At 75.3% G+C, this 56,531-nt stretch carries 52 protein-coding genes (1 of these 52 running past the window's edge); 24 read left to right on the top strand and 28 right to left on the bottom strand.

Annotated elements, in window-relative coordinates; all coding sequences use genetic code 11:
- Nucleotides 1-107 (top strand): acyl-CoA dehydrogenase family protein (locus PKE99_RS28160; protein ID WP_271214936.1); only part of this gene is annotated, 107 nt, incomplete at its 5' end.
- A gap of 105 nt (nt 108-212) precedes the next feature.
- Here the strand turns inward: PKE99_RS28160 and pruA are convergent.
- A complete protein-coding gene (gene pruA / locus PKE99_RS28165; protein ID WP_037050401.1) occupies nt 213-1,838 on the bottom strand; it encodes an L-glutamate gamma-semialdehyde dehydrogenase in 1,626 nt (541 codons plus the stop codon).
- 22 nt (nt 1,839-1,860) lie between these two features.
- A complete protein-coding gene (locus PKE99_RS28170) occupies nt 1,861-2,766 on the bottom strand; it encodes a proline dehydrogenase family protein (protein ID WP_037050403.1) in 906 nt (301 codons plus the stop codon).
- A 138-nt stretch (nt 2,767-2,904) separates the two neighbouring features.
- On the opposite strand from PKE99_RS28170, the gene PKE99_RS28175 reads away from it, so the two are divergent.
- The 6 genes from PKE99_RS28175 to PKE99_RS28200 all read left to right on the top strand — a co-directional run bounded on the left by PKE99_RS28175 (nt 2,905) and on the right by PKE99_RS28200 (nt 9,610).
- Nucleotides 2,905-4,053: a PucR family transcriptional regulator gene (locus PKE99_RS28175; RefSeq protein ID WP_037050405.1), complete on the top strand. Its 1,149-nt coding sequence runs from the start codon at nt 2,905-2,907 to the stop codon at nt 4,051-4,053.
- Nucleotides 4,054-4,254: 201 nt separating this feature from the next.
- Entirely contained in the window at nt 4,255-5,547 is a 1,293-nt protein-coding gene (locus tag PKE99_RS28180; RefSeq protein ID WP_156067922.1) for a GAF domain-containing SpoIIE family protein phosphatase, read from the top strand.
- Between the two features lie 62 nt (nt 5,548-5,609).
- Nucleotides 5,610-6,368: an ATP-binding protein gene (locus PKE99_RS28185; protein ID WP_051737958.1), complete on the top strand. Its 759-nt coding sequence runs from the start codon at nt 5,610-5,612 to the stop codon at nt 6,366-6,368.
- A 139-nt stretch (nt 6,369-6,507) separates the two neighbouring features.
- On the top strand, nt 6,508-8,166 hold the full coding sequence (locus PKE99_RS28190) for a PP2C family protein-serine/threonine phosphatase (RefSeq protein WP_231498353.1): 1,659 nt from the start codon (nt 6,508-6,510) through the stop codon (nt 8,164-8,166).
- Nucleotides 8,163-9,251 carry a cobalamin B12-binding domain-containing protein gene (locus tag PKE99_RS28195; RefSeq protein WP_037050407.1) on the top strand — a complete coding sequence of 363 codons (1,089 nt, stop codon included), beginning with the start codon at nt 8,163-8,165 and terminating at the stop codon, nt 9,249-9,251. The genes PKE99_RS28190 and PKE99_RS28195 overlap by 4 nt, the downstream gene beginning before the upstream one ends.
- Nucleotides 9,248-9,610 (top strand): STAS domain-containing protein, encoded by a 363-nt coding sequence (locus PKE99_RS28200; RefSeq protein ID WP_037050410.1) that lies wholly within the window; start codon nt 9,248-9,250, stop codon nt 9,608-9,610. Before PKE99_RS28195 ends, PKE99_RS28200 begins: the two co-directional genes overlap by 4 nt.
- A gap of 7 nt (nt 9,611-9,617) precedes the next feature.
- Here the strand turns inward: PKE99_RS28200 and PKE99_RS28205 are convergent, their stop codons facing one another.
- Nucleotides 9,618-10,853: a sensor histidine kinase gene (locus PKE99_RS28205; protein ID WP_037050412.1), complete on the bottom strand. Its 1,236-nt coding sequence runs from the start codon at nt 10,851-10,853 to the stop codon at nt 9,618-9,620.
- A gap of 54 nt (nt 10,854-10,907) precedes the next feature.
- Here PKE99_RS28205 and PKE99_RS28210 point away from each other — a divergent pair, with 54 nt between their 5' ends.
- Nucleotides 10,908-11,564: a response regulator gene (locus PKE99_RS28210; RefSeq protein WP_051737959.1), complete on the top strand. Its 657-nt coding sequence runs from the start codon at nt 10,908-10,910 to the stop codon at nt 11,562-11,564.
- Between the two features lie 89 nt (nt 11,565-11,653).
- Here PKE99_RS28210 and PKE99_RS28215 read toward each other — a convergent pair whose 3' ends face one another.
- The gene (locus PKE99_RS28215; RefSeq protein ID WP_037050414.1) at nt 11,654-12,460 is read right to left on the bottom strand and encodes a peptidoglycan-binding domain-containing protein; all 807 of its coding nucleotides are present in this window, start codon (nt 12,458-12,460) and stop codon (nt 11,654-11,656) included.
- A 334-nt stretch (nt 12,461-12,794) separates the two neighbouring features.
- Here PKE99_RS28215 and PKE99_RS28220 point away from each other — a divergent pair, with 334 nt between their 5' ends.
- The 3 genes from PKE99_RS28220 to PKE99_RS28230 are packed head-to-tail and all read left to right on the top strand — an operon-like array spanning nt 12,795 to nt 14,424.
- On the top strand, nt 12,795-13,196 hold the full coding sequence (locus PKE99_RS28220) for a hypothetical protein (RefSeq protein WP_037050417.1): 402 nt from the start codon (nt 12,795-12,797) through the stop codon (nt 13,194-13,196).
- A gap of 23 nt (nt 13,197-13,219) precedes the next feature.
- The gene (locus PKE99_RS28225; protein WP_037050542.1) at nt 13,220-13,798 is read left to right on the top strand and encodes an RNA polymerase sigma factor; all 579 of its coding nucleotides are present in this window, start codon (nt 13,220-13,222) and stop codon (nt 13,796-13,798) included.
- A complete protein-coding gene (locus PKE99_RS28230) occupies nt 13,795-14,424 on the top strand; it encodes an anti-sigma factor family protein (RefSeq protein WP_051737960.1) in 630 nt (209 codons plus the stop codon). The genes PKE99_RS28225 and PKE99_RS28230 overlap by 4 nt, the downstream gene beginning before the upstream one ends.
- Nucleotides 14,425-14,430: 6 nt before the next feature.
- On the opposite strand, the gene PKE99_RS28235 is transcribed toward PKE99_RS28230, so the two are convergent.
- A complete protein-coding gene (locus PKE99_RS28235; RefSeq protein ID WP_156067925.1) occupies nt 14,431-14,733 on the bottom strand; it encodes a DUF2795 domain-containing protein in 303 nt (100 codons plus the stop codon).
- A gap of 316 nt (nt 14,734-15,049) precedes the next feature.
- On the opposite strand from PKE99_RS28235, the gene deoC reads away from it, so the two are divergent.
- On the top strand, nt 15,050-15,796 hold the full coding sequence (deoC, locus tag PKE99_RS28240; protein ID WP_037050421.1) for a deoxyribose-phosphate aldolase: 747 nt from the start codon (nt 15,050-15,052) through the stop codon (nt 15,794-15,796).
- 89 nt (nt 15,797-15,885) lie between these two features.
- Complete coding sequence (locus PKE99_RS28245; RefSeq protein ID WP_197040791.1) at nt 15,886-16,653, top strand: SDR family NAD(P)-dependent oxidoreductase; 768 nt, start codon at nt 15,886-15,888, stop codon at nt 16,651-16,653.
- Between the two features lie 3 nt (nt 16,654-16,656).
- Here the strand turns inward: PKE99_RS28245 and PKE99_RS28250 are convergent, their stop codons facing one another.
- A complete protein-coding gene (locus tag PKE99_RS28250) occupies nt 16,657-18,030 on the bottom strand; it encodes an NtaA/DmoA family FMN-dependent monooxygenase (protein WP_037050426.1) in 1,374 nt (457 codons plus the stop codon).
- A 19-nt stretch (nt 18,031-18,049) separates the two neighbouring features.
- A complete protein-coding gene (locus tag PKE99_RS28255; protein WP_037050428.1) occupies nt 18,050-19,204 on the bottom strand; it encodes an LLM class flavin-dependent oxidoreductase in 1,155 nt (384 codons plus the stop codon).
- Between the two features lie 176 nt (nt 19,205-19,380).
- Here PKE99_RS28255 and PKE99_RS28260 point away from each other — a divergent pair, with 176 nt between their 5' ends.
- The 3 genes from PKE99_RS28260 to PKE99_RS28270 are packed head-to-tail and all read left to right on the top strand — an operon-like array spanning nt 19,381 to nt 21,838.
- Nucleotides 19,381-20,256, top strand: coding sequence for an alpha/beta fold hydrolase (locus tag PKE99_RS28260; protein WP_037050429.1), 876 nt, complete (start codon nt 19,381-19,383; stop codon nt 20,254-20,256).
- Nucleotides 20,253-21,392 (top strand): LLM class flavin-dependent oxidoreductase, encoded by a 1,140-nt coding sequence (locus PKE99_RS28265; protein WP_037050432.1) that lies wholly within the window; start codon nt 20,253-20,255, stop codon nt 21,390-21,392. Before PKE99_RS28260 ends, PKE99_RS28265 begins: the two co-directional genes overlap by 4 nt.
- Entirely contained in the window at nt 21,389-21,838 is a 450-nt protein-coding gene (locus tag PKE99_RS28270; RefSeq protein ID WP_037050547.1) for a MarR family winged helix-turn-helix transcriptional regulator, read from the top strand. The genes PKE99_RS28265 and PKE99_RS28270 overlap by 4 nt, the downstream gene beginning before the upstream one ends.
- Before the next feature lie 4 nt (nt 21,839-21,842).
- On the opposite strand, the gene PKE99_RS28275 is transcribed toward PKE99_RS28270, so the two are convergent.
- From PKE99_RS28275 to PKE99_RS28285, 3 genes are all read right to left on the bottom strand, one after another.
- Entirely contained in the window at nt 21,843-23,441 is a 1,599-nt protein-coding gene (locus tag PKE99_RS28275) for an AMP-binding protein (protein ID WP_037050550.1), read from the bottom strand.
- A gap of 66 nt (nt 23,442-23,507) precedes the next feature.
- On the bottom strand, nt 23,508-25,913 hold the full coding sequence (locus tag PKE99_RS28280) for a CaiB/BaiF CoA-transferase family protein (RefSeq protein WP_051737961.1): 2,406 nt from the start codon (nt 25,911-25,913) through the stop codon (nt 23,508-23,510).
- A gap of 139 nt (nt 25,914-26,052) precedes the next feature.
- On the bottom strand, nt 26,053-27,264 hold the full coding sequence (locus PKE99_RS28285; RefSeq protein WP_037050437.1) for a saccharopine dehydrogenase family protein: 1,212 nt from the start codon (nt 27,262-27,264) through the stop codon (nt 26,053-26,055).
- A 194-nt stretch (nt 27,265-27,458) separates the two neighbouring features.
- Here PKE99_RS28285 and zwf point away from each other — a divergent pair, with 194 nt between their 5' ends.
- A complete protein-coding gene (zwf, locus tag PKE99_RS28290) occupies nt 27,459-28,955 on the top strand; it encodes a glucose-6-phosphate dehydrogenase (RefSeq protein ID WP_037050439.1) in 1,497 nt (498 codons plus the stop codon).
- Here zwf and PKE99_RS28295 read toward each other — a convergent pair.
- Nucleotides 28,952-29,560: a hypothetical protein gene (locus PKE99_RS28295; RefSeq protein ID WP_037050441.1), complete on the bottom strand. Its 609-nt coding sequence runs from the start codon at nt 29,558-29,560 to the stop codon at nt 28,952-28,954. The two genes, zwf and PKE99_RS28295, sit on opposite strands and share 4 nt — an antisense overlap.
- A 151-nt stretch (nt 29,561-29,711) precedes the next feature.
- Between PKE99_RS28295 and PKE99_RS28300 the strand changes: the two genes are divergently transcribed.
- Nucleotides 29,712-30,485 (top strand): DNA-formamidopyrimidine glycosylase family protein, encoded by a 774-nt coding sequence (locus PKE99_RS28300; protein WP_037050444.1) that lies wholly within the window; start codon nt 29,712-29,714, stop codon nt 30,483-30,485.
- A gap of 7 nt (nt 30,486-30,492) precedes the next feature.
- Here the strand turns inward: PKE99_RS28300 and PKE99_RS28305 are convergent, their stop codons facing one another.
- Nucleotides 30,493-30,699 (bottom strand): hypothetical protein, encoded by a 207-nt coding sequence (locus PKE99_RS28305; RefSeq protein ID WP_037050446.1) that lies wholly within the window; start codon nt 30,697-30,699, stop codon nt 30,493-30,495.
- A 165-nt stretch (nt 30,700-30,864) separates the two neighbouring features.
- Here PKE99_RS28305 and PKE99_RS28310 point away from each other — a divergent pair, with 165 nt between their 5' ends.
- On the top strand, nt 30,865-31,335 hold the full coding sequence (locus tag PKE99_RS28310; RefSeq protein WP_051737962.1) for an STAS domain-containing protein: 471 nt from the start codon (nt 30,865-30,867) through the stop codon (nt 31,333-31,335).
- Between the two features lie 4 nt (nt 31,336-31,339).
- Here the strand turns inward: PKE99_RS28310 and PKE99_RS28315 are convergent, their stop codons facing one another.
- The 5 genes from PKE99_RS28315 to PKE99_RS28335 form a co-directional block, all read right to left on the bottom strand.
- Complete coding sequence (locus PKE99_RS28315) at nt 31,340-32,062, bottom strand: glycosyltransferase family 2 protein (protein ID WP_051737963.1); 723 nt, start codon at nt 32,060-32,062, stop codon at nt 31,340-31,342.
- Nucleotides 32,059-33,345, bottom strand: a complete 1,287-nt coding sequence (locus PKE99_RS28320) for a bifunctional PIG-L family deacetylase/class I SAM-dependent methyltransferase (RefSeq protein ID WP_037050448.1) — start codon at nt 33,343-33,345, stop codon at nt 32,059-32,061. Before PKE99_RS28320 ends, PKE99_RS28315 begins: the two co-directional genes overlap by 4 nt.
- On the bottom strand, nt 33,342-34,478 hold the full coding sequence (locus PKE99_RS28325) for an acyl-CoA dehydrogenase family protein (protein WP_063739838.1): 1,137 nt from the start codon (nt 34,476-34,478) through the stop codon (nt 33,342-33,344). The genes PKE99_RS28320 and PKE99_RS28325 overlap by 4 nt, the downstream gene beginning before the upstream one ends.
- Nucleotides 34,479-34,581: 103 nt before the next feature.
- A complete protein-coding gene (locus PKE99_RS28330; RefSeq protein ID WP_037050450.1) occupies nt 34,582-35,790 on the bottom strand; it encodes an NAD(P)/FAD-dependent oxidoreductase in 1,209 nt (402 codons plus the stop codon).
- Between the two features lie 73 nt (nt 35,791-35,863).
- On the bottom strand, nt 35,864-37,678 hold the full coding sequence (locus PKE99_RS28335; protein ID WP_037050452.1) for a flavin-containing monooxygenase: 1,815 nt from the start codon (nt 37,676-37,678) through the stop codon (nt 35,864-35,866).
- Between the two features lie 165 nt (nt 37,679-37,843).
- Here PKE99_RS28335 and PKE99_RS28340 point away from each other — a divergent pair, with 165 nt between their 5' ends.
- Complete coding sequence (locus tag PKE99_RS28340; protein ID WP_037050455.1) at nt 37,844-38,833, top strand: aldo/keto reductase; 990 nt, start codon at nt 37,844-37,846, stop codon at nt 38,831-38,833.
- 247 nt (nt 38,834-39,080) lie between these two features.
- The gene (locus PKE99_RS28345; RefSeq protein ID WP_231498354.1) at nt 39,081-39,920 is read left to right on the top strand and encodes a glycine betaine ABC transporter substrate-binding protein; all 840 of its coding nucleotides are present in this window, start codon (nt 39,081-39,083) and stop codon (nt 39,918-39,920) included.
- 64 nt (nt 39,921-39,984) lie between these two features.
- On the opposite strand, the gene PKE99_RS28350 is transcribed toward PKE99_RS28345, so the two are convergent.
- The 5 genes from PKE99_RS28350 to PKE99_RS28370 form a co-directional block, all read right to left on the bottom strand.
- On the bottom strand, nt 39,985-41,025 hold the full coding sequence (locus PKE99_RS28350) for a zinc-dependent alcohol dehydrogenase family protein (RefSeq protein ID WP_037050558.1): 1,041 nt from the start codon (nt 41,023-41,025) through the stop codon (nt 39,985-39,987).
- Nucleotides 41,026-41,095: 70 nt separating this feature from the next.
- Nucleotides 41,096-42,745 (bottom strand): purine-cytosine permease family protein, encoded by a 1,650-nt coding sequence (locus PKE99_RS28355; protein ID WP_037050459.1) that lies wholly within the window; start codon nt 42,743-42,745, stop codon nt 41,096-41,098.
- A 153-nt stretch (nt 42,746-42,898) separates the two neighbouring features.
- Nucleotides 42,899-46,054 carry a response regulator gene (locus tag PKE99_RS28360; RefSeq protein ID WP_051737965.1) on the bottom strand — a complete coding sequence of 1,052 codons (3,156 nt, stop codon included), beginning with the start codon at nt 46,052-46,054 and terminating at the stop codon, nt 42,899-42,901.
- Nucleotides 46,051-47,358 carry a BTAD domain-containing putative transcriptional regulator gene (locus PKE99_RS28365; RefSeq protein ID WP_197040792.1) on the bottom strand — a complete coding sequence of 436 codons (1,308 nt, stop codon included), beginning with the start codon at nt 47,356-47,358 and terminating at the stop codon, nt 46,051-46,053. Before PKE99_RS28365 ends, PKE99_RS28360 begins: the two co-directional genes overlap by 4 nt.
- Before the next feature lie 65 nt (nt 47,359-47,423).
- Complete coding sequence (locus PKE99_RS28370) at nt 47,424-47,840, bottom strand: hypothetical protein (RefSeq protein WP_037050461.1); 417 nt, start codon at nt 47,838-47,840, stop codon at nt 47,424-47,426.
- 112 nt (nt 47,841-47,952) lie between these two features.
- Here PKE99_RS28370 and PKE99_RS28375 point away from each other — a divergent pair, with 112 nt between their 5' ends.
- Together PKE99_RS28375 and PKE99_RS28380 are read left to right on the top strand one after the other, a co-directional pair.
- Entirely contained in the window at nt 47,953-48,525 is a 573-nt protein-coding gene (locus tag PKE99_RS28375) for a DUF6069 family protein (protein WP_197040793.1), read from the top strand.
- A 174-nt stretch (nt 48,526-48,699) separates the two neighbouring features.
- Entirely contained in the window at nt 48,700-49,887 is a 1,188-nt protein-coding gene (locus PKE99_RS28380; protein WP_231498355.1) for an MFS transporter, read from the top strand.
- A gap of 34 nt (nt 49,888-49,921) precedes the next feature.
- Here the strand turns inward: PKE99_RS28380 and PKE99_RS28385 are convergent, their stop codons facing one another.
- The 3 genes from PKE99_RS28385 to PKE99_RS28395 all read right to left on the bottom strand — a co-directional run bounded on the left by PKE99_RS28385 (nt 49,922) and on the right by PKE99_RS28395 (nt 52,830).
- Nucleotides 49,922-50,797 carry a TIM barrel protein gene (locus tag PKE99_RS28385; protein ID WP_037050463.1) on the bottom strand — a complete coding sequence of 292 codons (876 nt, stop codon included), beginning with the start codon at nt 50,795-50,797 and terminating at the stop codon, nt 49,922-49,924.
- Nucleotides 50,798-50,880: 83 nt separating this feature from the next.
- Nucleotides 50,881-51,654, bottom strand: a complete 774-nt coding sequence (locus tag PKE99_RS28390) for an SDR family oxidoreductase (protein ID WP_037050466.1) — start codon at nt 51,652-51,654, stop codon at nt 50,881-50,883.
- The gene (locus PKE99_RS28395) at nt 51,655-52,830 is read right to left on the bottom strand and encodes a phytanoyl-CoA dioxygenase family protein (RefSeq protein WP_037050468.1); all 1,176 of its coding nucleotides are present in this window, start codon (nt 52,828-52,830) and stop codon (nt 51,655-51,657) included. It lies immediately after the preceding gene.
- Nucleotides 52,831-53,078: 248 nt separating this feature from the next.
- Here PKE99_RS28395 and PKE99_RS28400 point away from each other — a divergent pair, with 248 nt between their 5' ends.
- Nucleotides 53,079-54,122 (top strand): LacI family DNA-binding transcriptional regulator, encoded by a 1,044-nt coding sequence (locus tag PKE99_RS28400; RefSeq protein ID WP_037050472.1) that lies wholly within the window; start codon nt 53,079-53,081, stop codon nt 54,120-54,122.
- Nucleotides 54,123-54,274: 152 nt separating this feature from the next.
- Here the strand turns inward: PKE99_RS28400 and PKE99_RS28405 are convergent, their stop codons facing one another.
- The 3 genes from PKE99_RS28405 to PKE99_RS28415 all read right to left on the bottom strand — a co-directional run.
- Nucleotides 54,275-55,282, bottom strand: a complete 1,008-nt coding sequence (locus tag PKE99_RS28405) for a Gfo/Idh/MocA family protein (protein WP_197040794.1) — start codon at nt 55,280-55,282, stop codon at nt 54,275-54,277.
- Nucleotides 55,279-56,325 carry a Gfo/Idh/MocA family protein gene (locus tag PKE99_RS28410; protein ID WP_037050474.1) on the bottom strand — a complete coding sequence of 349 codons (1,047 nt, stop codon included), beginning with the start codon at nt 56,323-56,325 and terminating at the stop codon, nt 55,279-55,281. Before PKE99_RS28410 ends, PKE99_RS28405 begins: the two co-directional genes overlap by 4 nt.
- Before the next feature lie 76 nt (nt 56,326-56,401).
- A protein-coding gene (locus PKE99_RS28415) for an ATP-binding cassette domain-containing protein (protein WP_037050476.1) crosses the window boundary here: on the bottom strand, nt 56,402-56,531 show its final stretch. The gene runs 686 nt beyond the window's last position; only the last 130 of its 816 coding nucleotides appear in the window; the start codon falls outside the window, past its right edge; its stop codon occupies nt 56,402-56,404.

Below are 56,531 nucleotides of genomic sequence, written 5' to 3' on the forward strand. Positions count from 1 at the left end.
AGCGCTACTTCCGGGACGCCCCGCTGATGATCGTGGGTGAGGGCACCAACGAGATCCAGCGCAACGTCATCGCCGCCCAGCTCGTCAAGCGCGGCGGCCTCGACTAACCGCGTTATGGAACCATAATGCGATTCTTGGGCCGTACTGACCGCATTATGGTTCCATAACGCGCAATTTCGGCGTCGCTTAGCGCATTATGGTTCCATAGTGCGTCATTGCATGTGCGGGTAGGTGTGGGTCGTCGGCGGGACGAGGGTCTCCTTGATCGCCCGGGGGCTGGTCCAGCGCTGGACGTTGAGCATCGAGCCCGCCTTGTCGTTGGTGCCCGAGCCGCGGCTGCCGCCGAAGGGCTGCCGGGAGACGATCGAGCCGGTCGGGCGGTCGTTTACGTAGAAGTTCCCGGCGGCGTGCCGGAGGACCCGGTGGGCGTCGTCGATCGCCGTGCGTTCGGTGGCGAAGACGGCGCCGGTGAGGGCGTAGGCGCTGGTCCGGTCCACGAGCTCCAAGGTGGGCAGCCAGTCCGCGTCGTCGTACACGTGCAGGGCGAGCACGGGGCCGAAGTACTCGGTGGTGAACGCCTCGTCGCCGGGGTCGCTGCCGACGAGCACGGTGGGGTCGACGAACCACCCCTCGGCATCGTCGCTGCCCCCGCCGACCAGGACCTCGAGCGAGGCGGTGTTCTTGGCCCGGTCCAGCGCCGTGCGGACCCGGCCGAAGGCGCGGGCGTCGATCAGGGCGCCGCCGAAGTTGCGCAGATCGGTGACGTCGCCGTAGGTGAGCGAGGCGGTGACCTCGGCGAGCTCCTCGCGCAGCGCCGGCCACAGCGAGCGCGGCACGTAGGCGCGGGAGGCCGCGGAGCACTTCTGCCCCTGGTACTCGAACGCGCCGCGGACCAGCGCGGTCGTCAGCGGCGCCGGGTCGGCCGACGGGTGCACGACCACGAAGTCCTTGCCGCCGGTCTCGCCGACGATCCGCGGGTAGCTGCGGTAGCGGTCGAGGTTGTCGGCCAGCGTGCGCCACAGGGTCTTGAAGGTGGCGGTGGAGCCGGTGAAGTGCAGGCCCGCGAACCCCGGGTCGGTGAGCGCGACGCGGGACACGGCCAGCCCGTCGCCGGTCACGAGGTTGATCACACCGGGCGGCAGGCCGGCGGCCTCGAGCAGCCGCATCGTGTACTCGGCGGCGAGCTGCTGGGTCGGGGTGGGCTTCCAGACGACCGTGTTGCCCATCAGCGCGGGCACCGTCGGCAGGTTCCCGGCGATGGCGGTGAAGTTGAACGGGGTGATGGCCACGACGAACCCGTCGAGCGGGCGGTGGTCCATCCGGTTCCACTCGCCGGGGACGCTGCGCGGCTGCTCGGCGAGCACCCGGCGGGCGTAGTGCACGTTGAACCGGAGGAAGTCGATCAGCTCGCAGGCGGCGTCGATCTCGGCCTGCTGCACGGACTTCGACTGGCCGAGCATCGTGGCCGCGTTGACCGTGTCCCGCCAGGGCCCGGCGAGCAGGTCGGCGGCGCGCAGCAGGACGGCGGCGCGCTCGTCGAAGGGCAGGGCCGCCCACTCCGGGGCGGCGGCCTTCGCGGCGGCGACGGCCTCGGCCACGTCGGCGTCGGTGGCATTGGCCGACACCCCGATCACCGAGCGGTGCCGGTGCGGCTCGACGACGTCGAAGCGCGCGCCGGAGGCCATCCGGCGCTTCCCGGCGACGGTCATCGGCAGGTCGGGCCGCTGTCCGCGCAGCTCGGCGAGCTCGGCCTCGAGCGAGGCGCGCTCGGCCGTGCCGGGCGCGTAGGTGTGCACCGGCTCGTTCGCCGGCTCGGGGACGGTGGTGATCGCATCCATGATCGACTCCTCGGAGAACGGATCAGCGGGTGAGGAGGGCGCGCAGCAGGAAGCCCAGGTTGGCGGGGCGTTCGGCGAGCCGCCGGGCGAAGTAGCCGTACCAGTCGGCGCCGTAGGGGACGTAGACGCGCATCCGGTGCCCGGCGGCCGCGAGCCGGTGCTGCTCGGGGACCCGGATGCCGTAGAGCATCTGGAACTCGAAGGTCGCCGGGTCGCGGCCGGCCCCCTCGGCCAGGGCGATCAGGCGGGGATCGTGGGTGGCCACCATCGGGTGGCCGGGGCCGGCCAGCAGGATGCGCAGGCAGCGCTCGTACGAGGCGTCGACCTCGGCCCTCGCCGTGTACGCGACGGACGAGGGCTCGGCGTACGCGCCCTTGACCAGCCGCACCCGCGAGCCCTCCCGGGCGAGATCGGCGCAGTCGCCCTCGGTGCGGCGCAGCGCGGCCTGGACGACGGCGCCCACCCACGGGTGCTCGGCGCGCAGTTTCGCGACCGTCTCCAGCGTGGTGTCGACGGTCGTGTGGTCCTCCATGTCCACGGTCACCGTGGTGCCGGCGCGGTCGGCGGCGGCGCAGATGGCGGCGGCGTTGTCGAGGGCGAGGGTGCCGGGCAGGGCCGCGCCGAGGGCCGAGAGCTTGACCGACACCTCGGCCCGGTCGGCGAGGCCGTGCGCGGCGAGCCCGTCGAGGGCGGCGACGTACGCGTCGCGGATAGCGGCGGCCCGGGCGGCGTCGGTGGTGTCCTCGCCGAGGTGGTCGAGGGTGACGAGCAGGCCCGCGGCGGTGAGGTCCGCGGTGGTGGCGAGGGCGGCGTCGAGCGTGTCACCGGCGACGAAGCGGTCGACGACCCGGCGCGCGGCGGGCGCCCCGGTCACGAGGCGACGCACCGGCGGTCGGCGGCTGACGGCGAGGACGGACGTGCTGAACACGGCAGGTCTCCCTTCCGGCCTCCGGCGCGGCGGGCAGGGCCGACCGGCGCCGGTGTGCAGTCACGGTAGGGAGTTCCCGTTCCCGAGCCCATGGCCGGATGTCCGAGGTTGTGGGCCAGATCCTCATACACTTGTCCGATGGAGCTGCAGGAGCTCGTCGACGAGGTCTCCCGCGTGCTGGGCGAGCCCGTCGTCCTCGAGGACCGGGACTTCAACCTGGTCTGCTACGGCGCGCACCCCGACGAGCTGGACCCGGTCCGGCAGCGCTCGATCCTGCACCGCCGCTCCGCTCCCGAGGTGCAGGACTGGTTCGAGCGGTTCGGCATCGCGACCAGCGAGCGGCCTGTGCGCACGCCGGCGGACCCGGGCTTCGGCGTCGTCGCGCGGGTGTGCCTGCCGGCGCGCTGGAACGGCGTGACCTACGGCTACGTCTGGGTGCTCGACGCCGCCGGGCGGCTCGCCGGGCCGGAGGCCGACGAGCGGCTCGACCGTGTGATGCGGCACGCCGCACGGGCCGGGACGATCATGGCCGGCCAGGCGCGCACCCGGGAGCACCTCGCCGAACGGGCCCACGACCTGCTGGCCGGGGACCCCGCGACAGCGGAGATCGCGGCCGCCGAGATCGACCGGCTGGGCGCGCTGGCCCGCGACGTGCCGGTCCGCGCGATCGCCCTGCACCTCGCCGACGGCGGTCCGGTGCCCCCGCTCAACCTCTGGCGGCTGCCTCGGGCGGCCGTCGCGACCGCCACCGACGATCCCGCCGACCCGACCGTGCTGCTGCTGACGCCGTCGACCGACGCGGACCACCTCGCCGAGGCCGCCCGCCGGCTCTACGCCGACCGGCTCGACGGCGTCGAGCAGACCCGGCTGGTGGCGGGCGTCGGCGGCGAGCGGGCAGACCTCGTCGGGCTGCGGGACAGCGTCCGCGAGGCACGGCTCGCCGCCCGCGTCGCGCACGAGGTGCCTCGGCTGCGCCCCGTGGCGCGGTGGGACGCCCTGGGCCCCTACCGCCTGCTCGCCTGCGGGCCGCGGCCGGCGCTGCGCGAGGGCGCGATCGACCCCGCGGTGCGCCCGCTCTTCGAGCACCCGGTGCTCGCCGAGACCGCGGCCACCTGGCTCGACCTGGCCGGTAACGCGCAGCGGACGGCCGAGGCGCTCGCCGTGCACCGGCAGACCCTCTACTACCGGCTGGGGCGCATCGCCCAGCTCACCGGCCTGGACCTGGCCGACGGCAGGGACCGGCTCACCCTCCACCTGGCCCTGACCTTCCGGCCGTTGGTGGGGTGACGCCCCCGTCACCACCGCGATCACCGCCCCGCGCCCGCGCCGCGGGTCCTCCGGCGCCTAACATCGACGCAGCCCGAGCACCGTTCAGCCCAGTGCGGTCGCGCAACGCACGAGGAGCCGAACGATGAGGGTGCAGTGAGCGGGTCCCGCGCGCCCGGCAGGGACCGGACCGGCGTCGGATCGCCCCGTCGCGTCGAGGCCGTGCACGCCACGCGTCTGTTCGAGACCGGACCGGAGGAGGCGTTCAACCGGCTCACCCGGCTGGCGGCGATCATCCTCGGCACCCCGATGGTCGCGCTCACGGTGGTCGACGACGTGCGCTCCTTCCTCAAGGGCGCGCCGTACCCCGAGGCGATCACCGGTCCGGACGGGACGTACGAGTCCCCGGTCCACGACGCCGCGTGCCACGTCGTGATCGACGCCGGCGAGGAGATCTACGCCCCGGACGTGTCGCTGGAGCCGCGGCTGCGCGATCTGCCACAGATCAAGGAGTTCGAGGCCGCCGCCTGGATCGGCGTGCCGATCCTCGATCCCGACGGCTACGTCGTCGGCAACTTCTGCGCCATGGACCGGGTGGTCCGCGAGTGGACGGACGAGCAGCGCGAGGGCCTGCGCGGCCTGGCGCGCGCGGCCGGCGGCGAGATCGCCCTGCGCCGGGCGCTCGCCGAGACCGCGCGGGCAGCCGCGGAGGCCGAGCGGCACGCCGCCGAGGCCGCGGAGCTGGCCCGGACCCTGCAGGCCAGCCTGCTGCCGCCGCAGCCGCCCGTGCTCCCCGGCGTGACGATCGGTGCCTGCTTCGCGCCCGGCGGGACCGGCGTCGAGGTGATGGGGGACTTCTGGGACGTCGTGCCCGCCGCCGGCGGATTCGGCCTCGTCGTCGGCGACGTGTGCGGCAAGGGCGCCGCGGCCGCCCGCACCACGGCCCTGGCGCGCTCCGCCGTCCGCACGGCGGCCCTGGGCGAGCCCGCGGACGGGGACGGGGCGGCCGTGCTGCGGACGGTCAACGAGGTGCTCCGCGGCTGGTACGCGGACCCGCTGTTCGGGGGCCGCATCGGCTTCGTGTCGGCCGCCTACGCCACGTTCCACCGGCCCGCGGCGGGCGGGACCTGGCAGGTCGACATCGCCGGTGCGGGCCACCCGCCGGGCCTGGTCCGGCGCGCCGGCGGCGGGGTGGAGCACCTGACGGGCGGCGGCATGATCCTGGGTCTGACCCCGGGCGCGGCGGTCGGGACGCAGCGGCTCGAGCTCGCCGCGGGGGACGACCTGGTGCTCTACACGGACGGCGTGACCGAGGCGCACCGGGTGGGCGACCCCGACCAGTTCGACGAGTCCGGGCTGGCCGCGGTGCTCGCCGGCCTGCCGCCCGGCACCGGGCCGCAGGAGACCGCGGAGGCGCTCGTCGGGGCCGCCCGGGCCCGGTCGGACGGCCGCTCGCCGGACGACGCGGGCGTGGTCGTCGTCCGGATCGGGAACCCCGACCTCACGAGGCGTTAGCGCCTGGGGTGAGGTGTACGAGTACCGGGAGAGCGACGGTGGGCGACGGGAAAGGGGGCCGGGTGACCGTTCCCGAGCACGACGACGCCTCGTCCGTGCTGCGCGCGGTCACGGCGGCGGCGGGCGGGACGGCCCACGTGCACCTGGTCGGGCGGCTCGCCCCCGAGACCGCACCCGATGCCGTCGCGCACCTCGCCGGGCTCCTGCAGGGCTACGACCGGGTCGTCGTGGACCTCGACGAGCTGCGGGTCGAGCGGCTGAGCCTGCTCGCCGTGCTGGCCCGGGCCGCGCACGACGCCGGCGGGTGGCCGGACGCCCGGCTCGCCCTCGTGGCCCGGGACACCCAGCTCCGGCAGATGCTGCGCGCGGCCGGGGTGGCCGACCGGGTCGCCGTCGCCCACGGTCTCGACCTGGCGCTCGACCGGGCCGAGCGCCGCCCGGCGGTGGTCGACGCGAGCTGGACCTTCCCGCCCGAGCCGGAGATGGTGGGCCGCGCGCGGCGCGAGGTGGACCGGCGCCTGGCGGCGTGGGCCTTCCCGGGCGACCCCGAGGACGTCGCGCTCGTGGTGAACGAGCTGGCCGCCAACGCCGTCGAGCACGCCAAGACCACCTTCACGCTCACCGTGACGCTGGACCGGACCGGCCTGCGGATCGCCGTCGGCGACCGCTCACCGCTGCCGCCCGTCCTCCGGCCGCACGATCCCGGCGCCGCGCGCGGCCGTGGCCTCCAGCTCGTCGACTCGCTGGCCGAGGAGTGGGCCATCGTCGACCGGGGCGAGGGCAAGGTCGTGTGGGCCCACGTGGCCCCGGGACGGCGCTGATCCGGGGAATCCCCGGGCGCTCGCCACGGTTGCACGATGTTCGTGCCCTTTGGACAGAGCCATCGGCATGCGCGACACTGATCGGACCCGACCCGAACGGGATGAGGTGACAAGGGGCCGCCCCGGCGCTCCCGTACCCGTGACAGAGCCCGAGCACGCCACGAGCGCGGCGGTCCTCGAGATCGACGCGCGGATCGACACCGCGCCGTACCCGGCCGTGGTGGCGGACGCTGCCGGGATCGTCCAGGCCCTCAACCGGGCCGCGCGCACGCTGCTGCCCGACGTGCGCGTCGGCGAGACCCTCACCGCGACCGCCCCCGGCTGGCTGGCCGAGTCGCACGCGACCCTCGCCGCCGACCCCACTCCCGGCCCCAGTCCCGGCGGCGCCGCGCAGGGCTGGGTCGACCGGCGCAGCCTCGAGGGCCACCCCGTCCGGCACGACGACGGCACGGTCACCTGGTGGCTCGTCGACGACACCGACACCCGGCTCGCCCGCGAGGCGCTGCGCACCGAGCAGGCCCGCACGGCCTTCCTCACCGAGGTCTCCACCGCGCTGCTCGGGTCGCTGAACCTGCAGCGCTGCATGGAGACCACGGTCACGCTGGCGACCGTGAACCTCTGCGACGCCGCGATCGTCATGGCCCCCGCCGGGCGCGGCGGCCGGTACCCCACAGTGACCGCCGTCCGTGGCGGCGAGGTCGTGCACGACGTGCTCGACGTCGACGCCGAGGAGGTCCCCGGCCTGGCCGAGGCGCTGCAGGGCTTCCCGCCCGTGCCCTCGCGCTGGCTCGACCCGATGTCGGTCCCGGAGTGGCTGCGGCCGACCGGGTTCGGCGAGGTCGGCTCGATCGTCGTCACCCCGCTGCCCGGGCACGGGGTGCCGGCCGGCGCGCTGATCCTCGTGCGCGGCGCCGGCGCCGCCGAGTTCAGCGAGGAGGAGGAGGTGGTCGCGCGGCTGTTCGCCACCCGCGCCGGCGTGGCCATGTCCGCGGCCCGGATGTACGACCAGCAGGCGTCGATCACCGAGACGCTGATGCGGGACCTGCTGCCGCCCACGGTGCACCAGCTCTCCGGCGTGGAGTTCGCGGCCCGGTACCGCGCCGCGCAGGACGGCGACCGCATCGGCGGGGACTTCTACGACGTGCACCCGGCGAGCGAGGAGGACGAGGAGTCCCTCGTCGTGCTCGGCGACGTCTGCGGCAAGGGTCTCGACGCCGCCGTCCTCACGGGGAAGATCCGCAGCACCCTGCACGCGCTGCTCCCGCTCGCCGACGACCACCTGCGCATGCTGCGCCTGCTCAACGGCGCGCTGCTGAACACCCACGACGCGCGGTTCGCCACGCTGGTGCTCGCCTCCGTCGCCCGGGACGGCGCCGGGGTGCGGCTGCGCCTGACCTGCGGCGGCCACCCGGCCCCGCTGGTCGTGCGGGCGGACGGGCGCGTCGAGGAGGCCCCCACGCGCGGCACCCTCATCGGCGCGATGCCCGACGTCGGCGCCACCACGGCCGAGCTGACGCTGGGCCCGGGCGAGACGTGCCTGATGTACACCGACGGCATCACCGAGGCGAAGGGCGGTCCCTTCGGCGACGAGCTGTTCGGCGAGCACCGCCTGCACCGGGCGCTCGGCGAGTGCGCCGGGATGCCGGCCGAGGCCGTCGTCGAGCGGGTGCAGATGCTCGCGTCGCAGTGGCTGGGCCGCGGCGCGCACGACGACATGGCCGTACTGGCGATCACGGCTCCCCGCGGGCAGCACCTGACCGCGGTCGGGGGGCACGGACGAGGCAGGTACACCGCATGACCGATCCGACGACCCGAACCCCGACCGGGCCCGAGGAGTCCCTCCGCAAGTACGCCGACGCGCTGTGGTCCGCCGCGATCGCCGGCGACGAGTACGCGGCCACCGACGCCGTGCTGGGCGCGCTCGACGCCGGCGTCGACCCCGAGGCCGTGCTCCTCGACGTCGTGGGCGCCGTGCAGCGCAAGGTCGGCCGCGAGTGGGCGGCCAACCGGATCAGCGTGGCGCAGGAGCACACCGCCACCGCCATCGACGAGCGCGTGATCGGCGCTGTCGGGCACCGGGTGCGCACCCGGCCGAGCCGCGGCCGGATCGCTGTGGCCTGCGTCGACGGTGAATGGCACGCCCTGCCGGCCCGGCTGCTCGCCGAGGTGCTGCGGCTGCGCGGGTTCCGGGTCGACTACCTCGGCGCCCAGGTGCCCGCGCCGCACCTGGTGGAGCACCTGCACCGCACCGCCCCGGAGGCCGTCGCCATCTCGGGCTCGATCGCGACCCGGCTGCCCACCGCGCACGCCACCATCACCGCCTGCCGCGCCACCGGCGTCCCCGTGATCGCCGGCGGCGCCGCCTTCGGCTCGGACGGCCGCTACGCCCGGCTCCTCGGGGCCGAGGCCTGGGCGCCCGACGCCCGCGCCGCGGCGGACCGGCTCGCGGAGGGCCCGCTGCCGCGACCGGAGAACAGCACGCAGGCCATCGACGACCTGCCGCACCTCGCGGACCAGGAGTACACGATGGTCACGCGGACCGCGCCGCAGCTGGTCAAGGCGATGTACACGGGGCTGGAGCTGAAGCTGCCGGTGATGGCGCGCTACTCCGACCAGCAGCGCCAGCACACCGCCGAGGACCTCGACCACATCGTGCAGTTCCTCGCGACCTCGCTCTACACCGGGGACGACGATCTGTTCGGCCACTTCCTCCGCTGGACCGCGGAGATCCTGGAGGCCCGGTCGGTGCCGGCGGCCTTCCTGGTCCCCGCCCTCGAGCTGCTGGGCGAGGAGCTGCGGGACTTCCCGCGGGCCACCGCCCTGCTGGAGGGCGCCCGGGCGCAGTTCTCGGCCTCCCTCGTCGGCACGAAGGAGTCCGCGTGACGGCGGGGCAGCGACTCACCTGCACCTGGGCGGTCGCCGGGCGGCGCACCGGCCGGCTCACGATCGTCGGCGACCTCGACTACGACCACGCCGACGAGATCAACCGCGTCCTGGTCGAGAACCTCGGCGCACACCCGGGCCTGCGCGCGGTGCACCTGGACTGCGCCGAGGTCGCCTTCTGCGACTCCTACGGCCTCGCCGCGCTGCTCATGGCGCACCGGCACATCCGGGGCGTGGGGGCGCGGCTGCACCTGGACAACCTCCAGCCCGGCCTCACCCGCCTGCTCGAGCTCACCCGCACGCTGGAGTACCTCACCGCCGAGGCCGCCCCCTCCCGCGCGGAGAAGTTCGACACCTGACGCCTGGTCAGACCGGGTCGGCCGGCACCTCGACCGTCACGACCGTGCCGGAGGAGGCGCCCGGGGCGATGGTGAGGCATCCGCCCGCGGCCTCGATCCGCACCGCGTGGGAGGCCAGGCCGATGTGGCCGCCGCCCGGGCCGGCGGCGCCGGGCCCGATCCCCACGCCGTCGTCGGCGACGACCATGCGGGCGCGGCCGCCGAGGAAGGTCAGGGTGACGTCCGCGGTGCGGGCCCGGGCGTGCTCGGCGACGTTGGCCAGCAGCTCGCGGGCGGTCCGGTGGAGCAGGGGATCGGCGGTCGTGCGCAGGTCGGCGGGCCAGCCGTCGGCCCGGACGTCGGCGGCGAACCCGCCCCGGGCGGCCGCGGCCGCCGCCAGCTCCCGCACCGCCGCCGGCAACCCGGCCTTCGCCAGCACCGCGGGGTGCAGCTCGGCGACCGTGGAGCGCAGCAGCCGGGAGGTCTCGGTGAGCGCCCGGTCGAGCCGCTCGAACGCCTCGGGGTCGCCGGAGTCGCGGGCGTCGTCGAGGTCCATCCGCGCGGCGAGGACGTACTGGAGCGCGCCGTCGTGCAGGTGCTCGGAGAGCGAGCTGCGTTCGCGCTGCTCGAGGTCGCCGAGCTCGCCGAGCAGCTCGCCGCGGGTCTGCACGAGCCGCCCGATCTGGGCGACCCGGGAGCGCTGGATCCGGGAGAGCCCGACGCAGCCCGCCGCCACCCCGGCCGCGATCGCCGTGCGCAGCAGCAGCGAGCTCCACGGCTCCAGGTTCGCCTCCATCGTCGCGATCCCCGCGACGAGGTAGACGACGACCGTCGGGACCACGACCGCCGCGCACACCCGCGGGCGGAGCTGGGTCGCGGCCAGCACCGGGAGCAGGAGGAACCCCGTCGTCACGACGTCGGAGGTCCAGCTCTGCGGGGTCGAGACCCCCGTGAGCAGGGTGAGCACCGCGAGCACCACGAGGTCGCCCAGCAGCGCGACCCACGCGAGCCGGACCGCGCGGTCGCCGCCGCTGTGCACCCAGACGGCGATCGCGAGCGCGAACAGCCCGTAGCAGGCGGCGATCACCACGCAGGTGACGACGTCGTGGGCCGGCGGCACGAACGCCACCGTCAGGGCCACGAACGCGACCAGCACCCAGCGCAGGGCGACCTGCAGCCGGACCCCTCGGCGGGCGTGCTCGACGGCCACCGCCAGCACCGCGGGCCCTCCCGGCGGGACGGGTGCGCCGGTCGGAGTGCTCATCCATCCATCCTTCGGTCGTGGTCCCCGCATCCTGATCCTCCCTATGCTTCACCCGTGACCGCCGGCCGAGGGGGCGACGCGCGCATCCGCGTGCTGGTCGCCGACGACCACCCGTTCTTCCGCGACGGCGTGGCGCGCGGACTCGTGCAGAGCGGCCGGATCGAGGTGGTCGGCGAGGCCGGCGACGGCCGCGCCGCGCTCGAGGTGATCCGGGCCGAGTCCCCGGCCGTCGCGCTGGTGGACTACGAGATGCCGGACATCGACGGCCTCGGGGTGGTCCGCGCCGTCGTCCGGGACGGGCTGCCGACGCGGATCCTGCTGCTCTCCGCCCACACCGAGAGCGCCGTGGTCTACCAGGCGCTGCAGGAGGGGGCGGCCGGTTACCTGGCGAAGGACGCCCGCCGCGCGGAGATCGTGCAGGCGGTGCTCGACGTCGCCCACGGCCGGACCGTCGTGCCGCCCGAGCTGGCGGCCGGACTGGCCGGCGAGATCCGGATGCGGGCCGCGTCGGACGGGCCGGTGCTCAGCGAACGGGAACGCGAGGTGCTGGCGGCCTTCGCGCGTGGGCTGTCCATCCCGCAGGTCGCGAAGGAGCTGGTCATCGGGGTCAGCACGGTCAAGACCCACACCCAGCGGCTCTACGAGAAGCTCGGCGTGTCCGACCGTGCGGCGGCGGTGGCGGTCGCGATGCGGCGGGGACTGGTGGAGTAGGCGCCCTTCAATCGGTGCGCCCCGCTCCGGGAACGGCGGCGGGCCCGCGCGGGCTGCGCGGGCCGTCGGCCGATCCTCGTGCGTGGGCCTCACATGCCCGGCATCCCTCCCATCCCGTTCATCTGGCTGCCCCCGTTCATCTGGCTGCCGCCGTTCATCTGGCTGCCGCCGTTCATCTGGCTGTTGCCGCTCATCTGGTTGTTCCCGTTCGCCAGCATCTTCGCGAGCGCGGCCTGGGTGGCGGCGTTCATCTGGCCGGTCTGCGGAAGGCCTGCGTCGCGCTGCAGGTAGGTGATCGCCTGCGTGGTCTGGGTGTTCATCAGGCCGGTGACGGGGCCCTCGTAGTAGTTCAACTGGCCGAGCTCCTTCTGCAGGGTCTCGATCGCGGCCGAGGGCGCCGGCGGCGCGGGCGGGGTGACGTGCCCGCCGCTCGACGAGCCGCCGTTCGCGCTCGTCCCGCCGTTACCGGTCACGGGGTGGGCCGGCATCGGTGCGTGGCGCATCGGCGCCGCGGCGGCGCTCCCGGGGTCGGCCGGCGCCGTGGCGGCGAGTCCGGGGTCGGCCGGGATCGGTGTGGCGTCGTGGCCGTAGCCGAGCCCGTAGACCAGGCCGGTCGCGACGCCCGCGGCCACCACCAGGGCGCCGACGGTCAACCCGACGCGACGCCAGGTCTCCTTCCGTCCGGGCACGTCGGCCGGGTCGTCCGGACCGACGTAGGCGCCGTGGGCCCGGCTCCAGGAGTACAGGGCCTCGGAGTACGGGGCGTCGGCGAACGGGTCGTCGGCAGGGGCCTTGGCGGTGCGGCCGGCTCCGGCGCGGGCGGACGCCTGCGGGGCGCCGTCGGCGTCGCGGGGGTCCTGCGGGGCGGGGGTGCTGATCGTGTCGGTGGTGCTCATCGGATTCTCCTTCCGAGGTGGGGCCGGGGCGGTCGCTCCGTCGAGAAGAACTCTCCTGCGGGAGGCCGCCCGCCACCGTCGGTCCGCCGGTCGATGTCCCGGCCGACCCCGCTGTCGGGCGATCGGGGGACAGCGGGCGATGGGCGCTCGGTTCGACAGCGATGATCATCAGGAGCTGACGGCTCCGCAGGCCGCCCCGTAGAGCCCTGAGCTCCCTCTCGACGCGCCCCGGGGAAGGTCACGGGACGGTCACGATCGCGGGCGCTCGCAATCCCGCGCGCCCATCCTTCCGTAGCACCTCGGCCGGGGGAGCCCGGCCGACGAGAGGAGCCCCATGACCCGCTCGCACGCCGCGTCCGCCGTCTCGCCGGCGGTCGTGACCCTGCTGCGCGTCCTGGCCGCGCTGTCCGTGCTGATGATCGTCGTGCAGGGGGTGTCGGCCGGCGAGATCCTGACCCGCAGCGCGACCGCCCTGGCGCTGCACTCCGGCGGCGCGATCGTGGTGCACGTGCTCACCGGGCTGACGGCGATCGCCGCCTTCCTCGTCGTCCGCGCGACGGGTGGCCCGTGGTGGCCGCCGATCCTCGCCGCGGTCCTGTTCGTGGTGACCTTCCTGCAGGCCGCCCTGGGCAGCGGTGGGGTGATGGCGGTACACGTGCCCCTCGCGATGATCTGCCTGGTGGGGGCGGTGTGGCTGCTGGTGTGGTCCTTCGCCGCCGGCCGGACCCGGGCCTGAGCGCCGGCGCCGGAGGGCGCGGGATGGCGTGGCGGGCCAGGCCGGTCGACGGGTTCCCCGACGACCTGCTGCTCGCCGGCCTGGCCTCGGGGGACGCCGAGCTGTCGGTCGCCTTCGTGCGGCGCTTCCAGAGCCGGGTCTTCGGCGTCGCGATGGCGGTGCTGGGCGACCCGTGCCAGGCCGAGGACGTCGCGCAGCAGGCCTTCGAGCGCGCCTGGCGGCACGCCGCGGTGTTCGACCCGCGGCGCGGCTCGGTGACCACCTGGCTCACCGCGATCACCCACCACCTCGCGATCGACGCCGTGCGCGCCCGCCGCGCCGCCCCCGTCGACCCGATGGCCCTCGAGGAGGTCCTCGGCGCCGGCCCGGACGGCCCGGAGCGCGCCACCCTCGCGGCCGAGTCCGCCGCGGAGCTGCGGGCCGCGATCCGCGCGCTGCCCGCCGAGCAGGCACGCGCCCTCGTGCTCGCCGCCTTCCGCGGGCTGACGGCCCGCGAGGTCGCGGAGAGCGAGGGCATCCCGGTGGGCACCGCGAAGACCCGGATCCGGACGGCCATGGTGCGGCTGGCGGCGGTCCTCGAGCCGAAGCGGGGCCCGTCGTGACCGGCGCGGACTGCACCCGCTGCCGCGAGCTCGCGCCGGAGCTCGCACTCGGCCTGCTAGGCGGGCACGAGCGCGCCGAGGTGCTCGCCCACCTCGAGGCCTGCCCGCCGTGCCGCGACGAGGTGGCCCGGCTCGCCGGCGTCCACGACCGCCTGCGCGCGCTCGTCCCACCGGTCGAGCCGCCGGCCGGGTTCGAGGAGCGGGTGCTCCGCCGGATCGGCCCGGTGCGGCCCCGACGGCGGCTGCCCGGCTGGGGGCGGATCGCCGCGGCCGCCGCGCTGGTCGGGGCCGCGTTCGCGGGCGGCTGGATCGCCGGCACGACGACCGCGCCGGCGGCGCCCATGGTCGCCGCCCCGCTGCTCATGGGCGACCGGCACGTGGGCGACGTGCTGGTGAGCCGGTCGCGGCCCGACTTCCTGTCGGTCTACCTGGACGTGACGCAGCCGGGACGACTGACCTGTGACCTCCTCCGGCAGGACGGCACGGTGGCCGCCTCCACCGTCTACGACGCCTCGGGCGGCACGGAGTGGTGGGGCGTGGAGAGCCCCGCCGACGCCGTCGCGAGCGTCCGGATCGCCGACGCGGCGGGCGGGGTGGTCGCGTCGGGTGAGGTGCCGCGGCCCTAGGGCGCGTCAGGACCCGGCGCGCCCGGGCCGCGGCATCGTCGGCATCGTCGGCATCGTCGGCATCGCCGGCTGCGCGGCGAACACGCCGGCCAGCACGGCGTCGAGGTCCGGGTAGGTGCGGTAGGGCAGGCGGGCGAGGCGGTAGGCCGTCACCCGGTCGGCGCCCCGGGCCGCGGCCCCCGCGATGATCTCCCAGCGCTCGGCCGGGTAGCGGACGTCGCACAGCACGTCGACGAGCCGTTCGTGCAGGGATCGCGGGGCACGGTCCACGGACCGGCGGGCCCTGCCTCCCTCGGACGGTTCCGGCATCCTGGCGGCCTCCCGTCGGCCCGGGGCCGCAGGTGGTGGTCGACGGCCCGTCGACGCTGCAAGGTACGGAGGCCGGGGTGGGCGGGCAAGGTCCGTCGGCCGGTCGGCGGCCCACCCTCCGCCGGCCGCCGCCCCGGTGCGGCTCCGTGCGGCCGCCTCCGGCTCCCTGCCGCTCCGGTGCCGCTCCCGTGCGGCGCCTCCGGCTCTCTGCCGCTCCGGTGCCCGCTCCCGTGCCGGCTCCGTCCGATCCCGTCCGGCCGCGGGCGGCTCGGGTAGCGTCGCCCGGACCCGCTCGCCACTCCCCGGGAGCACCCGCATGACCCTCGACGCCCCGGCGATCGCCGCGATGATCGACCACGCGATCCTCAGGCCCGAGCTCACCCGCGCGCAGCTCGACGCCGACCTGGCGATGGCGGAGCGGCACAGGGTGTTCAGCGTGTGCGTGCGGCCGTCCGACGTCGCCCACGCCGTGTCCGCCCTGGCCGGCAGCGGGGTCGCGGTCGGCACCGTCCTCGGCTTCCCGCACGGGACCACGTCGACGGCGGCGAAGGTGGCCGAGGCCCGGCAGGCGCTCGCCGACGGCGCGGCCGAGCTGGACATGGTGCTGAACATCGGCCGGCTGCGCAGCGGCCTGCTCGACGACGTGGAGGCGGACATCGCCGCCGTCGTCGGGGCCGCAGGGGACCGGGTGGTCAAGGTCATCCTGGAGACGGCCTTCCTCACCGGCGACGAGATCGTGGCGGGTTGCCACGCGGCCGAGGCGGCGGGGGCGGCGTTCGTGAAGACGTCCACCGGGTTCGCGGGCGGCGGCGCGACGGCCGAGCACGTCGCCCTCATGCGGGCCTCCGTCGGCTCGTCCGTGCAGGTCAAGGCGTCCGGCGGCGTGCGCGACCTGGACACTCTGCTCACGCTGCACGAGCTCGGCGCCACCCGCTTCGGCACCAGCGCCTCCGCCGTGATCCTGGAGGACGCCGCGGCTCGGGACGCGGGCCGCCGGAGAGGGAGCTCGCGTACCCGACCATCCGACTCGGTGGCCGCGCGGACCGACGGCGCGTCCTACTGAACCGGGTTACCTGAACGAACGTTTGACAAGATCGCGGGCCGCGGCCTAGCGTCGGTCCGCCCCGTCACCGACACCCGTGGAGTGTGCCCGTGTCCCGTGAGCTCGAGGGGCAGGTCGCCCTCGTCACCGGTGCGACGTCCGGCCTCGGCCGGCGCTTCGCCGAGGTCCTCGCCGGCGCCGGCGCCGTGGTCGCCGCGGCCGGCCGCCGCGCGGACCGGTTGGAGGAGCTGGCGAAGGAGATCGAGGCCTCCGGGGGGCGGTGCCTGCCCCTGCAGCTGGACGTCTCGCGCGCGGAGGAGATCCCGGCCGCGGTCGACCGTGTGGAGGCCGAGCTCGGGCCCGTCACGATCCTGGTGAACAACGCCGGCGTCCCCGACGCCAAGCGGGCCCACCGGATGCCGCTCGAGGTCGTCGACGCCGTGCTCGACACCAACGTCCGCGGCCCGTGGCTGCTCGCGACCGAGGTGGGCCGCCGGCTGATCGCGGCCGAGCGGCCCGGCCGGATCGTCAACATCTCGTCGATGAGCGCCTTCGACTACCGCAACGGCGGCGCGGCCGCGCTGTACTCGGTGAGCAAGGCGGCGCTCAATCGGATGACCGAGGTGCTCGCCGTGGAGTGGGCGCAGCACCGGATCAACGTCAACGGCATCGCCCCGGGCGCCTTCCTCACCGAGATGATGGAGGGCATGATCGAGCGCCTGCACACGGACGCCGAGGGCCTGGCGGAACCCTTCCCGCGCAAGCGCCTCGGCGCCCCGGAGCAGCTCGACAGCACGCTGCTGTACCTGTGCTCGCCGGCGTCGGAGCTGGTCACCGGCACGGTGATCAAGGTCGACGACGGCCAGCACCAGCGCTGAGGGTCACTCCGCGACGGCGGTCCCCAGGTCCGTCGCCGCGGTGGTCGGCGCCGGCTTCAGGCCGAGGTGCTCGCGCAGCGTGGTGCCCTCGTACTCGGTGCGGAAGACCCCGCGCTCCTGCAGCAGCGGCACCACGGTGTCGGCGAACTCGTCGAGCCCGCCGGGCGTGATGTGCGGGACGAGCACGAACCCGTCCGAAGCGTCCGCCTGCACGAACTCGTCGAGCAGCTCGGCGATCCGGCCCGGTGTGCCGATGAAGTTCTGCCGGCCGGTCACCTCGATGATCACCTCGCGGGTGCTGAGGTGCTTGGCCTCGGCGAGCTCGCGCCACTCGTTCGCGGTCGCGATCGGGTCCCGGTACATCCGGACGCTCGCGCGGCCCCGGGAGATCGTGTTCTCGCCGACGACGGGGTCCACGGTGGGCAGCGGGCCGTCCGGGTCGTGGTCGGACAGGTCGCGGTTCCACAGCTGCTCGAGGAACTTGATCGCGGTGGCCGGGCTGACCTGCTGGTACCGGACGTGCCGGGCCTTCTCCTGGGCCTCGGCCTCGGTGTCGCCCAGCACGAACGTGGCCGCCGGCATGATCTTGAGGTCGTCGGGGGAGCGGCCGTACTTCGCCAGCCGGCCCTTGACGTCCGCGTAGAAGGCCTGGCCCGCCTCGAGCGTGCCGTGCCGGGTGAAGATCGCGTCCGCCCCGGAGGCGGCGAACTCGCGGCCCTCCTCGGAGTCGCCGGCCTGCAGGATCACCGGGCGGCCCTGCGGGCTGCGCGGCACCGGGAACCGCCCGTGGATGTCGAACTGGTCCGAGCGGATCGCGAAGTCGCCGCCCGGCCGCCAGAACTCGCCGGTCTCCTTGTCGGCCACGATCTCGTCGCCCCGCCAGGAGTCGAACAGCTCCCAGGTGGCGGCGAGGAACTCCTTGGCGCGCAGGTACCGCTTCTCCTGCGGCAGGAAGCCGCCGCGGCGGAAGTTCTCGCCGGTGAACTCGTCCCATGAGGTGACGACGTTCCACGCGGCGCGGCCGGCGGACAGGTGGTCGAGCGAGGCGAACTGGCGGGCGACCTCGTACGGCTCGTTGAAGGTCGAGTTGATCGTCCCGGCCAGCCCGAGCCGGTCGGTGACGGCGGCGAGCGCGGCCAGGATCGTGAACGTGTCCGGCCGCCCGACGACGTCGAGGTCGTAGATCAGCCCGTTCTGCTCGCGCAGCCGCAGCCCCTCGGCGAGGAACAGGAAGTCGAACCTCGCCCACTCGGCGGTCCGGGCGAAGTGCAGGAACGAGTCGAACTCGATGTGGCTGCCGGCCTCCGGGTCGCTCCACACCGTGGTGTTGTTGACGCCGGGGAAGTGCGCGGCGAGGTGGATCTGCTTGCGCGGCATGCGGTGTCCTCCCGGGCGGTCAGGCGGCGTAGCGGTCGGCGGGGCGGTCGAGGCCGAACAGCCCGCGCAGGGTGTCGGCCTCGTAGGCGGTGCGGAAGGCGCCGCGGCGCTGCAGCTCCGGGACGAGCCCGCGGGTGATCTGCGCGAGGTCGTGGTCGACGGAGCCGGGGCGCAGCCGGGCGCCGGCGAGCCCGGCCTCCTGCCACTCCAGCAGCAGGTCGGCCAGCTCGGCGGGGGTGCCGACGACGATCCGGGCGTCGCTGACCAGCTCGCGTCCGAGCCGGGTGTCCATGCGGCCCTTGCGGTCCCGCGCGGCCTCGGCGCTCTCGTCGAGGAACACCACGACGTCGCCCAGCACGTGCAGCGGCTCCTCCGCCCTTCCGGCCGCCTCCTGCTCGCGGCGGATCTCGCCCAGGATCGGGGCCACGTCGGCGGTCTCCTGCGGGGTCACGAAGCCCAGGTCGCAGGAGCGCGCGACGAGCCGGTAGGCGTAGTCGCGGTGCGCGAGCGCGGCGACCAGCGGCTGCCCCTGCGGCGGCCGCGGGGTGATCGACGGACCGCGCACGGAGAAGAACCGGCCCTCGAAGTCGATGTAGTGCAGCTTGTCCCGGTCGACGAACCGGCCGGTCGCCGCGTCGCGGATCTCGGCGTCGTCCTCCCAGCTGTCCCACAGCCGGCGGACGACCTCGACCCAGTCCGCGGCCTCGTCGAACAGCTCCGGCGCGTCCTCCCGGGCGATCTCCCGCCGCCCGACGAGCGCCGCCTCGTCCGGACGCGTGGACACCCGCACCCGCACCCCGGCGCGGCCGGTGCTCACGTAGTCGAGCGTCGCGATGCCCTTCGAGAAGTGGAAGGGCTCGGTGTGGGTGGTGACGGCGGTCGGCACGATCCCGACGTGCGAGGTCAGCGGCGCGACCCTGGCCGCGACGAGCAGCGCGTCGAGCCGGCCCCGGACCTGGTCGGTGCGCTCGTCGGGCTGATGAGGGCGCGAGGACTGGATCGCGAACCCGTCCTCGATCGTGACCAGGTCGAGCAGGCCGTGCTCGGCCTCGCGGACCTGGTCGGCCCAGTAGCCGGCGTCGAACAACGCGGCGGGGCGGGCCTCGGGCTCGCGCCACGAGGCGGGGTGCCAGCCGGTGCCCTCGAGGGCGACGGCGAGGTGCAGGGGGGTCATCCGACAGCTCTCCCTGGGGACGGGTCGAGGAAGGGGCGTGCGCGTCAGCGGGCGCGACAGCCGGTGGTCGTGACGAGGCAGCGGTCGATCCACCGCCGCTGCGTCAGTACCCCGGGGACCACACCGACGACACTAACCGCGGGCCGGGCCGAAGACGACGTCGTAAGGTCCGGGGCGTGGCAGGGACGACACGAACGACCCCGGACGCCGACGGCTACGCGCTCGCCTACGAGCGGGCCGGGACCGGCGGCCCCGTGCTGCTGCTGCACGGCTGGCCCGGCGACCGCGGCGACTGGGCCGCCGTCGCGCACCTGCTCGCCGACGCGGGCACGGCGGACGTGGTGTGGCCCGACCTGCGGGGGTTCGGCGAGTCGGACAAGCACGAGGGCGGCGACGTCGCGGCGGCGGGTCAGGCCCGCAGCGCGCTCGCCCTGCTCGACGAGCTCGGCCTCGAGCGCGCGGTCGTCGCGGGCTACGACGTCGGGAGCCGGGTGGCGCAGACGCTGGCCACCGAGCACCCGGACCGGGTCGCGGCGCTGGTCCTCGCGCCGCCGCTGCCGGGTGCGGGCCGGCGCGTGCTGGAGCCCGAGGCCGCGGCCGAGTTCTGGTACCAGCACTTCCACCGGCTCGGGCTGCCCGAGCAGGTGATCGACGGCCGGCCCGACGCGGTGCGCGCCTACCTGCGGCACTTCTGGGAGCACTGGTCGGGCCCGGACTTCACCGTGGAGGAGGAGCGGCTCGACCGGCTGACCGAGCGGTACTCGCCGCCGGGGGCGTTCACGGCGTCGATCGGCTGGTACCGCAGCGGCTCCGGCATGATCGCGCGCTCGCTCGCCGAGGAGCCGCCGGCGAACCGGATCACCGTGCCGACCACGGTGCTGTGGCCCGAGCACGACCCGCTGTTCCCCCGCGCCTGGGCCGACCGGCTCGACGACTGGTTCGAGAAGGTGGACCTGCGCCCGCTCGACGGCGTCGGTCACTTCTCACCGGTGGAGGCGCCGGACCGGTGGGCGGCCGTGCTCACCGAGGTGCTCGAGGGGGCCCGCGGGTGAGCCTCCCGCTGTCGATCCTCGACCTCTCGCCCGTCCCCGCGGGCGGGACGCCCGGCGACGCGCTGCGGAACTCGATCGACCTCGCGCGGGCGGCGGAGGCGGCGGGCTACCACCGCTACTGGGTGGCCGAGCACCACCTCGTCACCGGCGTCGCGTCCTCGTCCACCCCGGTGCTGGTCGCCCTGATCGCGGCGGCGACCGAGCGCATCCGGGTGGGGTCCGGCGCGGTGCAGCTGCCGCACACCCGGCCGGTGCAGGTCGCCGAGCAGTTCGGCACCGTGGCCGCCGTCCATCCCGGACGGATCGACGTCGGGCTCGGGCGCTTCGACCTGCACCGCATCCTGCGGCTGATCAGGAACGGTCCCACGGGGCGCCCGGGCGGCCGCCCGCCGGAGACCCGCACCGTCGACGGGCTGCTGCTGCCGAAGCCGGGGAAGGTCCCGTCGGACCTGGGGCTGTACGGCTGCCTCGCCGAGCTGCTCGGCTTCGACCCCGACCAGGAGCCGCCGGACTACGGCCGGGAGGTCGGCGAGATCCTCGCCTACTTCGCCGGGACCGCCCGGGGCCCGCGCGACGAACCGCTGCACGTCACGCCCGCGGAGGGCGCCGACGTCGACGTCGTGGTGCTCGGCTCGACGCCGGGGGAGAGCGCGCGGGTGGCCGGGCAGTACGGGCTGCCGTTCGCGGCGAGCTACCACCTCGTGCCGCACCTGGTGCTCGACGCCGTCGCCGCCTACCGCGAGGCCTTCCGGCCCGGCCGGGTGGCCGAGCCGCGCGTGATCGTGTCCGCGGACGTCGTCGTCGCGGAGACGGACGAGCGGGCCCGCGAGCTCGCCGCGCCCTACGGCCAGTGGGTGCTCGACATCCGCACCGGCCTCGGGGCCCGGCCGTACGTGACGCCGGCCGAGGCGCGCGCCCGGGAGTGGACGCCGGAGGAGCGGGCCGGGGTCGCCGACCGCGTCGACACCCAGTTCGTCGGCGCGCCGGACACGGTGTGCGAGCGGCTCGCCACCCTCGCCCGCGTGACCGGGGCGGACGAGCTGCTGGTCACCACCATCACCACCGACCACGCCGACCGGGTCCGCAGCCACGAGCTGCTCGCCGAGGCATGGGCGGGGTGGCGGACGGGCGGATGACGGATCCCGACGCCCTCGCGGACCGGCTCGCCGAGGTCTACCTGGTCGTCGGCCCGCTGTACCGGCGGGTGCTGCGGGAGGTGGAGGCCGACGGCCCCGGTGCCGGGGTGTCCGCGGGCGTGCGCGCCGTGCTGGACCTGCTGCACCGCACCGGCCCGATGACCGTGCCGCAGATGGGCCGGGCGCAGTCGCTGAGCCGGCAGTTCGTGCAGCGCATGGTCAACGACGCGCGGGAGGCCGGGCTGGTGGAGCGGGTGGACAACCCCGCCCACCGCCGCTCCGGCCTGGTGCGGCTCACCCCCGAGGGCCACCGCACGATCGGCGCGATCACCGAGTGGGAGCACGCGCGCCTGCGCACGCTGGCCGGGCGGGTCACGGGCGACGACGTCGAGGCCACCCTGCGCGTCCTGCGCGCGATGCTCGGGGAGCTCGACGAGACCGAGTGAGGACCTACCGTCCCTGCTGCCGCAGCAGGAAGCGCTGCACCTTCCCGCTGGGCGTCTTGGGCAGGGCGTCGACGAGGTGGACCCGGCGCGGGTAGGCGTGGGCGGCGTAGCGGGTCCGGACCAGCCGGGCCAGCTCGTCCGGCAGGTCCGGGGTCGCCTCGACGCCCTCGCGCAGCACCACGAACGCCTCGACCACCTCGCCGCGCAGCTCGTCCGGCATCCCGACGACGGCGACCTCGGCGACGGCGGGGTGCGTCGACAGCACGGACTCGACGTCGAACGGGCCGATCCGGTAGCCCGCCATGATGATCACGTCGTCGTCCCGGGCGGAGAAGTACAGGTGGCCGTCGGCGTCGGCGCGGCCCGCGTCGCCGGTGAGGTACCAGCGGCCGTCCTCGCTGAACCGGTCGCCGCGGACGCCGCCCGCGTAGCCCTCGAACCACAGCAGCGGGCTGGCCGGCACGTCGAGGGCGACGCGCCCGGGGGTGTCCGGCGGGACCTCCTGCCCGGAGCCGTCGTCGGCGAGGACGGCGACCCGGAAGCCCGGCAGCGGTCGGCCCATCGAGCCCGGCCGGATCTCCGTGCGCAGGTCCGGGTGCCAGGCGTTGGCGACGACCATGCCGAGCTCGGTCTGCCCGTAGTGGTCGCGGATCTCCACGCCGAGGACCTCGCGGCCCCACGTCACGAGGTCCGGGTTCAGCGGTTCGCCCGCGCTGGAGCAGGTGCGCAGCCGCAACCCCTCGGGCGGGGCGGTCCCGGAGGCGCGCAGCCCGCGGTAGACGGTCGGGGCGGCCGCGAACGCCGTGACGCCGAACCGGCCGAGCACGTCCCACGTGGACCTCGCGGAGAAGCCGGCGTTCAGCAGGAGGGTGCGACGGCCGGTGGCCAGCGGGGCGAGCAGCGCGTAGTAGAGCCCGTAGGCCCAGCCGGGGTCGGCGGCGTTCCAGAACACGTCGTCGGCGGTGACGTCGAGCGCGAGCTCCTGGTAGGCGACCATCGACGCCAGCGCCTTCGCCGGGACGATCACGCCCTTGGGCTTGCCGGTGGTGCCGGAGGTGTAGAGCTGCACCATCGCGCCGTCCGGCCCGACGACGGCGGCGGGCGCGCCGGTGGGGGAGGCGCCGGCGAGCCGGTCCCAGTCCGCCGACCCGACCGTGACGACGGTCCACCGCGCGTCGGCCGGCATGTCCTCACCCGGGTCGAGCTTCGGCCGCTGGGTCTCGTCCGTGATCACGACCGTGGTGCCGGAGGCGGTGAGCCGCAACGCGATCGCCTGCGGGGCGAAGGCGGTGAACAGCGGCACGTAGACCGCGCCCAGGCGCAGCACCGCGACCACCGTGACGAGCAGGTCCGCGGTCTTGGGCAGCAGCGTCGCCACCCGCGAACCGGGCCCGACCCCCAGCCCGGCGAGGCCGGCGGCGAGCCGCTCGGAGCGTTCGCGCAGCTCGCCGTGGGTGAGGTCGACGGCCGACAGGTCCCCGGCCACCAGCGTGGCCGCCACGTCCCCGGCCGGGTGCCGGTCGCACAGTTCCGCGGCCAGGCAGAGGTCCGCGCGCCCGTAGTGCTCCCGCAGCTCCGTGGCCCGCGTCGTCGCGTCGGTCATGCGGGTGATCGTGGCACAGCCGCGCGCCACCCACGGTCGGTCGCGGCCGTGGGTGGCGCGGCGGCGTCAGACGGTGACGCCCTCGCGTTCCAGGGCGTCCAGCTCGGCGTCGGACAGACCCAGGATCTCGGTGAGGACCTCGCGGGTGTGCTGGCCGAGGGCGGGGGCGGCGCCCTGCGGGCCCATCGCGCTCCGCGAGGCGATCCAGCCGACCGAGGGCAGCCGGCGGGGGCCGATCACGGCGTGCACGGTCTCGGGGAAGAAGCCACGCGCCGCGAGCACGGGGGAGCGGTAGACCTCGTCGACCCGCGCGACGGCCTCGGCCCCGACCCCCTTCGCCTGCAACGCCTTCGCCGCCTCCGCCGGCGTCCGCTGCTCCGTCCAGCGGGTCACCAGCGCCTCGAGCGCGTCCTCGTGCACCCGGCGCGCCGCGAGCGTGGCGAAGCGGGGGTCCGAGGCGAGCTCGGGGGAGCCGAGCACGACCGCCAGGGCGGCGAACTGGGCGTCGTCCTCGCAGGCGATCGCGACCCACTCGTCGTCGCCCGCGCAGCGGAACGTGCCGTGCGGGCTGGCCAGCTCGTCGCGGTTGCCGATCACCGGCACCTCGCCGCCCGTGGCCCCGGCGTACAGCACCGGCCACGGGAACGCGGCGAGGCAGGCCTCGAACATCGCCGTCTCGACGCGGACGCCCTCGCCGCAGGCCCGTGCCTGGTAGAGGGCGGCCACCGTCGCGATCGCGGTCGTGATCCCGGCCATCGGGTCGGGCAGCGACATGACCAGGTCCGTCGGTCCACCCCGGACGTCCCCGTTGGACGACGCGATGCCGCTCAGCGCGTCGATCAGCGAGCCGTAGGCCGTGCGGTCCCGGTAGGGGCCGGACTCGCCGAAGCCGGTCATCGAGACGGCGACGATCCGCGGGTTGATCTCCTTGAGCGTGTCGTAGGGCAGGCCCATCCGGGCCAGCGCGCCGGCGCTCATGTTGTCGATCACGACGTCGGCGGTCGCGATCAGCCCGCGCAGCAGCTCCATGCCGCGCGCCGTCTTCAGGTTCAGCGCCACGCCGCGCTTGCCCTGGTTGTACTGGTTGAAGTAGCCGGACCGGTCGACGCCGACGATGCCGTCCGCGTACGGACCGAGGCCGCGGGTGGTCTCGAGCCGGGTTCCGGTCTCCACCCGCACGACGTCCGCGCCGAGGTGGGCCAGCTGCATCGCGGCGAACGGTCCGGCCCAGACCACGGTCAGGTCGACGACGCGCACCCCGGCGAGGGGGCGCTCGGCGGGCGTGCCGGAGCCGGCCGGGTGCTCGGTGGGACCGGACCAGAGCGACGAGGCGTCGGCCTCGCCGTGGGCCGGCGCGGCCTCGCGGGGCGGCGGGACGGTGCCGTCGACCCGCCAGGGCCGCCCGGGCGTCGGCAGCGACTCGCCGCGGGCGCCGCCGAGCGCGACCGGCGGGAGGGACCCGCGGGCGGCGAGGTGGTCCCACCCGAGGATGTCCCGGGCGCCGTGGATGGGCGCCGCCGCGATCCGGTGCACGCTCGCGAGCTCGAGGAACTCGGCGAGGGTGAACTCCGCCAGGTGCTCGCCGACGAACACGTCGAGGACGTCGGCGTTCTCGTCGCGGCCCGCGGTCGTCTCGAAGATCTCCAACGTGCCCCAGTCCGGCGAGCCGAGCATGGTGACCAGGCGGCGGAACTCCTCGTCGCGCGTGATCTGCATGAGCACGGTGCCGTCGCGGCAGGGGTAGAAGCCCCACGGCCCGACGCTGCGGTTGCCCTGCCGCACCGGCATCTCGCCGGTGTAGTGGTAGCGCGACATCGCGGTGGCCAGCACGCTCGCGACCGAGGCCTGCAGCGAGACGTCGAGCCGTTGGCCCAGCCCGCTGCGCCGGCGCTCCACCAGCGCGCCGAGCAGGGAGAGCACCGCGCCGCACGCCGCGTGCACGCTCGACAGCTCGCCGCGGTAGCGCAGGGGGAGCGGGTCGGGGCCGCGCAGCGTGGTCGAGTTGATCGACAGCAGGCCTCCCGCGGCCAGCGCGAGCAGGTCGTTCGTGGGGTGGGGGCCGTCGCGGCCGGTGCGGCCGAAGGTCGACAGGTCGACGACGACGAGCTCCGGGCGGGCGGCTTCCAGTTCGGCGACGAGGTCGTCGCCGATCAGGTCCGACCCGTCACGGGTGGAGCGGAGCAGCACGTCGGCGCGGGCGGCCAGCAGGCGGACCGCGGGATCCTCGGCGACGACCGAGCGCTTGCCCGCGTGGAAGTAGGCGAACGAGGCGCTGCGCTCGGCGTCGGGCACCGACTTCGCGAACGGGCCGAGGGTGCGGAACGGGTCGCCCTCGGGGGCCTCCAGCAGCACGACCTCCGCGCCGAGATCGGCCAGCAGACGGCCCGCGTAGGCCGAGGCCAGCGTGTCCCCGGCCTCGAGGACGCGCAGGCCCGCGAGGGGGTGGTCGAACGACTGCGAACGTGACGTCATCGTCATTTCCTTCCGACGGTGACGCACGCTACAGGGCGAGAGGGGTGAGCGGGAGGGGGTGGGGGAGGGGAGGGACGGCGGGGCGCGAGGAGAGCGGCATGGATCCCTCACGCGTGTTGGAGGCTCGGGAGCGCGTGCCCTAGTCCGCGGGCGCCTCGTAGGTGTGGCCCGCCTTGCGGAGGCGTTCGATCAGGGTGTGGCCCAGGGCCGTGGCGGGGGTGAGGGAGCCCGCGCGGTCGGGGAGGTCGGTGTCGAGGGCGAGGGAGAGTGCGCTCTCGCCGAGCATCACCGCGGTGGCGGCGTAGCCCGGGTCGCCCGAGCCCGCGACCCTGGCGGTGACCGTCCGGCCGTCGGCCGTGGTGCCGGTGAGGACGTGGCGGAAGAAGCCCTTGGCGCGCGCCTGCTCGCTCGGCCCGCTGCCCGGCTTGGGCAGCACGCGCTCCAGCAGCGCCCGGGTGGGCGGGAAGGCCGCGCCGCCGACCATCGCCCCCATCGCCCCGGTGATCGCGACCGAGGCCGCCGCACCGGCGAGCCCCCGCCCGGCCGCCATCCGCTCCTCGTAGCGCAGGCCGCGGCCGTAGGCCCAGTCCTGCAGGGCGTTGCTGCGCCGCACGATCCGGGTGTTGAACGGCGCCATGACGAACGGGGCGGTCCAGGAGCCGTCCGGCTCGCGGCGGGGCGGGCCGGCGTCGCGCGGCTGGTCCGGTGCGGGTTCGGCGGTGGGGTCGGGGCTCAGCGAGTGCGGTCGTAGCGCGATCCGCCGCGCCGCCGGGTCGCCCGCCACGCTCTCGACGTGCCCGAGCAGGGAGGCGAGCGTCCCGCCGCTGAACCCGCCGCGGGCCGTCGCGACCGCCCGGACCCGGCCCAGCTCGACGCCCGCGGCCTCGTGCAGCAGCAGGGTGCCGAGGTCCGAGGGGATGGAGTCGTACCCGCAGGAGTGGACGATCCGGGCTCCGGTCCCGCGGGCGACGGCGTCGTACCGGTCGATCGCCTCGCGGACGAACAGCACCTCGCCGGTCAGGTCGGCGTAGTGGGTTCCGGCCCGCGCGCACGCCTCGACCAGCGGCAGGCCGTACTGCGCGTACGGCCCCACGGTCGTGACGACGACGCGCGCCGACCCCGCGAGCGCGGCCAGCGAGGACGGGTCGGTCGAGTCCGCGGTGACGAGCGGCCAGTCCCGGGCCCGCTCCGGCAGCCCGTCCCGGACCTGCTCCAGCTTCTCCCGCGACCGCCCGGCGAGCGCGATCCGCACGCCGTCCGGGGCGGCGCCCGCGAGGTAGCCGGCCAGCAGGGCCCCGACGAACCCCGTGGCCCCGAAGACGACCAGATCGTGCTCCCGCTCCGTGCTCATGCCCGCATCGTGCCGGGTGCCCGCCCAATCCGCGCGCGGTACCGCGCCGACCACCCCGCACCCCGCCCGACTCCCGACGGCGCACGCGGTTCGATCACCCCCGCCGATCACGCAGCGGGACGGCGCGCGCGGGAAGGGCTAGGGTCGGCCGCGACGTCGCGTGCCCACCGGTCCGTCTCCCGAGGAGTCCCCGCGTGCCCGAGTCCCGCCCTCAGACGATCGCCTACCCCGGTCCCGGTTCGCGCCCCTTCCGCCGCGACCAGGAGCCGTTGAAGCCGCACGTCATCGTGCTGTTCGGCGCCACCGGCGACCTGGCCAAGCGCAAGCTGCTCCCCGGCCTCGCGTACCTGTGCGAGTCGTCGCTGGCCCCCGAGGTCCGCATCGTCGGCACGGCGATGGAGGACATGACCACCGACCAGTTCCGCGAGCTGGCGCACACCGCCGTGCAGTCCTTCGGCACCCACAAGTCCGACGACGACGCGTGGGCCCGGTTCGCCGACCGGCTGACCTACGTGCCGCAGGGCGCCGGGCCGGAGGGGCTCACCGCCGCGGTGAAGGAGGCCGAGGCCAGGCTCGGCGAGGACGTGCAGCGGCTGCACTACCTGTCCGTGCCGCCGAAGGCGGCCCAGGCCGTGATCGCGATGCTGCGCGACGCCGACCTCGTCGACCGCTCGCGGGTGGTCATGGAGAAGCCGTTCGGGCACGACCTGCCCAGCGCGATCGAGCTGAACGACTACGTGCACAAGGTGTTCGACGAGTCGCAGATCTTCCGGATCGACCACTTCCTGGGCAAGGAGGCGGCGCAGAACATCCTCGCGTTCCGCTTCGCCAACGGCCTGTTCGAGCCGATCTGGAACCGCAACTTCATCGACCACGTGCAGATCGACATCCCCGAGACGCTCGGGCTGGACGAGCGGGCCAACTTCTACGAGTCGACCGGCGCCTACAAGGACATGGTCGTCACGCACCTGATGCAGGTCATGGCGTTCGTGGCGATGGAGCCGCCGACGGCGCTGGAGCCGCGGGCGATCAGCGAGGAGAAGAACAAGGTCTTCCGCTCGCTGCTGCCGGTGCACCCGTGGGACGTCGTGCGCGGCCAGTACAGCGGCTACCGCGAGGAGAAGGGCGTCGCCCGCGACTCGGACACCGAGACGTTCATCGCGCTCCGGGTCGGCCTGGACAACTGGCGCTGGGCGGGCGTGCCGTTCTACCTGCGCACCGGCAAGAGGATGGCCGAGGGCCAGCGGATCATCTCGATCGCGTTCAAGGAGGCGCCGCGGACGATGTTCCCGGCGGGGTCCGGCGTCGGCACCCAGGGCCCGGACCACCTCACCTTCGACCTCGCCGACTCCTCCAAGGTCTCGCTGTCGTTCTACGGCAAGCGGCCCGGGCCGGGCTTCCGGCTGGAGAAGCTGTCGATGCAGTTCTCCACGCAGGAGACCGAGTCCGCCGGCGACGTGCTCGAGGCCTACGAGCGGCTGATCCTCGACGCCATGCGGGGCGACCACACCCTGTTCACCACGGCCGAGGGCATCGAGTCGCTGTGGGAACGGTCCATGCCGCTGCTGGAGGACCCGCCGCCGGCGAAGAACTACCCCGTCGGGTCGTGGGGGCCGAATGCGATCCACCAGCTGATCGCGCCGAACGCGTGGCGGCTGCCGTTCGAGCGGGCCTGGCGCGAGCGGCGCTAGCGGTCCCAGAGGGGGTGCGGGTCGCGGCCGGCGAGCATGAGGAACCGGTCGCGCCAGGACACGTCCGCGGGCACCGGCGTCAGCGGCTCGCCGAACAGGCCGAGCTCGCGCCAGCGCGCCGCCTCCGGCTCGGTGTGCTCCCAGAGCGCCCGGGCTAGGTCCTCGGTCAGCGGGTTGACCGAGCCGCGGTGCACCGACACCTCGTGCGCCGTGAACGCGGTACAGACCGCCCGCCGCCACAGCAGCTCCCCGGCGGGCAGCCCGTCGCCGGCGGCCCTCGTCGGGTCGGCGACGGCCGCGGCCGCGGCGCACGCCTTGTCGGAAACCTCGCGGGCCAGCGCGGGGAGGTCCCGCCGGTGCTCGAGGTCGGTGAGGTCGGCGAGCTCGGCCGCGCCCTCCGGCTCGCGCCCGGCCAGCAGGTCCGGCAATGCCGCGTTGGCCCGGACGTGGTGGCGGACCAGGGCGTCGAGCGGGGTCGGCCGGGCGGGTTCCGGCCCGTCGGGCAGCGGCGGGACGCGGATGCGCCACTGGTCCGGCGCCACCCCGTCGAGCACCTGGTTCAGCACCCGCTCGGCCTCGATCAGGCATTCCGCTGCACGCAGCATCCGCGCTCCCGTCCACATCGGTGTCGACGTCCGCCGACGATCACAGCACGGAGCCGGGTTCCGCACCGGCCGGATGGAGCAAAGTGAGTCACCCGGCCGCCGGTACGACGCGTCCGGCGCGCGTGGCGGACGGGGCGCGTAGCGTGCGGGCGTGGCCGAGGGCGACTCCATCGCACGGCTGGCCGCCCGGCTGCACGCGGCGACGGCGGGCCGCACGGTCGTCGGCGGCGCCTTCCGGCATCCCCGCCTCGCCCTCGCCGACCTGTCCGGACAGCGCATCGAGGCCTGGCTGCCGCGCGGCAAGCACCTGTTGATGCGGACGTCGGCCGGCCTGACCCTGCACTCGCACCTGCGGATGAGCGGGTCGTGGTCGGTGCTCGGCCCCGGGAAGCGGCTGCCGCGGTCGGTGGAGGCCCGCGTCCTGCTCCGGCTCGACGACGGCCGCACCCTGGCCGGCGTCGCGCTGCCCGTCCTCGACCTGGTCCTGACACGGGACGAGGCCCGCGTCGTCGGGCACCTGGGACCGGACCTGCTGGCCGCGGACTTCGACGACGGCCGCGCCGCCCGTCGGCTGCGCGCCACCCCGGACACCGCCGCGATCGCCGCACTGCTGGACCAGCGCCGGGTCGCCGGGCTGGGCAACATGTGGGCGGGCGAGCTGTGCTTCCTCCACCGCGTGAACCCGTGGCGGCCGATCGGGGAGGTCGACGTCGGCCCCCTGCTCGACGACGCCCGGGCGCGGCTGCGCGAGGCCGTCGCCACCAACCCGCGGCAGGTCACCACCGGCGACCCGCGCCACCCGCACTGGGTCTACGGCCGGGCGCGCCGGCCCTGCCACCGCTGCGGCACCCCCGTCGCCTTCCGGCCCGCGGCGCGCACGCCGCACGGCCGGGAGACCTGGTGGTGCCCCGGCTGCCAGCGGTGAGCACGGCCTAACGGGGCGGCTCCTCCCGCCAGTCCCCGCTCGCGCCGGAGTTCGGGCCGCCCTCGCGCTCCCGCGGCGTCTCCTCGGACGGCGCGGAGGGCTCCGGCGAACCGGCGCGCTCGCGCGGGTCGCCGTGGTCCATGCGGTCCTCCCGGTCCCGGTGGAAGACACGCCCGGGCGCCTCGGCGGGATCGGGGGTGGGCTCGGTCGGCATGGGCCCGGGTTCCCCCGGACGGAGCGCCCAACCGTCCTCCGCGTGACGAACGATCGCGCATCCGGATGGTCGCCGTCGCGCCGGGGCGGCTGCGGGGAGGTACGGTCGTGGGCACACTGGTCCGGAGTCGAGAAGCCTGCTCCCACGCCGAGAGGACGAGATCCCGTGTGCCCCGCTCCAGACAGTGCCGAGTGTGCCGGAACCGGCCCCGCGCCGGGCCTGCCGCCGGACCTGCCCGAGGTCGCGGCATGGTGCGGTGCGGCCGGCGACTGGGAACGACTCGACGAGCCCGGCAGCGGCATCGAGCTGCACCTGTGCCGCGCGGGCGAACGCATCCGGGTGCTCGCGGTGCGCGGCGAGATCGACGCGGCGGAGGCCGCCGCCTTCCAAGACGCCGCGATCGACCTGGTCCGCACGGCCAGGTACCTGGTCGTCGACCTGTCGGGCGTCCGCTTCCTCGCCTCCCGCGGGCTCGCGGCGCTCGTCCGCACCCAGCGCGCGGCCGAGGCCGTCGGCACCGCCCTCTACGTGATCACCGGCGGCAGCCGGGTCGTGCTCCGTCCGATGCAGGTGACGGGCGTCGACGGCCAGCTGCAGCTCGTCGGCGCGCTCGAGGACCTCGAGCGCCCCGCCTGACGGGTCACGCGCCCAGCCCGCGCAGCAGGTCCGCCAGGCCACCGACCGCGCGCCCCTCGGTCCGCGCGCTCGTCCGCGCCCGGACGTCCGTGGGGGAGACGACCCGGTACCCCGCCGCCCGCAGCCGTGCCAGCAGTGCGTGCTCCTCGCCGGACGGGACCGCCGGAAAGCCGCCGACCCGCACGAACGCCTCCGCCCGCACCCCGAGATTCGCCGCGTAGGCATGGGTGTGCCGGTCGGTGCCGGTGCCCGCGCGGACGAGGTCCGTGTAGCGGCAGAGCACGTCGGCCGGCAACACCTCGGGGTCGTCGAGGTCCACGACGCCGGCCACCGCGTCCGCCCCGCGCCGGGTGTGCCGGAGGTGGTCGGCGACCCAGCTCGGCGGAACGACGGTGTCCGCGTCGGTGCTGAGCAGCCAGGTCCGGGCGGGCAGCCGGGCCAGCAGCCGTCGCGCGCCCAGGGTGCGCAGCTCGCCGATCGTGCGCGCCGCCGTGTTCCGGACGACCTCGGCGTGCGGGGCCGCGACCATCTCGGTCCCGTCCGTGCACCGGTCCGCGACCACGCAGATCGCGCCGGGCAGCCCGGCGCCCGCCAGCGCCACGCGGACCGAGCGCAGGCACGACCCGAGCCGTTCCGCCTCGTCCCGCGCGGGGACCACGACCGCGACGGCCTCGACGGCCTCGACGGGCCCGCCCCCCGGCGCGAACGCGGCGTACGGGCCGTTCACGAGCGCCGCAGGACGTGCAGCAGGAACTCCTCGTCGACGTGCTCGACGAGGAGGTCGAAGCGGGGGTCGCCGAGGAGCCTGCGGTGGGTGGCGGCGGCGTCCTGCGGGGCCTCCGCCGGCCAGCCCCGCCAGTGCGCCAGCACCACGTCCCCGCCCGGCACCAGCGCGTGGGCGAGGCGGTCGGTCACGGCGTCGACGTCGGCGGGGGAGAGGTAGTAGAGCACCTCGCTGAGCACCACGAGGTCGACACCGTCGGGCACCGCCCGCGGGTCGGGCAGGGCGGCCTCCAGCACCGTGACGCCGGGGAACCCGCCGGTCGCGTCGCGCGTCGCGGCGACGGCGGCCGGGGTGTAGTCGGAGGCGGTCACCGCGTCGCACCGCCCGGCCAGCACGCGGGTCAGCCCGCCGAGCCCGCAGCCCGGCTCGGCGGCGTGCGCGTAGTGCCGGTGCGGCAGGCACGCGGCGACGATGGTGCGCTTGCGCTCCTCGTACCAGCTGGTGCGGGTCTCCCACGGGTCCGTGCCGCCGGCGTAGAGGTCGGCGAACCGCTCGGCCGGGGCGCTGTCCGGGCGGGGGACCCGGAAGAACAGCTCCCGGCCGGTGGCGAAGTGGGTCAGGACGTCCGGCGGCAGGATCGGCGGGCCGCCGCCCGGGGCGGGGGCGAGCTGGGACGTGAACCGCTCGACGGCCGCGGCCTTGGCCCGGCGGGCGGGCTCGTCGAGCCGGTGCTCGCACGCCGTGGCCCACGGGATCGCCGGGTCGTCCGGCCGCATCCAGGGCCACATCCAGATCGGGTAGGCGAAGCGGTGCGTGCGCACCGGGGCCGCCCGCTCGGCGGCGCGGCCGGCGGCGGCGTGGTCCGGGTGCGGGTCGCCGGTCCACGGCGCGAGGCAGGCGTCGGCGGAGCGCAGCAGCGGGGCGAGCGCGCCGGTCAGCTCGTCCTCGCGATCGGCGAGGCCGGAGTCGGGCAGGCCGAGCCAGGTGACCCGGGTGTCGCCGACGCCGAGGGCCTCGAGGGCGGCGTGCAGCTCGGCGCGCCGGGTCCGGCCCAGCGCGGCCCGGTCGGCGGGCGGGGCGTCGGGGAACGCGGCCTCGCCGTCCGTCGCGACGACCAGCTCCACCGTGCCGCCGGCGGCGTGCACCGCGCGCAGGAACCCCGCGGCGGCCAGGGTCTCGTCGTCCGGGTGCGCGGCGACGACGACCAGCCGGCCGACGGCCGGGTCCATCGCGGGCGGGGCGTGCGTGGCCAGGGCCTCGGCCCAGCCCGGGACGGTCGCGGTCACCGCTCCTCCCCGGACACGGCCCGACCCGCCCCGCCCGATCCCGTTCCGCCCGGCCCCGTTCCGCCCGGGCCCGTTCCGCCCGGGCCCGTTCCGCCCGGCCCCGTTCCGCCCGGCCCCGTTCCGCCCGGCCCCGTTCCGCGCGGCGCGGCCTCGCCCGGGACCGCCTCGCCCAGGACCACCTCACCCAGCGCCGCCAGATCCCGCTCGCCGTGGTGCTGACGGACGTACATCCCCAGGTCGGCGAGCCGGTCGGCCAGCCCGCCGGCCAGCGCGGCGACCCCGGCCACCCGCGGGGCGAGGTCGAGGACCGTCCGGCAGAGCCGCTCGGCCGCCGCGCGGGCGGTCCACGCGGCGGTGCGGTGGGCGGACTTGGGGTCGGCATCGATGGTGTCGGCGGTGCGGGTGAGCAGGGCGTCGACCGCCTCGAGCCCGGCGTGCAGCTCGCCGAGGTGCGCCAGCTGATGGGGATCGGCCTTCTCGCGCAGGCGCTCCCGCAGCTCGTCGACGATCCCGGCGGCGCCGCCCAGCCAGACGGCCGCGACACCGGCGCCGCCCCACCAGAACCCGGGCCGCTCGGTGTAGAAGCCGGGCTCGCCGACCAGGTCGGTCACGTCGAGGTCGTCGAGGTCCACGTCGAGGGTGTCGCTCGCGCGCATCCCGGCCGCGTGCCACGAGTCGGGGTGCCGCCGGATCCCGGGGCGGGAGAGGTCCAGGTCGACGATCCGGCTGCCACCGGGCGCGGCGGCGACCACGAGCGCCCGCTCCAGATCCGGGGCGCCGGAGCAGAAGCGGACCCGTCCGCGCAGGACCCACGACCCGGCCGCCCCGGCCAGCTCGGCGCCGGTGCCGCCCGAGCGGGCCGCCCACACGCCGTACCGGGTGCCGGGCACCGGCTCGGCGCCCGCCTCGCGCAGGATCGCGACGGCGTCGGTGTGGCCCTCGGCGAGCCGGGCGAGCGGCAGGCTCTCCCGGCCCCACGCCGCCAGCCGGGCCCAGCGGACGCCGGTCGCGCCCTGCCCGGGCGGCGGCAGCTCCAGCCCGCCGGCGCGGAGCAGAGCGGCCAGCCTTTCGGCGGGGCGGGCCGCGTCCGGCACGGGCGTCGGCCGGCCGGTGCCGGCGGACAGAAGTGACACACGCACCTCCGTTGGGGAGCCCGCGGTGCGTCGCGTGCGCGCCGGGTTCCCTGTCGAACCGCAGAACGATCAACAGGGAGGTACCCGGAGGGTCGTCCGCCTGCTACTCCTCTGTGACCGTTGCCACGTCCGGGACCGGTTCCCCGGCCGCGACGAGCTGTTCGCCGCGCTCGTAGTCCTCGTCGGCCCGGTGGGTGGCGACCCCGACCGCGCGGCCCTGCTCGTCGGCGTACCAGACGGTGAAGGCGCCGTCGCCGTGGTCGACGAGCCGGTCGTGGTCGTAGCCGTCGCCCCAGGCGGCGTACTTGAGGGTGCGGTCGCCGATCTCGGTCCAGAAGCCCGGCACGGCGTCCCAGCGCAGGTCGGCCCCGGCGGCCACCCCGCCCGCGACGGTGCCCATCGCCTCCGCCTCGCCCCAGTGCTCGACGACGAGGTGGCGGCCCGCGGTGGCGTTGCGCGCGTAGGCGACGTCGCCGGCGGCGTAGAGGCCCGGCAGCGAGGTGCGCATGTGCTCGTCGACGACCACGCGGTCCTGCTCGACCCGCGCGCCGGTGGCGCGGGCGAGGGTGACGTGCGGGTCGATTCCGCCGGCCACCAGCACGAGGTCGGCCTCCAGCGGGGCGCGCCCGGACACCCGGACCCGGCGCGGACGCTCGTCCGGGTCGCCCAGCGGCTCGATCGCCTCGACCTGCGCGCCGCCGACCAGCGTGACGCCGTCCTCGGCGAGCCAGCCGGCGATCCGGCGGCCGGCGTCGGCGCCGAGGCGCTTCTCCTGCGGCAGGTCCTCGGTGCTCACGACCGTCACGTCCAGCCCCCGGCGGGCCAGGGAGGCGGCGGCCTCGCAGCCGATGAACCCCGACCCGACCACGACGGCGCTGCGGGCGGTGAGGGCGGCCGAGCGCAGCTCCTTGGCGCTGTCGAGCGAGCGCAGCATGGCGACGGCGGGCGCGTCGGCGCCGGGCACCGGGAGCGGCTTGGGCGCGGAGCCGGTGGCCAGGACACAGGCCTTGTAGGTGATTCGCGCGCCGCCGGACAGCTGCGCGGCGCGCTCCTCACCGTGCAGCGTGGTCACCATCTGCCGCAGCAGCAACGTGATGCCGCGGTCGGTGTAGGTGGTGGCGGGGGTGAGCTCCGTGTCGCCCGCCTCGGACTCGCCGCGGAGGTAGTCCTTCGACAGCGGCGGCCGGAAGTAGGGCGGCGCGGTGTCGTCCGAGACGAGCACGACCGCGCCCTCGCCCCCGTGGTCGCGGTAGCTGGTGGCGGCGGCCAGCGCGGCCGGCCCGCCGCCGACGACGAGGAGTTCGGCATGCATGTGACGCGGGATACCCGGCGGCGGAGATCGACTCACATGATCCACTCGCCCCGCCGCCGGGCACCGCGTCGGCTCAGCCGGTGTGGTGCACCTCCTGCAGGCCGTACACCGGGGTCGGGATCCCCTCGAGCCGGGCCTTGAGCTGCAGCGCCAGGTAGAGCGAGTAGTGGCGGCTCTGGTGCAGGTTGCCGCCGTGGAACCACAGCCCCTCCTGCTGGGTGGGCTTCCACATGTTGCGCTGCTCGCCCTCCCACGGGCCCGGGTCCTTGGTGGTGTCGGAGCCCAGCCCCCACACCTTGCCGACCTTGTCGGCGACCTCCGGGCTGATGAGGTCCGCGGCCCAGCCGTTCATCGAGCCGTACCCCGTCGCGTAGACGACGAGGTCCGCCTCGAGCTCGGTGCCGTCGTCGAGCTTCACGGTGTGCTCGGTCAGCTCGACGACCTGGCCCTGCACCAGCTTGACCTCTCCGTCGGCGATGAGGTCCGCCGCACCGACGTCGATGTAGTAGCCCGAGCCGCGGCGCAGGTACTTCATGAACAGGCCGGAGTCGTCGTCGCCCCAGTCGTGGCGGAACCCGGAGGCCTCCAGACGGTCGTAGAACTCCTGGTCCCGCTCCTTGATCGCCGCGTACACCGGCTGCTGGAAGGTGTGCATGATCCGGTACGGGATGGACGCGAAGGTCATGTCGGCCTTCTGCGTGGTCATCCCGGCGGCGACCGCGCGCTCCGAGTACAGGTCGCCCAGCCCCAGGTCCATCAGGGAGTCGGACCTGACGATGTGGGTCGAGGAGCGCTGCACCATCGTGACGTCGGCGCCCACCTCCCACAGCGCGCCGCAGATGTCGAAGGCCGAGTTGTTCGACCCGACGACCACGACCTTCTTGTCCTTGTAGGCGTCCGGGCCCGGGTGCTTCGAGCTGTGGTGCTGCTCGCCCCGGAACACGTCCTGGCCGGGCAGCTGCGGCACGTTCGGCTTGCCGGACATGCCGGTGGCCAGCACGAGCTGCTGGGGGTGGAGGGTGATCTCCTCGCCGTCACGGTCGACGACGACCGTCCACTCCTTCGCCTCCTCGTCGTACGAGGCGGACTTGCAGGTCGTGGAGGACCAGTAGTTGACCTCCATGACCTTCGTGTACATCTCGAGCCAGTCGGCGATCTTGTCCTTCGGCGCGAAGACCGGCCAGTTCTTCGGGAAGTCGATGTACGGCAGGTGGTCGTACCAGACCGGGTCGTGCAGGCAGAGCGACTTGTACCGGCCCCGCCACTGGTCGCCGGGCCGCGGGTACCGGTCGACGACCACGTGCGGCACGCCGAGCTGCTTCAGCCGCGCGCCGAGCGCGATGCCGCCCTGCCCGCCGCCGACCACGACGACGTACGGCTGCCGGGTGCGGCCCATCTCCTCGACCTCGGCCTGACGGGCCTCGGACCAGGTCACGCGCTCGCGGTTGACGCCGTGCTCGGCGCCCATCGGCCGGCGCTCGCCCTGGGGCTCCTCGTGCTCCTTCAGCTCGTAGAGCGTGGTGAGGAAGGTCCAGGCGCCCTCGTCGGTGAGCCGCAGGTGCCCGCGGCCCCGGCCCACGGCCGTCTCGAACGCGATCCAGGCGTCGACGACGCCGTCGGCCTCGGTCGGCTCCTCGGTGGCGTGGAAGTTGCGTGCGTCCGTGGACTCCATGGTCGACCGCAGCAGGTCCGCGATCCCGTCGCGGTTCTCGACGGTCTTGATGTTCCAGGTGAACGCGACCAGGTCGCGCCAGAACGACGTCGTCGCGAAGAGGCCGGCCGCCCGCTCGGCGTCCCGGGCCGCGAGGGCGGCCTCGAAGTCGGCGAGCCACGTGTCGACCCGCTCGCGGGCCCCGGTGGCGGCGGCCGGTTCGAGGGTCTGGGTCATGCGGACCTCCCTGTCCGTCTCCCGTGTGGTGCGTGCCACTCCACTGAAGCCCCCCGCGGCACGGGGATCAAGGGTTGCAGCGCCGTTGCAACTCCGCGGCGGGCCGGTGCACCTCGAAGGGCGTCGTCACGGCATCGCGGCCGGCTGATGTGGCAGCGTGGGGGCGTGACCTCCGTACGCCGCATCGGGATCGGGCTGGCCGCGGTCGGCCGGCCCGCGTACATCACCGCCGGACGGGAGCGCGACCTCGGCGACGCGCGGGACGTCGAGGCGCTGCGCGAACGCACGTGGGCGGTGCTCGACGCGGCCTACGCGGCGGGGATCCGGTACGTCGACGCCGCCCGGTCCTACGGCCGGGCCGAGGAGTTCCTGGCCGGCTGGCTGGCCGCCCGCCCGGACACGACGGACGTCGAGATCGGGTCGAAGTGGGGGTACCGGTACGTCGGCGACTGGCGGCTCGACGGGGTGCCGATGGTCGACTCCGCAGGCTCCGTCTCCGGAACACACGAGGTCAAGGACCACTCGGTCGAGGCGTTCGCCGAGCAGTCCGCGGAGTCGCTGGCGCTGCTCGGGGACCGGCTCGCGGTCTACCACGTGCACTCGGCGACGCTCGACACCGGCGCGCTCGACGACGCCGAGCTCCACCGTGCGATGGCCGACCTGCGCGAGCACGGGATCCGGGTCGGGATCTCGACGTCCGGGCCGCGGCAGGCCGAGGCCGTGCGGCGGGCGCTCGACGTGACCGTGGACGGCGAGCCGCTGTTCACCTCGTTCCAGAGCACCTGGAACATCCTCGAGCCGTCGGTCGGGCCGGCCCTGGCGGAGGCCGCGGACGCGGGCGCCAGGGTGATCGTCAAGGAGGCCGTCGCGAACGGGCGGCTGGCGCCGGGCGGCGCGACGGACTCGCGGGACGACCGGGTCGCCAACCTGGCCGACGAGCTGGGCACCAGCGTGGACCGGCTGGCGTTCGCGGCGGTGCTGGCCGAGCCGTGGGCGGGGATCGTGCTCTCCGGCGCCGTCGACCCCGCGCAGGTGGCGAGCAACGTGGCCGCGACCGGGCTGAAGATCCCGGCCGAGGTGGAGGACGAGCTGCTCGACCTCGCCGAGCCCGCCGAGCAGTACTGGGCCGCCCGCGGCGCCCGCGCCTGGGCCTGAACCCGTGCGGGCCGTTCCGGAGAGGTGTTACCTGCGTCACGGGTTCGGGTAGAAAGCTCCCATCCTGGTCCGGACGCACCCGGCGTGCCGGCCGCGGGGGAGGGGAGAACGGCCGATGTTGCGGACATCAGCACGTCGCCGCGCCGGTGTGGTCCTCGGTGCGCTCGAAGTCGCCGCGACGGTACTGGCCGGCTGCGGCGGGGGCAGCACCTCCGGATCGGGCTCCGGGTCCGGTTCCGGGGGCGGGATGACGGTCAAGGCCGGCGAGTTCCCCTGGAGCGCCGCCACGCTGACCAACGCGATCCTCGCCGAGGTCGCCGCGCAGCACCCGGAGCTGGGGGTCTCCCGGATCGACACCACCACGCTGGGGCCGGCCCCGGCGTGGGCCGGCGCACAGCGGGGCGACATCGACCTGCTCGCCGAGGTCGCGCTGCCCAACCAGCAGCAGCTGGCCGACAAGGCCAAGGACCGGATGAGCCTGGTGCACCAGACCTACGGCGGCGCCGCCCAGGGCTGGTTCGTCCCCACCTACGCCACGGAGCCCGGGCAGCCGCTCACCGGCCTCACCAGCGTCACGCAGCTCAACAACTACGCCGCCGCGCTCGGCAACAAGCTCGTCGATGCGGACCCGAGCTTCATCACCACGCAGCAGAACGTTAAGCGGCTCGCGGGCTACGGCCTGACCCTGCAGCAGGTCACCTCCAGCGAGGCGGCCCAGCTGGCGGAGCTGAAGCGGGCGTACGACAGTAGGAAGCCGATCCTCGTGTACCTCTACCACCCGCACTGGGTGTTCACGCAGTTCCAGATGACCCAGCTGAGCGAGCCCACGCCGTACCGGCCCGACTGCTTCACCACGGGCAACGGCGCCTGCGCGATGCCGGACTACTCGGCCTGGACCGCGGCGAGTACGACCCTGCAGCAGCAGACGCCGAAGTTCTACGCGATGCTGCAGAAGTTCGAGATCCCGGTGGCTGACGTCGAGGCCATGCAGAAGAGCGTCGACATCGACAAGCAGCCCGCCGACCAGGTCGCCAAGCAGTGGCTCGCGGCGAACCAGCAGCGCGTGCAGCAATGGCTGGCGGGCTGAACGTCGTGAGCGGGCGGCGCGTCCGCTCATTCCTAGCGAGCGAGAGCGCCCTTCGTCCGTCCGACTACCGGACGCGGAGGACGGGCTTGCCGGGGGCGCGGTCGGGGGAGTCGAGGTAGGTGTGGGCGGCGGCGACGTCGTCGAAGTCGAAGACCCGGTCGACCACCGGCCGCAGCGCCCCGCACGCCAGCCCGGACCGCACGAACGCGACCGCCCGGCGCAGCGCGGCCGGGTCGCCGGTGATCTCGAAGACCCGGTAGCGGCGGAGCCAGACGGCCGCGTACCCGCCGCCCGGCAGGGGAGTGGGCAGCCCGGACAGCCCGCCGTGCACGATCACGCTCGCCCCGGGCGCGCAGGCCGCGACCAGCTGGCCGACCTGCGGTCCGCCGACCGCGTCGAGGACCAGGTCGGCGCCTGCCGACCCGCCGGGATCGGCCCGCTCCAGAGCGGCACGGAGGGCGTCGGCGAGGGAGCCGCCGCCGGGGACCTCCCGGCCGTCGCCCTCGTACGCCCCGGTCACGACGACCTCGGCCGCGCCCGCCTCGCGGAGCGCCGCCTCCGGCCCGGGCGCCGGGACGGTCGCGACCGGCACCGCGCCCAGGTACCGCAGCACCTGCAGCGCCGCGACGCCGATGCTGTTCGCGGCCGCCGTGACCACCACCCGGTCACCGGGCCGGACCCGCAGGATCTCGGCGACCATCCCGTACACCGTCACGTACGGCATCCAGACCGCCGCGCCGGTCACGGCGTCCATCCCGGCCGGCCGCCGGACCAGCGCCGCGGCCGGCACCACCGCCTCCTCGGCGTAGACCGGGTAGTCGTTCTGGGAGAACGCCGGGACCACGCTGACGGCCTCGCCCGGGGCCCAGCCGGCGACGTCCGGCCCGACCTCGAGGATCTCACCGGCCGCCTCGGTGCCCAGCCCCGCCGGCAGCCGCGGGTCCTCGAGGTAGGTGCCGCGGCGGAAGTTCACCTCCGCCCGGTTCAGGCCGACGGCGTCGACCCGGATGCGGACCTCGCCGGGGCCGGGCGCGCGGACCGGCAGGTCCTCGACGCGCAGCACCTCGGGTCCGCCGAGCTCGTGGAATCTGATCACGCGGGGCACGCGGGGGATTCTGCCCCGCGCACGCCCGGGTGGCGGCCGCCGCACGTGCGCGACGACCGCCACCCGCCCCTCACGCGGGCAGGACGTGATCTCCCACCTTGTCCGTGGACAGGCACAGCGAGCACACGACCGCGTCGTGGGTCTCGCACTTCGTGACGTCCGGGCGCTCGAAGTCCTGCCGGCAGACGTGGCAGTGCAGGACCTCGCCCGACGGGTTGCCGTGCTCGTCGAACATCGGCAGGTCGAGGCCGTCGTCGGTGCGCCGCAGGTAGTACCTCCCCTTCGTCGCGATCGCCAGCAGCGGCGGCAGCACCACGGCCAGGCCGATCGCGACGAGTGGGGAGAAGGGCTGGATCGCTGCGCCGAAGACCCCGAAGAACACCAGGATCGACACGCCCGCGGACACGATCATCGAGCCGAAGCCGACCGGGTTGACGGCGTAGAGCATGCCGCGCCGGAACTCGGGCGTGATCGGCGACAGCTTCAGCACGTACTTGTTGACCGCGATGTCGACGGCCACCACGACCACCCAGGACATGCCGCAGTTGGCGTAGAAGCCGAGGATCGTGTTGAGGAAGTCGAACATGTTCGCCTCCATCAGCACGAGCGCGATCACCAGGTTCACGCCGAGGAACACCAGCCGGCCCGGGTAGTGCTTGGTGACCCGGGTGAAGGAGTTCGTCCAGGCCAGCGAGCCGGAGTAGGCGTTGGTGACGTTGATCTTGATCTGCGAGATCACGACGAGGACGACCGCGAGCGTCATCGCCAGCCACGGCGGCAGGAGGTCGCGGTAGATCTCCAGGAACTGGTGCACCGGCTGGTTGGCGACGGCGGCGCCGTCGGCCACGTTGGCGATCAGGTACACGGCGAGGAAGAGCCCGACGATCTGCTTGATCGCGCCGAAGAACACCCAGCCCGGGCCGGCGAGGATCATCGAGGTCCACCAGCGCCGGGAGTTCTCGGGCGTCTTCGGCGGCATGAAGCGCAGGTAGTCGATCTGCTCGGCGATCTGCGCGATCAGCGACAGGCACACGCCGGCGGCCAGCATCACGGCGCCGAGGCTGGGCGTGCCCTGACCGTTCTCGCCCTGGTAGGCGAAGAAGGAGCCCACCGAGTCGGGGTGGCTGACCAGCAGGTAGACGAACGGCGCGACCATCAGGACCAGCCACAGCGGGGTGGTCCACAGCTGCAGCTTCGACAGCAGGGACATCCCGTACACGACCAGCGGGAAGATGATGAGCGTCGAGAGCGCGTAGCCCAGCCAGAGCGGGATGCCGAGCCCGAGCTCGAGGCCCTGGGCCATGATCGAGCCCTCGAGGGCGAAGAAGATGAACGTGAACGTCGCGAAGATGACGTTCGTGACGACCGAGCCGTAGTAGCCGAAGCAGGAGCCGCGGGTGATCAGGTCGAGGTCGAGGTTGTAGCGCGCGGCGTAGTAGGCCAGCGGGAAGCCCGTGGCGAAGATGACCACCGCGAACACACCGATGCCCCAGAGGGCGTTGGTGGTGCCGTAGGAGATGCCGATGTTGGCGCCGATGGCGAAGTCGGCGAGGTAGGCGATGCCGCCCAGCGCCGTGACCCCGACGACCCCCGTCGACCACTTCCGGTAGCTGCGCGGGGCGAAGCGGAGGGTGTAGTCCTCCAGCGTCTCCTTCGCGGCGGTGCCGACGTCGGCGGTCGCCGCCGGCGCGGCGCTCGCCTCCCGGTTCTCGATGCTCATGCGGCTGCCTTTCCGGACATCGTCCGTTCGCGGAGTGACGTTCGGTGGTGATCTCCGGCGGCCCACCCGGGTGCGCGCCGGCGGGGGCTGCGCCGACCCCGACGACAGGGAACAGCCCCGCGCTAAACGACCGCCAAGTGCCGCCCGATCAGGTCAGACCCCGCGCAGCGCCGCCGCGACCCGCGCGTGCTCGCCCGCGATCTGCTCGACGACGGGGCCCAGCTCGGCGAGCCCGCGCGACTCGGCGCGCCGGCACAGCCGGGCCATCGCGGTGGCGCCGAACGTGTCGCCGAGCCCCTTGAGGGTGTGCGCGGCGCGCTGCGCGGTCTCCGGGTCGCCGGCGGCCACGGCGGCCCGCAGCGAGTGCACGAGGTGCGGGGTCTCGCCGAGGAAGTCCGCCACGAGCCCGGAGAGGGTGTCCGCGTCGCCGCCGACGAGCTCGCGCAGCCGGTCGAGCGCCGCCGGGTCGAGCGGGCCGGGTGCTGTCGTGCCCTGCGGAGAAGGTCCGGGCGCGCGGGCCAGGGCCTCGGCGAGCTCGACGGCCACGAGCGGCTTGGTCAGGTGGTCGTCCATCCCCGCGGCCAGGCAGGTGTCCCGGCCGCCGGGCTCCGCGGTCACCGCGATGATCCACGGTTGCCGGACCTCGGCCTCGGCCCGGATCCGGCGGGTGGCCCCGAGTCCGTCGAGCTCGGGCATCCGGACGTCCATCAGCACCACGTCGTAGTGCCGGTCGCGGACCGCGGCCACGGCCTCGAGGCCGTTGCTGACCACGTCGGCGCGGTGCCCGAGCCGGGTCAGCAGGAGCGACACGAGCCGCTGGTTGACCGGGTGGTCCTCGGCGACCAGGATCCGCGGCGCGACGCCCCCGGGCGCGATCGCCACCGGGTCGGCGGGCGCGTCCGCGAGCGCGCGGAACAACGCGGCGGGCCGGACCGGCTTGCTCACCACGGCGGCGATCCCGGTGCGGTCGCTGGGCGGAAGGCTGCCGAGCGAGGTGAGCAGGACCAGCGGCATCCCCGCGCCCGCGGGCCGCGCGTGGATCGCCGCGGCCAGGCACGGGCCGTCGAGCCCGGGCATGCGCTCGTCGAGCACGGCGACGTCGAACCGGCGGCCCTCGTCCAGCCAGTGCAGCGCGGTGGCCGCCGAGGTCGTGTCCCTGACCTGCATGCCCCACGCCCCGAGCCGCCGGCGCAGCAGCCGGAGGCTGCCGGGATGGTCGTCGACGACGAGGGCGCGCAGGCCGGAGAGCGCGCGGCCGGCGTCGGGCACGGGATCGCGGCGCACGCCCTCGGCGGCCTCCGCCTGCACGGTCACGGTGACCGACGTGCCGGCGCCGGGGGTGCTCTCCGCGGTCACCGACCCGCCCATGAGCTCGGCCAGCCGCCGGCAGATCGCCAGGCCGAGGCCGGTGCCCCCGTAACGCCGGGCGGTCGACGCGTCGACCTGCGTGAACGCCTCGAAGATCGACCCCAGCCGGTCCGCCGGGATACCGACGCCGGTGTCCCGCACGGTGAACCGCCACTCGTGCCCGCCCCCGCACGGCCGGGCGCCCACGGTCACGGTGACCTCGCCCCGGTCGGTGAACTTCACGGCGTTGCTCAGCAGGTTCAGCAGCACCTGGCGCACCCGCGTCACGTCGCCGACCAGGCCGGACGGGGTGCCGGGCTCGACCACGCAGAGCAGCTCGAGGTCCGTGGCGGCGGCGTCGGCGGCGACCAGCTCCAGGGCGCCCTCGATGCACTCGGCGACGTGGAACGGCCGCCGCTCCAGCTCGAGCCGGTCCGCCTCGATCTTGGAGTAGTCGAGGATGTCGTTGATCATGAGCAGCAGGGCGTGCGCGCTGTCCCGGACGATCTCCGCGAAGCGGCGCTGCTCGGGCCCGAGGTCGGTGTCGAGCAGCAGCCCGGACATGCCGATCACGGCGTTCATCGGCGTGCGGATCTCGTGGCTCATCGTCGCGAGGAAGGCGCTCTTCGCCCGGTTGGCGCTCTCCGCGGCGGTGGCGGCGGCGCGCAGGGCGTCGGCGGTCCGGACCCGTTCCACCACCTGCCCGAGCTGCGCCGCGACGTCGGACAGCAGGGCAAGCAGCGCGGGATCGGGCTCGGCCGGGCCGGCCGCGACGAACTCCACGACCGCGACGACCTCGCCCGCCGCGCGCACCGGGAGGGCCACGGCGACGCCGTCGGGGCCGGGGTGCCAGACCGGTTCGCCGGTGGCCAGCACCCGCTCGCGTGGGCCGGCGCCGGCGGGCGGGTCGCCGTGCTCGGTGAGGGAGGTGCCGTCGGCGAACGACGCGCGGCCCCGCGTCCAGCCGGTGTGGGCGCAGACCAGCGCCAGCACCTCGCGGGTGGCGGTCGGGAGGTCGGTGGCCCGGTGCGCGGTGGCCGCCACCCGGTGCAGCAGCCGCAGCTCGGCGGTGCGGGCCCGGACGCGCTCGGCCATGCCGTTGAAGCGCCGGGCCAGCGCGCTGACCTCGCCGACGCCCGCCACCCGGGCCCGGACGTCGGCCTCGCCCGCTGCGATCCGGGCGGTGGCCGCGTCGAGCTCGGCGACCGGCCGCAGCACGTCCCGCCGGGTCACCACGACGAGCACCGCCATGCCGGCCAGCAACAGGACGGCCGTGGTGACCGCGGCCGCGGACCAGTCGCGGGCCCGCCCCGTGGCCTGCGCGGTCTCCTGCGCCGTCCGGGTGTCGACGAGCGAGAGCACCTGCCCGATCGGCCCCATGATCTCGGCCTTGGCGTGCAGGTAGGTCGGGTCGTAGAGCATCGACGTGGCGCGGGCCCGGTCGGGGTCGGGGGTCGCCGCACCCGCCGCGACCAGCGTGAACGCCTGCTCCTCGATCCGGGCCAGCGCGTCGGAACGGGCCTGGGCGGTGGCGAGGAGCGCCTGCTCCTGCGCGCTGAAGCCGGCGCGCGCGGCCAGCGTGGCGAAGGAGTCCGGCGGGGCGAACGGGGTCGGCCGCTGTCCGGTGTCGCTCACGACGTCCCAGTAGATGCCGTCGTAGCCCACCGGCCGGGGCGCGGTGCCGGCGCGGATCGCCAGGATCTCCCGGAACCAGTCCAGGTAGCGCGGCTCGCCGGTGGCGACGTACGAGCGGGCCATCCGCGTGAGGTCGTCGGAGGTCTGGCGCAGCTCGTAGGCCAGCTGCAGCGACTCCGACCGGCGGGCCTCGGCCTCCGTGGCGTCCTGCATGCTCTGCTCGGCGAGCAGGCTGACCAGCAGCAGCACCGCGAGGAGCGCCCCGCCGATCCCGAGCCCGAGGGTCAACAGCCGGGTGAGCGTCCGGCGGCCGGCACGACGCGTCACCGCCGGTCGGCCCCGCCGCGCACCCGGTCGACCTCGCTGCGCAGGGCGGCGAGCTCCGCGCGCTCGCGGTCGCGGAGCCGTTTCAACGTCAGCGAGGAGCGCATCCGGGCCCGGAGCACGGCAGCGCTGAACGGCTTCGGCAGGTAGTCCGTGGCCCCCAGCTCGATGCAGCGCACCACGCTCTCCAGGTCCGGAACCGCCGAGACCATGATCACCGGGAGGTGGTCGAGTGCGGGATCGGCCTTGATCGCGGCCAGGGTGGTGTAGCCGTCGAGCACGGGCATCAGCAGGTCGAGCAGGACGACGTCGAAACCGCCGTCGGGCAACAGCTCCAGCGCACGCCGGCCGTTCTCGGCGGCGTGCACCTCGTGGCCGAGCTCGGTCAGCGCGGCCACCAGCATCCGGCGGTTCGTTCCGCTGTCGTCGACGACGAGGACGCGGCCCGGCTCGTCGGCGCCGGGACCGGCCGACGGGCCGGCCGCGGGCAGGACCACCGGGCGCGGGGGCTCCCAGATCAGGCCCGGGTCGTGCCGCAGGACCGCCTGCTCCAGCTCGCGCAGCCGGGTGCCGGGGTCGAGGCCCAGCTCGTCCCGCAGGACCCGGCGGCCCTCCCGGTAGGTCCCCAGCGCGTCGGCCTGCCGTCCGCAGCGGTAGAGCGCCAGCATCAGCTGGGCGCGGGAGCGCTCCCGCAGCGGGTGCGTGTGCACCCGCCGTTCCAGCTCGGGCACGAGCGCGGTGTGCCGGCCCAGCGCCAGTTCGGCGTCGGCGCGGTCCTCGGCGGCGCCGAGGCGCAGCTCGTCGAGCCGGGCCGCCTCGACCCGCACGAACGGCGCGTCGGGCAGGTCGGCGAGCGCCGGGCCGCGCCACAGCTCCGCCGCCCGGGCCAGCAGCTCGGCGGCCCGCTCGGGGTCGTCGCCGGTGAGGGCCGCGCGGCCCTCGTCGACGAGCCGGGCGAACGCGTGCGCGTCGACCGCCGCCGGGTCGACGGCCAGCCGGTACCCGGGCGCGGCCGTGACCAGCACCGTCGCCGGGGCGCCGCGCGGGCGGTCGGGCTCCAGCGCGCGGCGGAGGTTCGAGACGAAGACCTGGACGGTTGCCGCGGCGCGGGCCGGCGGGTCCGCGGGCCACAGGTCGTCGATCAGCTGCTCGAGGGACACGACCCGGCCCGCGCGCAGGACGAGGGAGGCCAGGGCCGCCCGCTGCTTGGGCCCGCCGAGCTCCACCCGCTCGCCGCCGCGCCACGCCTCGACCCCGCCGAGCACCCGGAACCCGATCAGCGGACCCTCCGCAGCAGCGCCGATCACGCTACGAGCATGCGCAGCGGGTGTACTCGGCAGGTAACCGGTGTGTGACGTTCAGATCGCACGGCTCAGGGCCGTGCGCGACCCGCGTTCTCCGCGCGGCGCAGCACGGCGGCCGCGATCCGGACCACCGAGGAGTCGAGGATCACCGCGGCGATGCCCCACGGCCCGACCCAGCCGGACACCGGGTGCCCGCCGGTGGCGAGGGCGGCGCCCAGCACGCCCAGGAAGCTCGCGACGCCGAGCATCCCCAGCACCGCGGTGCCCAGCACGACGTGCGGCACCGGCCGCGCGACGAGGAACGCGACCGCGACCAGCCCCGCCGCACAGAGGACGGCGGAGAGCACCTGCGCCCACAGGGCCCCGCCCACGACGGCGAGGCCGCCGTGCGCGACGGCCGCCGCGGCGACCAGCCCGAGCAGGAGCTTCGGGGGCTGCAGGGTGGCACCCGGGAGCGCGGAGCCGGGCGGGGTCGGGGCGGACACGGACCCAGCGTAGACCCACCCGGTCGTGGCGCCGTGGCGCCTTGGCCGCTCCGGCCCCGCGCCGACAGACTGGCGCGGCAGACAGCGACGGCGGTGCGGCGAGGGGAACGGGATGGCCGGCGGCTACGGATCGGGCGGCGGGTACGGCACCTGGGACCGCGGGGACGAGACCCGGCGGCTCCCCGACCACGACCAGTACCAGCAGTACGGGGAGCAGTACGGCGACCCGCAGTACGCCCAGGAGTACGAGCCGCCGCGGGCGCCGAAGCCCTCGGTCGACGCGGGCCGGCTCTGGGCGGCGGGCATCGCCACGGCGATCGTCGCGGCGCTGGTCGCGATGGTGGGGACGTTGATCGTGCGCGCGGTCCTGCGCATCGCCTTCAACGGACCGGCCAGCTCCGGGGCGCTCGGCGACTCGCGCACCGTGCTGCTCTGCGTCCTGTCGGCGGTGGCCGCGCTGGCCGCGACGGGCCTCGCGCACCTGCTGCTCGTCTCCACGCCGCGGCCGATGACCTACCTGACGTGGATCGTCGGCCTGGTGACCGTGGTCGCGGCCCTGCTCCCGCTGCTCGGCTCCGCGCCGATCGGCGAGCGGGTGGCCAACTCCGTGATCCACCTGGTGATCGGGCTGGTGATCAGCAGCCTGGTGGCCGGCGCCGGGGCCTCGGCGCGCCGGATGCGCTGACCGCCTCGCCGCCGGGGACACCGTGCGGCTCGACCGCGCCACCACGGAGGCGCTCGCCGAGGCGTACCTGGCGGAGATCGCGGCGCGTCTCCCGGCCTGACGGGGCGCTGACGCCCGCCCGTCCTGCCGTGGCCGGTCCTGCGGGTCCGCGTCGGGCGAGGCAGGGTGGCGGGCGTGGACGGCACGGCGGAGCTCGGGCGCAGCGGGCTGCGCCGGGTGCTCGCCGTCCTCTGTGTGACCGAGGTGACCAGCTGGGGCGTGCTCTACTACGCCTTCCCGGTCCTCGCGCCCACGCTGTCCCGGGAGACCGGCTGGTCGATCGGGGCCGTCACCGGGGCCTTCTCGGCCGGGCTGGTCACGTCGGCGTTGGTCGGGATCCCGCTCGGCCGCGCCCTGGACCGCTGGGGACCGCGGTGGATCATGACGGCGGCGTCCGCGGTCGGCGTGCCCGCGGTCGTCGGGATCGCGCTCGCGCCCTCGTTCCCCGCGTTCCTCGGGGCCTGGCTGCTCGCCGGGATCTCGATGGCCGGGACGCTCTACCCGCCGGCGTTCGCCGCGCTGACCCGCTGGTGGGGGCCGCGGCGGGTCACCGCGCTCACCGCGGTGACGCTGCTCGGCGGGCTGGCCAGCACGGTGTTCGCCCCGCTCACCGCGACACTGCTCGGGCACCTCGGCTGGCGGGATGCCTACCTCGTGCTCGCGGGGGTGCTCCTGGTGGTGACCGTCCCGGCCCACCTCCTCGGCTTGCGCGGGACCTGGCCCGACGCACCCGCGCCCGTCGACGGCCTGCACACCGACCCCGGCCCGATCGCCCGCAGCCGACCGTTCGTCCTGGTCACGGCCGCGGTCGGGCTCGGCGCCTTCACGGCGTTCGCGGTGGTGGTCAACCAGGTCCCGCTGCTGCTCGAGCGCGGCCTCTCCACCGGCACGGCGGCGTGGGCGCTGGGCCTCGGCGGCGTCGGGCAGGTGCTCGGCCGGTTGGGCTACCGGCGGCTCACGGCGATGCCGGCGCGGGCCCGGTCCGTGCTGGTGCTCGGTGCGCTCGGCGCGACCACCCTGCTCCTCGGCCTGGCGCCCGGCCCGGTCCCGCTGCTCGTCGCGCTGGCCATGCTGACCGGGGCGGCGCGCGGGATCTTCACCCTTCTGCAGGCCACGGCCGTGAGCGACCGGTGGGGCGCTGCGCACTACGGGCGACTCAGCGGCATCCTCTCCGCCCCCGCGATGACCGCGACCGCGGTCGCCCCGTGGGCGGGCGCCACGCTGGCGGCCGCGCTCGGGGGCTACCCCGAGCTGTTCGTGCTGCTCGCCGGCACCGGCGCGGCCGCCGCCCTCCTCGCCGCCGGGACCCGGGTCCGGGCGTGACCCGGTCAGACCCGCACGGGGCGAGGCCGGTCCGTCACGGCCGGGACAGCAGGCTCCTGAGCTGCTCGACGCTGGTGTGCACGTCGGCGGCCGGGCCGACGCCGGTGGGTGCCTCGGTGAGGATCGTGTCCTGCTCCAGCACGTACCAGCCCTGGTAGTCGCGCCCCTGCAGGCTCGCGACGATGGAGCCGAAGTCGACGTCGCCGGTGCCGAGCGGCCGGTACATGCCCTCCCGGACGGCCTCGGTGTACGTCCGGCGGCCGTCCTGGACCTGGCGGGCCAGACCGAGGTCGACGTCCTTGAAATGGGTGTGCGCCACCCGCTCCGGGGCCTGGCGGGTCAGCTCGGCCGGGTCGGTTCCGCCGATCAGCAGGTGCCCGGTGTCCAGGCACAGCGCGATCGACGAGCCCTCGAGCACGCGCCGGACGTCGTCGCCCGTCTCGACCATCGTCCCGACGTGCGGGTGCAGCACGGTCTCGATGCCCGCCGCGGCGGCGACCGCGCTGATCCGGTCGAGGTTGACCAGGAGGGTCTTCCAGCCGCCGTCGTCGAGCTCCGGGCGGGAGTCGTAGCCCGTCAGGCCCGTGTCGGCGGAGAGGACGAGGGTGCCGGCCGCGGCCGCCGCGTAGCTCGGCAGCAGCGCCTCGACGCCGGGGACCGGGTCGTGGTCGGGCCGGTGCAGCAGCGTCGGGGTGAAGCCGCCGACCGCGGTGAGGTGGTGCGCGGCGAGCGTGGCGGCCTTGGCGGCCGGGTCGTCGGGCAGGAAGCCGTCCGGGCCGAACTCGGTGGCGACGAGCCCCACCTCGGCCATCTCGGCGAGCACGCGCTCGGGTGTGAGCTGGTGGCCCCAGCCCGGGACCTCGCACACGCCCCAGGAGATGGGGGCGCCGGCGATCTTGGGTGCGGACATCGGTGTGCCTCTTCTCGGTCCGTCGTGGACGGGGTCGGTGGTGGGGCGGAGTCGGTGGTGGGGCGGAGTCGGTGGTGGGCGGGTCAGTCGTGGGCGCCGATCACGGCCTGGTCCCAGTCCAGGACGGACCCGGTGACCACGCCGCTGCGGTCGGAGAGCAGGAGGACGACCATCCCGGCGATCTCGTCCGGGTCGGCGAGCCGGCCGGCGGGCAGCCGCTCGGCGGCGCGCTCGCGCCAGTCGTCGCCCGCGCCGTGGAACCGGCGCTGGGTGAGGTCCTCGCCCTCGGTGTCCGTCCAGCCGATGTTCAGCTGGTTGATCCGGATCCGGTCGAAGCGGTGGGCGTGCGCGGCGTTCTTCGTCAGGCCGGCCAGCCCGGCCTTGGCCGCGACGTACGGGGCCAGGACGGGCGCGCCGCCGTGGGCGGCCTCCGACCCGATGTTGACGATCGAGCCGGGTGCCCCGCGCCGCAGCATGTCCTGCACGACGGCCTGCATCGCGAAGAACGGGCCCTTGAGGTTGATCGCGATCTGCCGGTCGAACAGCTCCGGGGTGGTGTCGACGAGGCTGCCGCGGTCGGTGAGGCCCGCCGCGTTCACCAGCCCGTCGACCCGGCCGAACTCGGCGACCACGGAGTCGACGGCGGCGCGGACCTGCGCGGGGTCGGCGACGTCGCAGGGCCGGTAGAGGGCGGCCGCACCCAGCTCGCGCAGCTCGGCGGCCACCTTCTCGCCCGGCTCCCGGCGACGGCCGGTGACGGCGACCGAGGCGCCGGCCCGGGCGGCGGCGCGGGCGACCGAGGCGCCGACGCCCGCCGTCCCGCCGCTGACCAGTACGACCTTGTCCTCGAGCAGCATTCAGAAGCCTCGCTTGGCGGAATGGGCCGCCAGGGCCGCGGCGAAGGTGTTGTCGTCGTGGCCGAGCAGGACGGCCTCGGTGAGCAGGTCGGCCTGCGACGGCGGGGCGAGCCCGTCGACCGGCGGGTCGCGGTCCAGGTCGGTGGGGAAGGCGTAGCCCTCGGCCGAGGCCGCGATGACCTGGCGCAGCTGCGCCTCGTCGGCGCCCGCCGCCCGCATCCGGCGCAGTGCGGGCAGCACCGCGCGGCACACCCGGCCGCGGTCGACGTACTCCATGGCTCGCCCGAACGCCGACGAGACCTGCAGCAGGTTGGCGATCCGCCGGACGTCGCCCGACCGGTTGGTGCCCGCGCCGTGCAGCAGCGCCGGGTTGAAGAACGCGGCGTCGCCGCACCCGAGCGGCAGCTGCACGTGGTGCTCGGCGAAGAACGCCCGGAACTCCTCGTGCTCGGCCACCAGGTAGCCGTGCGCGTACTTCTGCGAGTGCGGCAGGTAGAGCGTCGGCCCCGTCTCGACCGGCATGTCGCAGTGCGCGACGGCGCCCTGCAGCGTCAGCGCCGGGGTGAGCGCGTGCTGGTGGGCGGGGTAGCGGGCCGCGCCGGCCGGGCTCATGAAGCCGAGGTGGTAGTCGCGGTGCGGGGACTGCGCCTTCCCGCCCGGGTTCACGACGTTGACCTGCGAGGTGATCTGGTAGGCCGGGCCGAGCCAGGCCTCGGAGACCAGGGCCAGGAGGTCGTTGGCGTAGTAGGTGGCGAAGGTGTCCGGGTCGGCGACCGCGAGCTTCTCCAGCGCGTTCCAGATGCGGTCGTTGCTGCCGGGCGCGGCGAAGTGGTCGCCGACGGCGGCACCGGTGGCCTTCTGCTGTTCGATCAGCACGAAGAAGGCGTCCGTGGCGCGGTCGACGACGGCCCGGTCGGGGTAGGCGCCCGTGATCACGACGATCCCGGGACCGTCGAGGAGGGCGCGCACCAGCTCGGCCTGGACCGCACGGCGGCCGTCGCCGGCGGCCTCGCGGCGCAGCCGCTCGCCGTCGTAGACCGTGACGCCGGAGACGACCTCGGCGAGGGGGAAGGCGGCCGGATCGGTCCCCTGCTCGACGACGGTGCGCAGGTCGTCGAGGCGGGCGTCGGCCGGGTCGAGCCACACGGGCGCGTGCGGGCGGACGGAGCTCGTCATCGAAGGTCCTCCGGGATCGGGGGGCGGGTCGGGCCGCCGGGAGCGCCGAGGTTTTAAAGCGCTTCAAACACGAGTATGGTCCAGGCCGCGGCGGGGTGGTGTCAAGGCCCCCCGCGCGCGTCCCGGATGCACGAGCGGCGCTCTCGTCGAGTAGGTCTGGGCGAGCGGCCGGTCGCTCGTCCGCGGAGCGGGCGGGTGGCGTGCTTCGATACGGGGGCCGCGGGACGACGCGCGGCCGAGGAGGTGGGATGGCGGGCAACGGCGGTCGCCGGGTCCGGCTCGACGACGTGGCCGCCGCGGTGGGCGTCTCGCCCGCCTCGGTCTCCCTCGTGCTGCGTGGCGCGCCCGGCCCCAGCGCCGAGACCCGCGCCCGGGTGCTCGACGCGGCGCAGCGGCTCGGCTACCGGCCCGACCGGGCCGCGAGCCTGCTCGCCCGCCGCCGCAGCCGGTTGATCGGCCTGCTCATCGACGTCCGCAGCCCCTTCCACGCGGACGTCGCCGAGCACCTGCAGGACGCCGCCGAGGCCCGCGGCTACGACCTCGTGCTCTCCACCATCACCCGCAGCCGCGGCGAGGACCGCGCGGTCGAGACGCTGCTCGACTCCCGCTGCGAGGCGCTGGTCCTCATCGGCCCGGACGCGCCCGTCGACCGGCTCAGCGAGCTCGCCGCGACGGTCCCGCTGGTGCTGCTCTGCCGCCGTCTCGACCCGCCGCCGGGCCCGGACCGGACGCGGCCCGACGTCGTGCGCACCGCCGACGAGGCCGGCACCGCGCTGGCCGTCGACCACCTGCACGGCCTGGGGCACACCGCGATCGCCTACGTCGACGGCGGTCCCGGCACGGTGGCCCAGGACCGTCGCGACGGCTACCTGCGCGCCATGGCGGCCCGGGGGCTGGAGCCGCGGGTGCTGCCCGGCCGCGGCACGCCCGCGGGCACCGAGATCATCGGGATCCGCGCCGCCGAGGCCCTGCTCGCCGAGGGCGATCTCCCCACCGCGGTCGTCGCGTTCAACGACCGCACCGCCGTCGGACTGCTCGACGCACTGGCCCGCAACGGGATCGACGTCCCCGGCCGCGTCTCCGTGGTCGGCTACGACGACGACCCGCTCGCCCGCATGGCCCACGTCGGCCTGACCACGGTGGGGCAGGACACCGCGGGCCTCGCCGGCCGCGCGGTCGAGGCCGTGGTCGCGCGGCTGGACGGCGGGCGCGGGGAGGCGGGGCCCGAGCAGGTCCTCGAGCCCTACCTCACGGTCCGCCGCACCACCGCCGCGCTCCGCCCCTCCGACTGAGCACCTCAGTACCCGTGCAGGAGCGGAGCGCGCCGCATTGTGGTTCCATAACGCGCTCTCGGCCCCAGATCGAGCGCATTATGGTTCCATAATGCGATCTCACGGCCGATCTGAGCGCACTGTGGTTCCACAACGCGAGCGGGTATGAGCGTTCAGGCCACCGCCACCCCCGCCGGCCGGAGGGGGAGGCCGGTGGCCAGGTAGATCGCGTCGAGCTGCTCCGCGATCTCCACGCTGAAGTCCATGGTGGCGCCGCGGTGGAGGGGAGCGGTGCCGGTCAGGTACCCCCGCAGCGCGGCGAGCTGGAAGTCGTAGGTCGGGGTGGTGCCGAGCCGCTCCACCCGCTCGTCGTGGCCGACCCGAACGATCAGCCGGTCGTCGCGGTGGGGCAGGGCGTACATCGGTGCCAGCACCTCGCCGCGGGTCCCGACGACCCGGTGCGACATCTCCCAGCCCGGCGCGGCGATGTGGCAGTGGATCCGGCCCTCCGCCCCGCCCGGGAAGCGGTACGTGGCGTCGGCCCACTCGTCGACGCCCGGCGAGCGCTCGCCCGCCCGCGCGTCCACCAGTACGGGCGCGCCGCCGAGCGACGGCGCGATCATCAACAGGGTGTGCACCGCGTAGCAGCCGAGGTCCATCAGTGCGCCGCCGGCGAGGGGGAGGGACCAGCGGACGTCGTCGGGCGGGGGCGCCGGCATCCGCATCCGAGTCTCGACGGCGGTGACCTCGCCGATCGCGCCCGCGGCGACCACCTCGGCCAGCCGCCGGTACAGCGGGTGGTGGAAGTAGTGGTAGCCGACGAACACGGGCGCGCCCGCCGCGACGGCCGCCTCGCGCACCTCACGGCACTCGGCCGCGGAGCCGGCGAAGGGCTTCTCGGCGAGCAGGGCCTTGCCCGCCGCGACGATCTGCAGGTTCCACGGCGCGTGCAGGGCGTTCGGCAGCGCGTTGTAGACGACGTCGACCTCGGGGTCGGCGAGCAGCGCCGCATAGTCCTCGACGACCCGCTCGACGCCGAAGCGGCGGGCGAACTCCTCGGCCCGCCCGCGGTCCCGGGCGGCGACGGCGACGAGCCGGTCCGGCGTGGTCGCCGAGGGCCGGACGACGGCCTCGTCGGCGATCCGGGACGCGCCGAGCAGCCCGATCCGCAGCCCGCTCACGCGCTCACCTCGCTGACGGAGGCCCGTGCGTAGCCCGTGCCGGTGTACCGGACCGCGACGGTCCGGCCGGTCCGCCAGGACTCGTCCGCGGCCTCGGCGAGGTCGAAGGCCGCGAGGGCGTCCTCGCCGGAGACCTGCACGGGGGAGCGGTCGAGGACCGCGCGGGCGAAGCCGTCGAGCTCCGCGGCGTAGGCCAGCGGGTAGCGCTCCTGGAAGTCGGCGACGAGGTCGCGGCTGGTCAGACCGGGGGTGCGCCACTCGTAGCCGCGGCGGTACGGGTTGTCGATGCGGGCGGTGGCCCGGCTGCCCATGACCTCGGTGGAGCACTCGTAGCCGTAGCCGGAGGCCCGGCTGTTGTCGATCACGCCGAGCGCACCGGAGGCGAAGCGGAGCACCACGACGGCGGTGTCGACGTCGCCGACGGCCGCGAAGCCCTCCGGGTCGGAGACGGCGGCGCCGTGCGCGGTCACCTCGACGACCTCGCCGACGAGCCACCGGGCGACGTCGAGGTCGTGCACGGTGACGTCGCGGAAGAAGCCGCCGGACCCGGCGAGGAACGACGCGGGGGGCGACGCCATGTCCCGCAGCGAGCTGCGGAAGAGCGCGACCTCGCCCAGCTCGCCCGCCCGGATCCGCTCGGCCACGGCGGCCCAGTCCGGGTCGAAGCGCCGGTGGAAGCCGACCTGGAACTGCACGCCGGCCCGGCGCACCTCCTCGACGGTGGCCACGGTCGTCGCCCGGTCCAGGGCGATCGGCTTCTCGCAGAACACGTCTCGGCCCGCCTGCGCCCCCGCGACGGTCATCGGGGCGTGCGCGCCGGTCGGCGTCGCGATGGCGACGGCCTCGGCCGCGGGGTGGGCGAGCAGCTCCTCGAAGCTCGTCGTCCACGGCACGCCGTAGCGCTCGCCCGCCTCCCGCGCGACGGTGGGGTCGGCGTCGTAGACGGCGCCGAGCCGGGCGACGGAGCACCGCCCGGCGAGGTTGTCGGCGTGGATGCGGCCCATGCGGCCGAGGCCGGCGAGGCCGATGCGGAGGGTGCTCAAGGGGAAACGCCTTTCGGGGGAGGGGCGCACACGGCTGCGGCCGGCCCCGGGCGGGGACCGGCCGCAGGTGCGCGGGTCAGCGCTTGAGCTCGTGGGCGAGCTCGGCGAGCTCCTGGCCGCCGGCCATCTCGGCGGTCAGCTCCTCGAGGGAGACCTCGGAGCGCTTCTTGTCCAGCACCCGGCGGCCGAGCTTCAGGATGATGAAG

The organism is Pseudonocardia halophobica (genome assembly GCF_027922425.1).
Classification (GTDB): domain Bacteria; phylum Actinomycetota; class Actinomycetes; order Mycobacteriales; family Pseudonocardiaceae; genus Pseudonocardia; species Pseudonocardia halophobica.

Excerpts from the sequence above, each read along its gene's own strand:
- PKE99_RS28235 (WP_156067925.1), bottom strand. The coding sequence starts at position 14,733 with ATGCCGGAACCGTCCGAGGGAGGCAGGGCCCGCCGGTCCGTGGACCGT.
- PKE99_RS28355 (WP_037050459.1), bottom strand. The coding sequence starts at position 42,745 with ATGAGCATCGAGAACCGGGAGGCGAGCGCCGCGCCGGCGGCGACCGCC.
- PKE99_RS28175 (WP_037050405.1), top strand. The coding sequence starts at position 2,905 with ATGGAGCTGCAGGAGCTCGTCGACGAGGTCTCCCGCGTGCTGGGCGAG.
- PKE99_RS28385 (WP_037050463.1), bottom strand. The coding sequence starts at position 50,797 with ATGTCCGCACCCAAGATCGCCGGCGCCCCCATCTCCTGGGGCGTGTGC.
- PKE99_RS28250 (WP_037050426.1), bottom strand. The coding sequence starts at position 18,030 with ATGCCGCGCAAGCAGATCCACCTCGCCGCGCACTTCCCCGGCGTCAAC.
- PKE99_RS28285 (WP_037050437.1), bottom strand. The coding sequence starts at position 27,264 with ATGAGCACGGAGCGGGAGCACGATCTGGTCGTCTTCGGGGCCACGGGG.
- PKE99_RS28220 (WP_037050417.1), top strand. The coding sequence starts at position 12,795 with ATGACCCGCTCGCACGCCGCGTCCGCCGTCTCGCCGGCGGTCGTGACC.
- pruA (WP_037050401.1), bottom strand. The coding sequence starts at position 1,838 with ATGGATGCGATCACCACCGTCCCCGAGCCGGCGAACGAGCCGGTGCAC.
- PKE99_RS28330 (WP_037050450.1), bottom strand. The coding sequence starts at position 35,790 with ATGCATGCCGAACTCCTCGTCGTCGGCGGCGGGCCGGCCGCGCTGGCC.
- PKE99_RS28195 (WP_037050407.1), top strand. The coding sequence starts at position 8,163 with ATGACCGATCCGACGACCCGAACCCCGACCGGGCCCGAGGAGTCCCTC.
- PKE99_RS28345 (WP_231498354.1), top strand. The coding sequence starts at position 39,081 with ATGACGGTCAAGGCCGGCGAGTTCCCCTGGAGCGCCGCCACGCTGACC.
- deoC (WP_037050421.1), top strand. The coding sequence starts at position 15,050 with ATGACCCTCGACGCCCCGGCGATCGCCGCGATGATCGACCACGCGATC.
- PKE99_RS28390 (WP_037050466.1), bottom strand. The coding sequence starts at position 51,654 with ATGCTGCTCGAGGACAAGGTCGTACTGGTCAGCGGCGGGACGGCGGGC.
- PKE99_RS28400 (WP_037050472.1), top strand. The coding sequence starts at position 53,079 with ATGGCGGGCAACGGCGGTCGCCGGGTCCGGCTCGACGACGTGGCCGCC.
- PKE99_RS28225 (WP_037050542.1), top strand. The coding sequence starts at position 13,220 with ATGGCGTGGCGGGCCAGGCCGGTCGACGGGTTCCCCGACGACCTGCTG.
- PKE99_RS28215 (WP_037050414.1), bottom strand. The coding sequence starts at position 12,460 with ATGAGCACCACCGACACGATCAGCACCCCCGCCCCGCAGGACCCCCGC.
- PKE99_RS28205 (WP_037050412.1), bottom strand. The coding sequence starts at position 10,853 with ATGAGCACTCCGACCGGCGCACCCGTCCCGCCGGGAGGGCCCGCGGTG.
- PKE99_RS28255 (WP_037050428.1), bottom strand. The coding sequence starts at position 19,204 with ATGACCCCCCTGCACCTCGCCGTCGCCCTCGAGGGCACCGGCTGGCAC.
- PKE99_RS28270 (WP_037050547.1), top strand. The coding sequence starts at position 21,389 with ATGACGGATCCCGACGCCCTCGCGGACCGGCTCGCCGAGGTCTACCTG.
- PKE99_RS28295 (WP_037050441.1), bottom strand. The coding sequence starts at position 29,560 with ATGCTGCGTGCAGCGGAATGCCTGATCGAGGCCGAGCGGGTGCTGAAC.
- PKE99_RS28305 (WP_037050446.1), bottom strand. The coding sequence starts at position 30,699 with ATGCCGACCGAGCCCACCCCCGATCCCGCCGAGGCGCCCGGGCGTGTC.
- PKE99_RS28275 (WP_037050550.1), bottom strand. The coding sequence starts at position 23,441 with ATGACCGACGCGACGACGCGGGCCACGGAGCTGCGGGAGCACTACGGG.
- PKE99_RS28335 (WP_037050452.1), bottom strand. The coding sequence starts at position 37,678 with ATGACCCAGACCCTCGAACCGGCCGCCGCCACCGGGGCCCGCGAGCGG.
- PKE99_RS28280 (WP_051737961.1), bottom strand. The coding sequence starts at position 25,913 with ATGACGTCACGTTCGCAGTCGTTCGACCACCCCCTCGCGGGCCTGCGC.
- PKE99_RS28375 (WP_197040793.1), top strand. The coding sequence starts at position 47,953 with ATGGCCGGCGGCTACGGATCGGGCGGCGGGTACGGCACCTGGGACCGC.
- PKE99_RS28395 (WP_037050468.1), bottom strand. The coding sequence starts at position 52,830 with ATGACGAGCTCCGTCCGCCCGCACGCGCCCGTGTGGCTCGACCCGGCC.